Source organism: Mesorhizobium sp. M6A.T.Cr.TU.014.01.1.1 (genome assembly GCF_004022765.1).
Classification (GTDB): Bacteria; Pseudomonadota; Alphaproteobacteria; order Rhizobiales; family Rhizobiaceae; genus Mesorhizobium; species Mesorhizobium mediterraneum.
This window is the reverse complement of record NZ_RZPG01000023.1, coordinates 57,672-113,637: the sequence shown is the minus strand read 5'-3', so window position 1 is coordinate 113,637 and position 55,966 is coordinate 57,672. Positions and strand designations below refer to the sequence as shown.

At 63.0% G+C, this 55,966-nt stretch carries 53 protein-coding genes, 1 tRNA gene, 1 other RNA gene and 1 pseudogene (2 of these 56 only partly in view); 24 read left to right on the top strand and 32 right to left on the bottom strand.

The window, feature by feature from the left end:
• The 11 genes from EN885_RS24135 to EN885_RS24085 form a co-directional block, all read right to left on the bottom strand.
• A protein-coding gene (locus tag EN885_RS24135) for an enoyl-CoA hydratase family protein (protein WP_095487732.1) crosses the window boundary here: on the bottom strand, positions 1-369 show its 5' portion. It extends 444 nt beyond the left edge of the window; only the first 369 of its 813 coding nucleotides appear in the window; it begins with the start codon at positions 367-369; the stop codon falls past the left edge of the window.
• Positions 366-836 carry a MarR family transcriptional regulator gene (locus tag EN885_RS24130; RefSeq protein WP_095487734.1) on the bottom strand — a complete coding sequence of 157 codons (471 nt, stop codon included), beginning with the start codon at positions 834-836 and terminating at the stop codon, positions 366-368. The genes EN885_RS24135 and EN885_RS24130 overlap by 4 nt, the downstream gene beginning before the upstream one ends.
• Complete coding sequence (locus EN885_RS24125; protein ID WP_127205424.1) at positions 830-1,600, bottom strand: SDR family NAD(P)-dependent oxidoreductase; 771 nt, start codon at positions 1,598-1,600, stop codon at positions 830-832. The genes EN885_RS24130 and EN885_RS24125 overlap by 7 nt, the downstream gene beginning before the upstream one ends.
• Entirely contained in the window at positions 1,597-3,891 is a 2,295-nt protein-coding gene (locus EN885_RS24120) for a bifunctional salicylyl-CoA 5-hydroxylase/oxidoreductase (protein WP_128244322.1), read from the bottom strand. Before EN885_RS24120 ends, EN885_RS24125 begins: the two co-directional genes overlap by 4 nt.
• A gap of 147 nt (positions 3,892-4,038) precedes the next feature.
• Positions 4,039-4,638, bottom strand: a complete 600-nt coding sequence (locus tag EN885_RS24115) for a VOC family protein (RefSeq protein WP_127205425.1) — start codon at positions 4,636-4,638, stop codon at positions 4,039-4,041.
• A gap of 84 nt (positions 4,639-4,722) precedes the next feature.
• Complete coding sequence (locus EN885_RS24110) at positions 4,723-5,553, bottom strand: ATP-binding cassette domain-containing protein (protein ID WP_128244323.1); 831 nt, start codon at positions 5,551-5,553, stop codon at positions 4,723-4,725.
• Positions 5,546-6,430, bottom strand: a complete 885-nt coding sequence (locus EN885_RS24105) for an ABC transporter ATP-binding protein (RefSeq protein ID WP_127205427.1) — start codon at positions 6,428-6,430, stop codon at positions 5,546-5,548. Before EN885_RS24105 ends, EN885_RS24110 begins: the two co-directional genes overlap by 8 nt.
• Entirely contained in the window at positions 6,427-7,275 is an 849-nt protein-coding gene (locus EN885_RS24100) for an ABC transporter permease (RefSeq protein WP_127205428.1), read from the bottom strand. The genes EN885_RS24105 and EN885_RS24100 overlap by 4 nt, the downstream gene beginning before the upstream one ends.
• On the bottom strand, positions 7,268-8,275 hold the full coding sequence (locus tag EN885_RS24095; protein ID WP_128244324.1) for an ABC transporter permease: 1,008 nt from the start codon (positions 8,273-8,275) through the stop codon (positions 7,268-7,270). Before EN885_RS24095 ends, EN885_RS24100 begins: the two co-directional genes overlap by 8 nt.
• 69 nt (positions 8,276-8,344) lie before the next feature.
• Positions 8,345-9,871: an ABC transporter substrate-binding protein gene (locus EN885_RS24090; protein WP_128244325.1), complete on the bottom strand. Its 1,527-nt coding sequence runs from the start codon at positions 9,869-9,871 to the stop codon at positions 8,345-8,347.
• Positions 9,872-9,980: 109 nt separating this feature from the next.
• Positions 9,981-11,555 carry an NAD(P)/FAD-dependent oxidoreductase gene (locus EN885_RS24085; protein ID WP_128244326.1) on the bottom strand — a complete coding sequence of 525 codons (1,575 nt, stop codon included), beginning with the start codon at positions 11,553-11,555 and terminating at the stop codon, positions 9,981-9,983.
• Positions 11,556-11,677: 122 nt separating this feature from the next.
• On the opposite strand from EN885_RS24085, the gene EN885_RS24080 reads away from it, so the two are divergent.
• From EN885_RS24080 to EN885_RS24060, 5 genes are all read left to right on the top strand, one after another.
• Entirely contained in the window at positions 11,678-12,469 is a 792-nt protein-coding gene (locus tag EN885_RS24080) for a cyclase family protein (protein WP_128244327.1), read from the top strand.
• 307 nt (positions 12,470-12,776) lie between these two features.
• Positions 12,777-14,348, top strand: a complete 1,572-nt coding sequence (locus EN885_RS24075) for an NAD(P)/FAD-dependent oxidoreductase (RefSeq protein ID WP_128243306.1) — start codon at positions 12,777-12,779, stop codon at positions 14,346-14,348.
• On the top strand, positions 14,348-14,827 hold the full coding sequence (locus EN885_RS24070) for a MarR family transcriptional regulator (RefSeq protein ID WP_126037474.1): 480 nt from the start codon (positions 14,348-14,350) through the stop codon (positions 14,825-14,827). The genes EN885_RS24075 and EN885_RS24070 overlap by 1 nt, the downstream gene beginning before the upstream one ends.
• Positions 14,828-14,872: 45 nt before the next feature.
• Positions 14,873-17,026 carry an indolepyruvate ferredoxin oxidoreductase subunit alpha gene (locus EN885_RS24065; RefSeq protein ID WP_128243307.1) on the top strand — a complete coding sequence of 718 codons (2,154 nt, stop codon included), beginning with the start codon at positions 14,873-14,875 and terminating at the stop codon, positions 17,024-17,026.
• Positions 17,019-18,590, top strand: a complete 1,572-nt coding sequence (locus EN885_RS24060; RefSeq protein ID WP_128243308.1) for an indolepyruvate oxidoreductase subunit beta family protein — start codon at positions 17,019-17,021, stop codon at positions 18,588-18,590. Before EN885_RS24065 ends, EN885_RS24060 begins: the two co-directional genes overlap by 8 nt.
• A gap of 2 nt (positions 18,591-18,592) precedes the next feature.
• Here the strand turns inward: EN885_RS24060 and EN885_RS24055 are convergent, their stop codons facing one another.
• Complete coding sequence (locus tag EN885_RS24055) at positions 18,593-19,531, bottom strand: carbon-nitrogen hydrolase family protein (RefSeq protein ID WP_128335227.1); 939 nt, start codon at positions 19,529-19,531, stop codon at positions 18,593-18,595.
• Positions 19,532-19,570: 39 nt separating this feature from the next.
• Positions 19,571-20,455, bottom strand: coding sequence for a methyltransferase domain-containing protein (locus EN885_RS24050; RefSeq protein WP_206616844.1), 885 nt, complete (start codon positions 20,453-20,455; stop codon positions 19,571-19,573).
• 131 nt (positions 20,456-20,586) lie between these two features.
• Between EN885_RS24050 and EN885_RS24045 the strand changes: the two genes are divergently transcribed.
• A complete protein-coding gene (locus EN885_RS24045) occupies positions 20,587-21,501 on the top strand; it encodes a LysR family transcriptional regulator (RefSeq protein WP_128243311.1) in 915 nt (304 codons plus the stop codon).
• Positions 21,502-21,690: 189 nt separating this feature from the next.
• Here the strand turns inward: EN885_RS24045 and EN885_RS24035 are convergent, their stop codons facing one another.
• From EN885_RS24035 to EN885_RS24020, 4 genes are all read right to left on the bottom strand, one after another.
• The gene (locus EN885_RS24035; protein WP_164897910.1) at positions 21,691-22,224 is read right to left on the bottom strand and encodes a DUF2380 domain-containing protein; all 534 of its coding nucleotides are present in this window, start codon (positions 22,222-22,224) and stop codon (positions 21,691-21,693) included.
• Positions 22,225-22,350: 126 nt separating this feature from the next.
• Positions 22,351-22,677 (bottom strand): hypothetical protein, encoded by a 327-nt coding sequence (locus EN885_RS24030; RefSeq protein ID WP_095487766.1) that lies wholly within the window; start codon positions 22,675-22,677, stop codon positions 22,351-22,353.
• Between the two features lie 65 nt (positions 22,678-22,742).
• A complete protein-coding gene (locus tag EN885_RS24025; RefSeq protein ID WP_095487768.1) occupies positions 22,743-23,168 on the bottom strand; it encodes a globin family protein in 426 nt (141 codons plus the stop codon).
• Positions 23,169-23,478: 310 nt separating this feature from the next.
• Positions 23,479-23,554: transfer RNA gene (locus tag EN885_RS24020), tRNA-Thr, on the bottom strand.
• A 346-nt stretch (positions 23,555-23,900) separates the two neighbouring features.
• On the opposite strand from EN885_RS24020, the gene EN885_RS24015 reads away from it, so the two are divergent.
• Positions 23,901-25,103, top strand: coding sequence for a hypothetical protein (locus tag EN885_RS24015; protein ID WP_164897524.1), 1,203 nt, complete (start codon positions 23,901-23,903; stop codon positions 25,101-25,103).
• A 61-nt stretch (positions 25,104-25,164) separates the two neighbouring features.
• Here EN885_RS24015 and EN885_RS24010 read toward each other — a convergent pair whose 3' ends face one another.
• Positions 25,165-26,766, bottom strand: a complete 1,602-nt coding sequence (locus tag EN885_RS24010) for a cisplatin damage response ATP-dependent DNA ligase (protein WP_128243359.1) — start codon at positions 26,764-26,766, stop codon at positions 25,165-25,167.
• A 235-nt stretch (positions 26,767-27,001) separates the two neighbouring features.
• Positions 27,002-28,012, bottom strand: coding sequence for a ligase-associated DNA damage response exonuclease (locus tag EN885_RS24000; protein ID WP_095487776.1), 1,011 nt, complete (start codon positions 28,010-28,012; stop codon positions 27,002-27,004).
• A 206-nt stretch (positions 28,013-28,218) separates the two neighbouring features.
• Here EN885_RS24000 and EN885_RS23995 point away from each other — a divergent pair, with 206 nt between their 5' ends.
• Entirely contained in the window at positions 28,219-28,578 is a 360-nt protein-coding gene (locus tag EN885_RS23995; RefSeq protein WP_095487778.1) for a hypothetical protein, read from the top strand.
• On the opposite strand, the gene EN885_RS23990 is transcribed toward EN885_RS23995, so the two are convergent.
• The 7 genes from EN885_RS23990 to EN885_RS23960 all read right to left on the bottom strand — a co-directional run bounded on the left by EN885_RS23990 (position 28,575) and on the right by EN885_RS23960 (position 38,022).
• Positions 28,575-29,516, bottom strand: a complete 942-nt coding sequence (locus EN885_RS23990; protein ID WP_095487780.1) for a glyoxylate/hydroxypyruvate reductase A — start codon at positions 29,514-29,516, stop codon at positions 28,575-28,577. The two genes, EN885_RS23995 and EN885_RS23990, sit on opposite strands and share 4 nt — an antisense overlap.
• Positions 29,517-29,548: 32 nt before the next feature.
• The gene (locus EN885_RS23985; RefSeq protein WP_095487782.1) at positions 29,549-31,180 is read right to left on the bottom strand and encodes an ABC transporter ATP-binding protein; all 1,632 of its coding nucleotides are present in this window, start codon (positions 31,178-31,180) and stop codon (positions 29,549-29,551) included.
• On the bottom strand, positions 31,177-32,316 hold the full coding sequence (locus tag EN885_RS23980; protein WP_095487784.1) for an ABC transporter permease: 1,140 nt from the start codon (positions 32,314-32,316) through the stop codon (positions 31,177-31,179). Before EN885_RS23980 ends, EN885_RS23985 begins: the two co-directional genes overlap by 4 nt.
• Positions 32,316-33,410, bottom strand: a complete 1,095-nt coding sequence (locus EN885_RS23975) for a microcin C ABC transporter permease YejB (RefSeq protein ID WP_095487786.1) — start codon at positions 33,408-33,410, stop codon at positions 32,316-32,318. Before EN885_RS23975 ends, EN885_RS23980 begins: the two co-directional genes overlap by 1 nt.
• Positions 33,411-33,440: 30 nt before the next feature.
• The gene (locus EN885_RS23970; RefSeq protein ID WP_128243313.1) at positions 33,441-35,327 is read right to left on the bottom strand and encodes an extracellular solute-binding protein; all 1,887 of its coding nucleotides are present in this window, start codon (positions 35,325-35,327) and stop codon (positions 33,441-33,443) included.
• The gene (locus EN885_RS23965; RefSeq protein WP_095487790.1) at positions 35,327-37,204 is read right to left on the bottom strand and encodes an extracellular solute-binding protein; all 1,878 of its coding nucleotides are present in this window, start codon (positions 37,202-37,204) and stop codon (positions 35,327-35,329) included. Before EN885_RS23965 ends, EN885_RS23970 begins: the two co-directional genes overlap by 1 nt.
• Positions 37,205-37,362: 158 nt before the next feature.
• Complete coding sequence (locus EN885_RS23960; protein ID WP_128243314.1) at positions 37,363-38,022, bottom strand: cytochrome c family protein; 660 nt, start codon at positions 38,020-38,022, stop codon at positions 37,363-37,365.
• Positions 38,023-38,215: 193 nt separating this feature from the next.
• Here EN885_RS23960 and EN885_RS23955 point away from each other — a divergent pair, with 193 nt between their 5' ends.
• From EN885_RS23955 to EN885_RS23940, 4 genes are all read left to right on the top strand, one after another.
• The gene (locus EN885_RS23955; protein ID WP_095487794.1) at positions 38,216-38,944 is read left to right on the top strand and encodes a 3-deoxy-manno-octulosonate cytidylyltransferase; all 729 of its coding nucleotides are present in this window, start codon (positions 38,216-38,218) and stop codon (positions 38,942-38,944) included.
• Positions 38,945-38,972: 28 nt separating this feature from the next.
• A complete protein-coding gene (locus EN885_RS23950; protein WP_128243315.1) occupies positions 38,973-39,836 on the top strand; it encodes a prephenate dehydratase in 864 nt (287 codons plus the stop codon).
• 395 nt (positions 39,837-40,231) lie between these two features.
• Entirely contained in the window at positions 40,232-41,023 is a 792-nt protein-coding gene (locus EN885_RS23945; protein ID WP_128243316.1) for a phytanoyl-CoA dioxygenase family protein, read from the top strand.
• Between the two features lie 143 nt (positions 41,024-41,166).
• Positions 41,167-41,970, top strand: coding sequence for an alpha/beta hydrolase (locus tag EN885_RS23940; protein WP_128243317.1), 804 nt, complete (start codon positions 41,167-41,169; stop codon positions 41,968-41,970).
• A 64-nt stretch (positions 41,971-42,034) separates the two neighbouring features.
• Here EN885_RS23940 and EN885_RS23935 read toward each other — a convergent pair whose 3' ends face one another.
• Positions 42,035-42,508 (bottom strand): VOC family protein, encoded by a 474-nt coding sequence (locus EN885_RS23935; RefSeq protein ID WP_128243318.1) that lies wholly within the window; start codon positions 42,506-42,508, stop codon positions 42,035-42,037.
• A gap of 410 nt (positions 42,509-42,918) precedes the next feature.
• On the opposite strand from EN885_RS23935, the gene EN885_RS23930 reads away from it, so the two are divergent.
• The 3 genes from EN885_RS23930 to EN885_RS23920 all read left to right on the top strand — a co-directional run bounded on the left by EN885_RS23930 (position 42,919) and on the right by EN885_RS23920 (position 45,287).
• Positions 42,919-43,455: a VOC family protein gene (locus EN885_RS23930; RefSeq protein WP_128243319.1), complete on the top strand. Its 537-nt coding sequence runs from the start codon at positions 42,919-42,921 to the stop codon at positions 43,453-43,455.
• Positions 43,456-43,849: 394 nt separating this feature from the next.
• Positions 43,850-44,362: an isoprenylcysteine carboxylmethyltransferase family protein gene (locus EN885_RS23925; protein ID WP_128243320.1), complete on the top strand. Its 513-nt coding sequence runs from the start codon at positions 43,850-43,852 to the stop codon at positions 44,360-44,362.
• A gap of 241 nt (positions 44,363-44,603) precedes the next feature.
• A complete protein-coding gene (locus tag EN885_RS23920) occupies positions 44,604-45,287 on the top strand; it encodes a hypothetical protein (RefSeq protein WP_206616843.1) in 684 nt (227 codons plus the stop codon).
• A gap of 104 nt (positions 45,288-45,391) precedes the next feature.
• Here the strand turns inward: EN885_RS23920 and EN885_RS23915 are convergent, their stop codons facing one another.
• Both EN885_RS23915 and EN885_RS34740 read right to left on the bottom strand, forming a co-directional pair.
• The gene (locus tag EN885_RS23915) at positions 45,392-45,685 is read right to left on the bottom strand and encodes a Dabb family protein (protein ID WP_128243361.1); all 294 of its coding nucleotides are present in this window, start codon (positions 45,683-45,685) and stop codon (positions 45,392-45,394) included.
• A 60-nt stretch (positions 45,686-45,745) separates the two neighbouring features.
• Positions 45,746-45,829: pseudogene (locus EN885_RS34740) on the bottom strand (NADH pyrophosphatase zinc ribbon domain-containing protein); the annotation flags it as partial.
• A gap of 66 nt (positions 45,830-45,895) precedes the next feature.
• Between EN885_RS34740 and EN885_RS23905 the strand changes: the two are divergent.
• A complete protein-coding gene (locus tag EN885_RS23905; RefSeq protein ID WP_128243321.1) occupies positions 45,896-46,672 on the top strand; it encodes a hypothetical protein in 777 nt (258 codons plus the stop codon).
• A 178-nt stretch (positions 46,673-46,850) separates the two neighbouring features.
• Here EN885_RS23905 and nudC read toward each other — a convergent pair whose 3' ends face one another.
• On the bottom strand, positions 46,851-47,792 hold the full coding sequence (nudC, locus tag EN885_RS23900) for an NAD(+) diphosphatase (RefSeq protein ID WP_128243322.1): 942 nt from the start codon (positions 47,790-47,792) through the stop codon (positions 46,851-46,853).
• 37 nt (positions 47,793-47,829) lie between these two features.
• A complete protein-coding gene (locus EN885_RS23895; protein WP_128243323.1) occupies positions 47,830-48,249 on the bottom strand; it encodes an HIT family protein in 420 nt (139 codons plus the stop codon).
• Between the two features lie 252 nt (positions 48,250-48,501).
• On the opposite strand from EN885_RS23895, the gene ffs reads away from it, so the two are divergent.
• The 3 genes from ffs to EN885_RS23880 all read left to right on the top strand — a co-directional run bounded on the left by ffs (position 48,502) and on the right by EN885_RS23880 (position 50,968).
• Positions 48,502-48,598, top strand: an RNA gene (ffs, locus tag EN885_RS23890) — signal recognition particle sRNA small type.
• 104 nt (positions 48,599-48,702) lie between these two features.
• Positions 48,703-50,541, top strand: a complete 1,839-nt coding sequence (locus EN885_RS23885; protein ID WP_128243324.1) for a DNA polymerase III subunit gamma/tau — start codon at positions 48,703-48,705, stop codon at positions 50,539-50,541.
• Positions 50,542-50,644: 103 nt separating this feature from the next.
• Entirely contained in the window at positions 50,645-50,968 is a 324-nt protein-coding gene (locus tag EN885_RS23880) for a YbaB/EbfC family nucleoid-associated protein (RefSeq protein WP_128243325.1), read from the top strand.
• 42 nt (positions 50,969-51,010) lie between these two features.
• Here the strand turns inward: EN885_RS23880 and EN885_RS34735 are convergent, their stop codons facing one another.
• Positions 51,011-51,142, bottom strand: coding sequence for a hypothetical protein (locus EN885_RS34735; protein WP_281035156.1), 132 nt, complete (start codon positions 51,140-51,142; stop codon positions 51,011-51,013).
• A gap of 21 nt (positions 51,143-51,163) precedes the next feature.
• On the opposite strand from EN885_RS34735, the gene EN885_RS34330 reads away from it, so the two are divergent.
• The 5 genes from EN885_RS34330 to EN885_RS23850 form a co-directional block, all read left to right on the top strand.
• Positions 51,164-51,400: a hypothetical protein gene (locus EN885_RS34330; protein ID WP_245493134.1), complete on the top strand. Its 237-nt coding sequence runs from the start codon at positions 51,164-51,166 to the stop codon at positions 51,398-51,400.
• 131 nt (positions 51,401-51,531) lie between these two features.
• Complete coding sequence (locus EN885_RS23870) at positions 51,532-52,437, top strand: cell wall hydrolase (RefSeq protein ID WP_095487817.1); 906 nt, start codon at positions 51,532-51,534, stop codon at positions 52,435-52,437.
• Between the two features lie 288 nt (positions 52,438-52,725).
• Complete coding sequence (gene recR, locus EN885_RS23860; RefSeq protein ID WP_095487818.1) at positions 52,726-53,331, top strand: recombination mediator RecR; 606 nt, start codon at positions 52,726-52,728, stop codon at positions 53,329-53,331.
• 177 nt (positions 53,332-53,508) lie between these two features.
• The gene (locus tag EN885_RS23855) at positions 53,509-54,780 is read left to right on the top strand and encodes a lytic murein transglycosylase (protein WP_128243362.1); all 1,272 of its coding nucleotides are present in this window, start codon (positions 53,509-53,511) and stop codon (positions 54,778-54,780) included.
• 320 nt (positions 54,781-55,100) lie between these two features.
• A protein-coding gene (locus EN885_RS23850; RefSeq protein ID WP_127290221.1) for an ABC transporter substrate-binding protein crosses the window boundary here: on the top strand, positions 55,101-55,966 show its 5' portion. Its footprint extends 778 nt past the window's final position; the window shows 866 of its 1,644 coding nt (coding positions 1-866); it begins with the start codon at positions 55,101-55,103; its stop codon lies off the right edge, out of view.

Below are 55,966 nucleotides of genomic sequence, written 5' to 3'. Positions count from 1 at the left end.
GATGGCGCCGGCGCCCACCGCCACGCCGTCGACCGCCGCAATGATCGGTTTGCCGCAATTCAGCATCGCCTTGACGAAATCGCCGGTCATTCGGGTGAAGGCGAGCAACTCCTTCATGTCCATCTTGACCAGCGGGCCGATGATGTCGTGAACATCGCCGCCGGAGCAGAAATTGCCGCCATTGGGCAGGAACACCACCGCATCGACATCGTCGGCATAGACGAGGTCGCGAAAGATATCGCGCAGCTCGGCATAGCTTTCGAAGGTCAGCGGGTTCTTGCGCTCCGGCCGGTCGAGCCGGATCTTTGCGATCTTGCCTTCGACCTGCCAGAGGAAATGCTTCGGCTTGCGGCCGGCCATTTTTGTCATTCCCGTCCCTCCCAATTGCTGCGGAAGGAATTCAGCATGCCGGTTAGCCGGCGCGCCTCGTCCTCGCTCACATTGCCCAGCAGCTCGCCGATCCAGCTCTCATGTGCGGCGGCGATCACGGCGAAAGCCTTCGATCCTTCCTCCGTCAGCCGCACCATCGAGGTGCGGCGGTCGCCATTGCGTCGGGCGCGGGCGACCAGCCCTTCCGAAACCAGACGGTCGACGATGCCAGTCACATTGCCGTTGGACACCAGCAGGAAGCGCGACAGGTCGCTCATCAGCATGCCTTCCGGCACGCGGTAGAGTGCGGCCATCACGTCGAAGCGCGGCAGCGTCGTGTTGAACTCTTGCCGCAGGCGCTCGCGCAGCTCGGCCTCGATGCTGCGTGAGGCGCGCAGCAGCCGCACCCACAGGCGCAGGCGGTCCTTGCCGGGTCCGGACGGCGCGGGCAGGGGACCGGCTACCATGTCTCGCCTCCCGAGATCGAGATCGTCTGGCCGGTGATCGATTGGGCCGCATCGCCGCACAGCCACAGCACCGCGGCTGCAACCTCTTCCGGCTGGATGAAGCGGCCTTGCGGGTTTGTCGAGGCAAGGCTCGTCCTTGCTTCTTCGGCCGAGCGGCCGGTCTTTTCGACGATGCGCTGGATGGATTCCTCGAGCATCTCGGTTTCGATGAAGCCCGGGCAGACGGCGTTGACCGTCACGCCGGATTTGACGGTCTCGACCGCCAGCGCCCGCATCAGGCCGACGACACCATGCTTGGCGGCAACGTAAGCGGCGACATACGGATAGCCCTTTAGCCCGGCCGTCGACGCGACGAATATGACACGGCCTGATTTCCGCGCGGCCATGCCGGCCAGCGCCGGTTTCACCGTCAGGAACGCGCCGGTCAGGTTGACATCGAGCGTGCGCTGCCAGTCCGCGAGCGAGGTCCGCTGTGCCGGGGCGCTGCCGGACATGCCGGCATTGGCGACGACGATATCGATCGGCCCGCGCGCCGCCTCGGCCTGACTGTAGAGCGACGCCATTGCCGCCTCATTGGTGACATCGGCAGCGATGCCGAAGATGCGATCGCTTTGCCTGGCGACCTCGGCAAGTGCCGCCTCGCGCCGGCCGCAGATGGTCACGTCTATGCCGGCGCCGGCCAGCGCCAGCGCGATGGCGCGGCCCACGCCGGAGCCGCCGCCGGTGACCAGCGCGTGCCGCATTGTTATCGTCGCGGTGCTCATACTTTCAGCCCCGCTGCCGCATCGCGTTCGGCCAGCCGGTAGATCTGGTCGCGGCCCGGCAGATAGGGATCCGGCCATTTGACGCCGGGATCACCGAGCGTCACGGCCGCATGCAGCGTCCAGTAGGGATCGGCGAGATGCGGCCTTGCCATCGCGACGAGATCGGCGCGGCCGGCCATCAGGATCGAATTGACGTGGTCCGGCTCATAGATGTTGCCGACCGCCATGGTCGCCATGCCGACCTCGTTGCGGATGCGATCGGAAAACGGCGTCTGGAACATGCGCCCATACACCGGTCTTGCATCGGCCGAAGTCTGGCCGGCCGACACGTCGCAGATGTCGACGCCGGCCTCATGCAGCAGCCGTGCGATCTCGACTGCATCGGCCGGCGTCACGCCTTCGATGCCGACCCAGTCATTGGCCGAGATGCGCATTGAAACAGGTTTTTCGGCGGGCCACGCGGCCCGCACCGCATGGAAGACTTGGAGCGGATAGCGCATGCGGTTTTCGAGCGAGCCGCCATAGGCGTCCGTGCGCCGGTTGGTCAGCGGCGTGATGAAGGAGGACAGGAGATAGCCGTGCGCAGCATGGATTTCGAGCATATCGAAGCCGCAGCGCGCCGCCATCTCGGCCGAAGCGACGAATTGATCGCGCACCCTGTCCATGTCGGCGCGGTCCATCGCCTTCGGCACCTGATTCTCAGGCGACCATGCTATCGCTGATGCCGCCATCACAGGCCAGTTGCCTGATGTCAGTGGCACGTCGGTTCCTTGCCAGCCGAGCCGGGTCGAGCCCTTGGCGCCGGAATGGCCGATCTGCGCGCAGATTTTAGCCTCGGTCTCGGTATGGACGAAATCGACCAGCCGTTTCCAGGCGACCTCATGATCGGGTGCGTAGAACCCGGGACAGCCAGGCGTGATGCGGCCTTCCGGGCTGACGCAGGTCATCTCGATATAGACGAGGCCGGCGCCGCCCTTCGCCCGTTCGGCATAATGGGCGAAGTGCCAGTCGGTCGGGCAGCCGTCGACGGCCTTGTACTGCGCCATCGGCGAGACAACGATGCGGTTCTGCAGCGCCATGTCGCGCAGCCGGAACGGCGCGAACATCGGCGCGCGACGAAGACTGTTGCCGCCGGCGCCGGCCTGGCGCTGGAACCATTCTTCCGCGCCGGCCAGCCACTCGGCATCGCGCAGCCGCAGATTCTCGTGGCTGATGCGCTGCGAGCGGGTCAGCAGCGAATAATTGAATTGCACCGGATCGAGGCCGAGATAGCGTTCGACCTCCTCGAACCATTCGAGCGAATTGCGCGCTGCCGACTGCAGCTTCAGCACTTCGGTGCGGCGGGCGTCTTCATATTTGCGGAACGCCGCCTCGAGGTCGGGCTCGGACTCGACATAGTCGGCCAGCGCCGCAGCACTTTCCAGCGCCAGCTTGGTGCCGGAGCCGATCGAGAAATGCGCTGATGCCGCCGCGTCGCCCATCAGCGCCAGATTCTTGTAGGACCAGCGTTCGCACAGCACGCGCGGGAAATTGATCCAGGCCGAACCTCTGATGTGATTGGCATTGGTCATCAGCGCGTGGCCGCCGAGATGCCTGGCGAAGATCCGTTCGCAGACGGCGATCGATTCTTGCTGTGACATCGCGCCAAAGCCGAAGCGCTCCCAGGTCTGCTCGTTGCATTCGACGATGAAGGTCGCGGTTTCACTGTCGAACTGGTAGGCATGCGCCCATACCCAGCCATGCTCCGTCTTCTCGAAGACGAAGGTGAAGGCGTCGTCGAACTTCTGCTGCGTGCCGAGCCAGACGAACTTGCATTTGCGGGTGTCGATATCTGGCTTGAACACGTCGACGAATGCGCCCCGTACCTTCGAATTCAGGCCGTCGGCGGCGACAACCAGATCGTGGCTCTCCATATAGGGCTTGGGGTCGGCGATATCGGTCTCGAAGACCAGCTTCACGCCAAGCTCACGCGCCCGCCGCTGCAGCAGGACGAGCAGCCGCTTGCGGCCGATGCCGCAGAAGCCGTGGCCGGTCGAGACCGTGCGCACCCCGTCATGAATGACGGCGATGTCGTCCCAATAGGCGAAATGTTTTTTGATCCATACGGCGCTGACCGGATCGTTCCTGGTCAGATTGTCGAGCGTTTCGGCCGACAGCACGACGCCCCAGCCGAATGTGTCGTCGGCGCGGTTGCGCTCGAACACTGTCACCTCGTGCGCGGCGTCCCTGAGCTTCATCGAGATGGCAAAGTAGAGGCCGGCTGGTCCGCCGCCGAGAACCGCAACCTTCATTCGTGCGATCTCCTCTTCGCTTATTATTCGTCAGTATCGCGCCTGAAATAAATTATTTCAAGCTTGAAGTTTCATAATTGAAGCGATCTGCCTCGGATGCCCATGGCCTGCCTGCGGGTCAGACCCGCAAGCACGCGCTTGCCCGGATTATTTTTCCGGGCTCTTCGGGCTCCACAGCACCGTCTCCGCGTCCTTTTCATAGGCCATGCCGTTGGGATAGCTGATCGCTTCCAGTTGCAGGCCCCAGGGCGCCTGGAAATAGAGGATGGTCTGGCCGGCAGCCGGCCCTTCGGTAACCGGCAGCGGGCCCATCCGCGTCTTCACGCCCTTTTCATCGAGATAGGCTTTCGCGGCAGCGATATCGTCGACATAGAAGGCGATGTGGAAGCCGCCAATGTCGCTGTTGCGGGCCTGCAGGTCCCTCTGGTCGGGCGCGGTGTATTTGAACAGCTCGATATTCGAGCCGTAGCCGCAGCGGACCAGGGTGATCTCCTCGATCACCGCCTTGGGGTCGACGCCCAGCAGATCCTGCATGAACGTGCCCTTGTCGTCGGCGAACGGGCCGAAGGACATCGCCTTCTTGCAGCCGACGACCTCGGTGAAGAAGTCGACGGCCTGCTTCATGTCGGGCACCGTAACCCCGGTGTGATCGTGCCCGCGCATGCCGGGAATGGTGCCGGCGGAAGCAGTGCCGATGCTGGCCAGGACGGCGGTCGCAAGCGTTGCGTTTCGGATAGCATTCCTCATGTCAGTCATCCTTCTCGCGGGACGTGGGTGGCTTGCCGGGCGCACGTCCGAGGCCCGCTCTTCGACGTGCGAATGAGATTTGCTTCATACCGGCACCTTAGCGGTGGGCAGCAGCCAGCCGTCATCGATCTCGGGCAGCGGGATGGCTGATATCAGGTCGCGTGTGTAGGCCTGCCGCGGCTTCTCGAACAAAGCGTCGGTGGCGCTTGCCTCGACGATCACGCCTTCGCGCATGACGATCACTTGCCGGCAAAGCCGCCGGATCACCGACAGATCGTGGCTGATGAAGGCGACCGTCAGGCCCATTTCGGCGGCCAGCTTTTCCAGCAACGTCAGGATCTGTGCCTGGGTCGATACGTCGAGACCGGAGACGATCTCGTCGGCCAGCACGAATTTCGGCGACAGCGCGAGCGCCCGGGCAATGCCGACGCGCTGGCGCTGGCCGCCCGACAGTTCGTGACGGTAGCGGCTGGCGAAGCTTTGCGGCAGGCCGACGCGCTGCAATGCCTCCGCGACACGCCCCTTGAGATTGTCGCCAAACCCGTTTTGCCTGAGCGGTGCGGCGATGATGCTGGCAATGGTGCGGCGCGGATTGAGCGACGACATCGGATCCTGGAAGATCATCTGCAGATTGCGGCGCAGCGGCCTGAGCTCGGCCTCCGGCAGATGCGTGATGTCGCGGCCGTCGAAGGTGATGCTGCCGGCGCTGGGCTCCAGCAGGCGTACGAGGGCGCGGCCGAGCGTCGACTTGCCCGATCCGGATTCACCGACGATGCCGGTCACCGACCCCTTTGGCAGGTCGAAATCCAGACCTTTCAGGATTTCGGCCAGCGGCGCGCGGCCGATCAGCGGCTTGCGCGTCATGTCGGGTAGCGCGACCTTCAGGCCGCGGACGGAAAACAGCGGCTCAGCCATGCGGGCGCCTCCAGGCCTGGTCGGCGGCGGCGATCTCCGCGGCCAGCCCGGCCAATACCGCGTCGTCCACCGGTCTCAGAGAGGCGAACGGGTCGGTGTAGCGCGGTGTCGCCGCCATCAGCGCTCGCGTGTAGGGGTGCTGCGGAGCTGCGAACAGCGCCGCCGTCTCGGCCTCCTCCACCACCTTGCCGGCATAGAGCACCGATACTTTCTGGCTGATCTTGGCGACGACGCCGAGATCATGGGTGACGAACAGGATCGCCGTGCCGTGCTCGCGCTGCAACTGCGCGATCAGGCGCAGGATCTGCTTCTGCACGGTCACGTCGAGCGCCGTTGTCGGCTCGTCGGCGACGATCAGCCTTGGCTCGGCGGCGAAGGCGGCGGCGATCAGCACGCGCTGGCGCATGCCGCCGGAAAGCTCGTGCGGATAGCATTTGAGGACGCGGTCCGGGTCGCGGATCTGCACCTCGTCGAGCAACTGGCGGGTGCGGGCGTCGGCTCTCTGTCCGCTCCAGCCGAGGATGCGCACCAGCCGGTCGGTCATCTGCGGACCGATGCGGCGCGACGGGTTGAGCGCGGTCAGCGGATCCTGCGGGATCAGCGCGGTGCGGGCGCCGATCAAGGTGCGCCTCGCCTTTGGCTGAAGCCGGCCGAGATCTTCACCTTCGAGCAGCATGTCGCCCTCGACGATGCGAACGCTCAGTGGCAGAACGCCGAGCACCGCCTTGCCGATCATCGTCTTGCCGGCGCCGCTCTCGCCGACCAGCGCGCGAACCTCGCCGGGTTGGACCGAGAGCGAGACCGAGCGCAGCACGCGGGCGCCATTCGGCAGCACGGCGCTGAGGTTACTGATATCGAGGCAAACGCTCGCGCTCATCGCAGCACCGGATCGAAGCGTGCCTTGAGACCCTCGCCGAACTGGCTGAACGACAACACCGTCAGGATCAGAGTGACCAGCGGAAACACCAGCACCCACCAGGCCTGATGGATCGACAGCCGGCCTTCGGCGATGATGCCGCCCCAGGTCGGGTCGTCGGTCGAGATCGACAGATTGACGAAGGACAGGATCGCCTCGACGATGACGGCGATGCCCATTTCCAGTGACAGCAGCGCGACGATCGACGGCACCACATTGGGCAGCACTTCGCGCAGCATGATACCGATGCGGCCGTAGCCGGCGATGCGGGCGTTCTCGACATAATCCATGCGCGCCTGGCCCATGGTCTCGGCGCGGATCACCCGGCAGAAGCGCGTCCAGTCGATGACCGCGATGGCGATGATGACCGAGCTCAGGCCTGTGCCGAGCACGGCAACCAAAAGGATGGCAAACAACACCGGCGGGAACGCCATCCAGACGTCGACGATGCGCGAGATGATGCGGTCGGCCCAGCCGCCGAAATAGCCGGCGACAAGCCCGAGCGTCGAGCCGACCAGACAGGCGGCCAAGGCTGCCGCGAAGGCAACGACGAAGGCGATGCGGGCGCCGAAGATCAGCCGCGACAGGAGATCGCGGCCGAGGCTGTCGGTGCCGAGCCAGAAGCCGGGCTCCGCGCCGCTCATCCAGAAGGGCGGCAGGCGCTCGAACATCAGGTCCTGCGCCAGCGGGTCCTGCGGCGCGACCAGCGGCGCGAAGATCGCCGCCAGCAGCGCCAGCAGCAGCCAGCCGCCGGACAGCCACAGCCTTGCGCCCGAGCCATGTCTGGAGATGCGGCCGTCATCCATGGCGCAGCCTCGGATTGAGCAGCGCATACATCATGTCCACGGTGAGGTTGATCAGCACGAACAGCAGCGCGAAGACCAGCACGATGCCCTGGATCAGCGGCAGGTCGCGGTTGATGACGGCGTCGATCGCCATGTTGCCGAGACCCTCATAGGAAAACAGCCGCTCGACGATGACGGTGCCGCCGATCAGGAAGGTGAACTGCACGCCGATCAGAGTGAGCGTCGGCAGCGCGGCATTCTTCAGCGCCTCACGCAAAATAACCTGCGTTTCCGAAAAGCCCTTGACCCGCGCCAGCACGACATAGTCGAGATCGAGCACTTCCTTCAGCGATTGCTTCAGCAGCTGCGAGATGATCGCGGCCAGCGGCAACGCCAGGGCCACGGCCGGCATCAGCATGTGCCCGAGCAGGTCCTTGGTCAGGTCGAAGCGCAGCCGCGCAATGCTTTCGAACAGATAGAACTGGGTGACGAAGGGAAGGTCGAGCTGCGGCGAAACCCGGCCGGAAATGTCGAAGAGAGGCACCAGCACGCCGAACAAAAGGATCAGCACCAGGCCCCACAAAAAATCGGGAATGGAAAGGGCTGCACCGCTGGCGATGTCGATGCCGGCCTCGACTGCGGTGCCGCGTTCCCGCGCGCCAAGGATCGCCGTCGTGCCGCCGATCGCCAGCGCCATCAAAAGAGCGACGATAGCGAGCTCCAGTGTCGCCGGCAGCCGGTTGAAGACCAGCCCCAGCACGTCTTGCCTAAGCGAGATCGAGGTGCCGAAATCGCCTCTGACAACGCCGGACAGCCAGATGAAGAACTGCTCGACGATGGTCTTGTCGAGCCCATAGAGCGCACGCAACCGGGCGATGTCGGCATCGGTGGCGCCGGGCGGCAGCATCATCGCGATCGGGTCGCCGGGCGCGACGCGAATGACGACGAAAACCACGACGGCGACGCCGAACAGCGTGATCGCCATCGTCAGAAGACGGATCAGGAATCTTTGCAGCAGCATGGTCGCCCGTATGCCTGCGGAAAGGGCGCGCCATCGACGGCGATGGCGCGCTTGGACGCTATGCCGATCTCACGCCGGGGTCATCAGCGCCGGCAACAGCGCGCCGGATATATGCTGCACGACATTGACGCCCTTGGCATGCACGATCGGCTGCGCATACTGGATCAGTGGCAGCACATAGGCCTGTTCGGCGATGTACTTGTCGACAGCCTTCCAGCCGCCGATGCGCTTGGCCTCGTCCTTCTCACCCCATAGCGGGTTGATCATGTCGATCAGATCCTGGCTGTCCCACACCGAATGCGGGCTCGGGCCATAGGTGGCAAAGCCGGTCGACGTCGTCGGATCGCCGATCGCGTTGCCCCAATTGTAGAAGGCCGCCGGCGTCAGCTTGTCGGCGGCGCGCAGCTCGTAGTGCTTGGCGATCTCGTAGACCTCGATCGTCGCCTCGATGCCGACCTTGCGCCACATGCCGACGATCGCCTGGATCATCTCGTAGTCTTTAGGCTTGAAGCCTTTGGTCGTCTGTATCGAGAATTTGACCGGCTTTTCCGGCGAATAGCCGGAGGCGGCCAGCAATTCCTTGGCTTTTTCCGGATTGTGCTCGACCTTGACCGACGCATCATAGGCTGCGTATTCCGGCGTCTCCAGCGTATCGATAGGCTGGCCGTAGCCGCGCAGCAGCCGATCCACGAGCAGCTTCTTGTCGACCGCCATGACGGCAGCCTGGCGGACGTTCTTGTCCAGCATCACGTCGATGTCGTTGAAGAAGATCATGCCGATGTCGGAAACATTCTTGCACGAGCCGGCAAGCCCGTCCTTGGCGATCAGGCGGTCATATTCCTCATAGGGGATTTCGAGCGTTACTTGCGAGGAACCGGACTCGATTTCGGCAACGCGGCTCGCCGCATCGGTGACGAACTTGATCGTCACATTCTCAAAGGCCGGCTTGCCGCCCCAATAGTTCGGATTGGCCTTCAGCCGCAGGAAGGCGTTACGCTCGAATTTGTCGACCATATAGGGGCCGGTGCCGATCGGGGCCTTTTCGAAGCCCTCGGCGCCGACCTTCTCATAATAGGCCTTCGGCATGATGTAGCCGGTCAGGAACGACATCCACTTGAAATAGACGGGGTCGAACTGCACCACGTCGCCGGTGATCTTGTTGCCGTCGATCTTGAAGTTGTTGACGTTCTTCCAGACGAACTGGATCGGGTTGCCGGTCTTTTCGTCGCCCGCCCGCTGCAGCGACCAGACCACGTCGTCGGCCGTGAACGGCGAGCCGTCATGCCAGGTGACGCCGTCGCGCACCGTCATCATGATCTTCGTGCGGTCGTCGTTCCAGCCCCATTCGGTCAGCAGGCCCGGCGCGAAGGACAGGTCCGGCTTCTGCGGAATGAACTGGTCGAACACCGACTGGTAGAGGCCCTGGATCGTCGGGTTGACCGCCGAAGGCCCGGTGGTCGGGTCCCAGGACGGCAGGTTGACGTTGTAGGCGATGGTCAGTTCGCCGGCTGCCTTGGCCATTTGCGGCAGGCCGATAACGGTGGCGCCAAGTGCTGCTGCGCCATATCCAAGCAATTCTCGTCTGTTGATTGTCATGGTCGTTCCCCTGTTGGTTTTCTGTGCGCGGTGTCGTTGTCGTTCAGTGGGTTCAGGCTCCTTGGGCAACCGCGCATTGCCTCTCCTTCACCCGCAAGTGTTTTGAATTCTACCTCCCGCCAAGCTGTTGGGCGAGCATATAGCCCGAGGCCGCACCTGTGCCGGCACCCGGCCATGTTGCAGCGCCTGTGAGATGCAAATTCCCGACCGGCGTTTTCCAGCCGGCATAACCGCGCGCCGGGCGAAACAGGAAATTCTGCGCCAGATGGTGGCTGCCGCAGATCTGGTCGCCGCCGACGAGGTTGGGGTTCTCGCGTTCGAGGTCGAGGGGCGAGAACACGGCGCGGCCGAGGATCTTCCGGCGAAGACCGGGCGCATAGGTCTCGATGATGTCGAGAACGCGCTCGGCGTAGCGTTCCTTGACCTCATCCCAGTGAGCCGGCGCGATTGTGCCCGCCGCATCGCCTGACATTTCGGCGGGCAGCATGCGCACCTGCACCCACAGAACATGCTTGCCTTCCGGCGCCCGCGACGGATCGACCGCAGTCGGCTGGCCGACGACCAGCACCGGCTCGTCCGGCAGCATGCCGGACATAGCCTGCTGGTAGGTCCGCGACATGGCGTCGAGCGACGGCGACAGATGGATGTAGGCGAATTGCCGAAGCTCGGCGCCGGCGCGCCAATCCGGCAGATCGTCCAGCGCCAGATGGATCATCATCGTGCCCGGCGCATGGCGGAATTTTTTCATCGCCGCGTCGAAACTGGCGTCGCCGGAACCATCAGGCAGCAGTCTGCCGGGCAACGCCCCTGGTGCAACCCCGGCGACGACCGCCTTGGTGGCAGTGTGGGTCTCGCCGGAGGCAAGCCGCACGCCGGTCGCCTTGCCGGCGGAAACCGTGATTTCGGCCACCTCAGCCCCGGTGATAATCTGGCCGCCGGCAGCGGTTACCATGCCCGACAGGGCGCGGATGATGGTGTCGGCGCCGCCCTTGCCGAGCACCATGCCGAAGCACTGGTTGGCCATCGATTCGAGGTAGGGGAACACCGCGCCGCCGGCGATGTCGGGGGCGAAGTCGAGATGCATGCCCCAGGCGGCGAGCGTCGCCCTGACATGCGGGGTCTCGAAATTCTCCTCGAGCCACGCGCGCGGCGACGACAGCAGCAGGCGACCGGTGTCGAGCGTGCCGGCAAAGCCCTTCCTGCGCCACAGGTTCCATGCAGTGCCGGCCAGCGCCCGCCCGCTCATCGGCGCTCCTAGCAGCCGGAACAGATGCTCGGCCTCCGCCGGGAAGGCGTCAACCAGCCGGCGCCAGGTGGCGGCGTCGGCTTGCGAAAATCCGGCGAGGCGCGACGCGGTCTTCTCCAGGTCGTGGCTGACACCGAACCAGCGTCCGTCGGGAAAGGCGCTGGCAAAGCAGTCGGCGACCGGCGCAAATTCCAGCCCGTGTTTTTTCAATTCATTTGCATATTTCTTGTGAAAGGCCGAGCCGGCGAACAGGCTCAGATTCATCGCGCCGAAATCGTGCCGGAAGCCGGGAAGCGTGAATTCGCGGGTCTGGACGGCGCCGCCGATTGTTGCGCTGCGCTCGAAAATCGCGGTTTTCCAACCTTTCAACGCCAGATGCGCGGCGCATGCCAGACTGTTGTGGCCCGCCCCGACGAAAATGGCGTCAAACTCGCTCACACCCCACCCAACCCATTTCCTTTATGCTTAAAGATAATTGCAGATGCATATGTTTTCGTCTAGTAGGATATTAAGGGCCGCAACGAGCCTTCAGAGCCATCCAAGAAGAGGGAACAGAGACCATGGACACGCAAAAACTCCTCGGCGAGGTCGCCGGCCAGCTTCTTTCAGGCGCCATCCAGGTGGTCGACTTGACGGCCCCGCTTGGGCCGAACACGCCGCTGATCAAGCTGCCGCCGGAACTCGCCGTCGATACGCCGAAGGTCGAGATCCACGCCATCTCCGCCTATGACAAGAACGGACCGTGGTGGGCCTGGAACTGGCTGAAGCTCGGCGAGCACTCGGGCACGCATTTCGACGCGCCGCAGCACTGGATCACCGGCAAAGATTATCCGGACGGCGCCACCGACACCGTTCCGGCGCAGAACTTCGTCGGGCCGGTCAATGTCATCGACTGCTCCAGCCAAGCCGCTGCCGATCACGACTTCCTGCTCACCGTCGACCACATCAAGGCGTGGGAAGCCGAGCACGGCACTATCAATGCCGGCGAATGGGTGGTGATGCGCACCGACTGGTACAAGCGCAACGGCTCGGAAGCCGAATTCCTCAACGCCGACGAGACCGGACCGCACACGCCAGGACCGACGGCCGAGGCCATCCAGTACCTGATCAGCAAGGACATCAAGGGCTGGGGCAGCGAGACCATCGGCACGGATGCCGGCAAAGCAGGGGGAATGGAGCCGCCATTCCCAGCGCACAGCCTGATGCACAAGGCCAACCGCTACGGGCTCGCCAGCCTCTGCAACCTCGACCGGCTGCCGCCGAAAGGCGCGATCCTGATCGCCGCACCGCTCAAGATCGAGCATGGCACCGGCAGCCCGATCCGCGCGCTGGCGCTGGTGCCAAGGCATTAGGACGAGGTGGCGGTCTTCGGGAGAAGATCATGGTCGCAGGTAACGCTGTAGTGACGATTTGGGAGTGGCAGCCTTGCAATGCCGCCGCTCCACGGCGCCCCCCTCTGTCCTGCCGGACATCTCCCCCACTTGGGGGGACATCGGCAGTTCCGACGCCCAGCTCATTCCTACAGCCTTGGAGATTTTCGAAGGCCGCAGTGACGGCCGATCTCCCCCCAAGAGGGGGAGATGTCCGGCAGGACAGAGGGGGGCGCCGTAGAGCGCCAATCTCCCCAATTGAACTCCTGCCGGCGGAGAGCAATCACCGATGAACGCGCCCGATCACATCATCGTCGGCAGCGGCATCAACGCGCTGGTCTGCGCGGCGATGCTTGGCGGCAAGGGGGCGAAGGTGCTGGTGCTCGAGCGCAACGACCGCATCGGCGGCTGCATGCGCACCGAGGAGATCACCGCGCCTGGTTTCATCCATGACGTGATGGCGACGACCTTCGTCCTGTTCATCACCTCGCCGGCCTATGCGGCGCTGGGCAAGGATCTGGCGCGGCACGGCCTGGAATTCTGCAACACCGGCACGCCGACCGGCGTGCTGCGCCCGGACGGCAGCCATGCCATCCTGCGCACCGACCGCCCCGCCAATGTCGCGGCTGCCAATGCGCTTGCCGCAGGCGACGGCGACCGGCACGGCAGCGATGTCGGCGAGATCGAGCGCAATGCCGGTCTGCTGTTCGGCCTGCTTGGCGGCAGCCTGTGGTCCTACCCCACGGCAAAGCTGCTGGCGGGCGAAGCCTGGCGCCGCGGCCCGCGTGAGCTTGCCGCCTTTCTTGGCGCAGCGCTGGTGCCGGCGCGCGGCTGGCTGGAGAGCACCTACCAATCCGAGACCACCCGCGCGCTGTGGGCGCCCTGGGTGCTGCATGCCGGTCTCGGGCCAGAAGACGCGTTTTCCGGCCAGATCGCCAGGGTAATCGCCTTCGCGCTCGAAGCGGCCGGGGCGCCGATCGTCAAGGGCGGCGCGAAGAACCTGCTGTCCGCGTTCGAAGCGCTAATCAAGGAGCGCGGCGGCGTGATCCGGACTGGCGGGGACGTCGCCTCGATCGTCCAGAGCGGAGGCCGAGCCACCGGCGTGCGGCTGGCTTCGGGCGAAACGGTCACCGCGAAGAAGAGCGTCATCTGTTCGGTCACGCCGACCCAGCTCTACGAGCGGCTGCTCGGCGACGCAGCGCCGAAACCCGACGTCGAAGCGACGCAAAAATACCGCTACGGCAAGGGCAATTTCCAGATCCACTATGCCTTGGACAAACCACCCGCATGGCGCGGCGACGGCTTGAACAAGGTCGCGCTGCTGCATCTGACGCCGGGGCTCGACGGCGTGTCGAAAGCCTGCAACGAGGCCACGCGCGGCATGCTGCCGGAAGTGCCGACCATCTGCGTCGGCCAGCCGCACGCGCTCGACCCGTCGCGCTGTCCGGACGGCAAGGCGATCCTGTGGCTGCAATTGCCCGAGGCGCCCCGCCATATCAAGGGCGATGCCGCCGGCAAACTGCCGCCGCCGGCCGATGGCCGCTGGACCGAGGCATTGCGCGAAGCCTACGCGGACCGTGCCGAAGCGATCCTTGCCAGCCATATCGACGGCTTCAAGGACAGCGTGATTGCACGCCGCGCCTATTCGCCGGCCGATCTGGAAGCGATGAACGTCAATCTGGTCGGCGGCGATCCCTATGGCGGCTCCTCGACCATCGACCAGTCGTTCCTGTGGCGGCCGTTCAAGACGAGCCGCAATCACGCCACCGGGGTCAAGGGCCTCTACCATATCGGCGCCTCCACCCATCCCGGCGCCGGGCTTGGCGGCGGCTCCGGCTTCCTGCTGGCGGGGAGGCTGTGATGGAACAGAAGGTTGAAAAGCGCCAGCGCATCTCGACTTTGGGCCAGATCGGCCTGCAGCAATTCGCGCCCTATTTGATGAACCGCATCATGGGCCGCTACAACGCCACCTTGCGCGACGATTTCCGCAAGCAGGGCCTGACCATTCCGCAGGTGCGCACACTCGCCGTGCTGTCGGTCACCGACGGCGTCACCGTCAACGACCTCTCGGTCTATACGGTCATTGAACAATCCACGTTGAGCCGGACGCTCGACACGCTGGAGGGGCAAGGGTTCGTGCGGCGCGAGCAGGGGGTAACCGACAGCCGCATCCGCCATGTGTTCCTGACCGACGAGGGTCGCGCCGAGTTTACCCGCGCCTGGCCGGCCATGCATGACGCGTTCGAGGCCATGTTCGACGACGTCGACGATGCCGAATATGCGGCGCTGATCGCGACGCTGCAGAAGATGCTGAAGAATATTCGCAAGCACGACATTTGATCTTACGCGCTGCCGGATGCCGGCGGTAACGGAAGGAGCCAAAAAATGGCCGAACGGTCTTTTGCCAAGGAAGTCGAAAAGCTCAGGCTCGGCGCCGGCGAGGAGTTTTCCGGCGAGGGCATTCTCGCCATCACCAAGGCGCTGCTGCAATGCGGCGTCGGCTATGTCGGCGGCTACCAGGGCGCGCCGATCAGCCATCTGATGGACGTGCTCGCCGACGCGCAGGACATTCTTGGCGAGCTCGGCGTGCATTTCGAGGCCAGCGCCTCGGAAGCGACCGCCACCGCCATGCTGGCGGCATCGGTGCATTATCCGATCCGCGGTGCGGCCACGTTCAAGTCGACCGTCGGCACCAATGTCGCGTCGGACGCGCTCGCCAACCTCGCCTCGGGCGGCGTCACCGGCGGCGCGCTGATCATCGTCGGCGAGGATTATGGCGAAGGCTCCTCGATCATGCAGGAGCGCAGCCACGCCTTCGCCATGAAAAGCCAGGTCTGGCTGCTCGACCCGCGGCCGAACCTGCCGTCGATCGTCAAGGCTGTCGAGGACGGCTTCGAGCTGTCGGAGATTTCCAACACGCCTGTCATGCTGCAGGTCCGCATCCGCTGTTGCCATGTCCATGGTCGTTTCATCGCCAAGGACAACAAGCGGCCGGCGATGACGGTGGCCGATGCGCTCGACGCGCCGCGCCGCGACACCGGCCGCATCGTGCTGCCGCCTGCTTCCTTCCTGCATGAGAAGGAAAAGGTGCAAAAACGCTGGCCGGCGGCGGTCGATTTCATCCGCGAGAACAAGATCAACGAGTTCTTCGGTCCGGAGCACGGGTCGGTCGGCATCGTCATGCAGGGCGGCATGTACAATTCGGTCATCCGGGCGCTGCAGCGCCTCGACCTCGCCGACACTTATGGCGACACAGACGTGCCGCTCTACGTTCTGAATGCCGTCTATCCCTTAGTCGATGACGAGTTCCTGTCCTTCTGCGAGGGCAAGGACGCCGTGCTCGTCGTCGAGGAAGGGCAGCCCAACTACATCGAGCAGGCTTTTGCCTCGATGCTGCACAAGGCCGGGCGCGGAACAAAGCTCGTCGGCAAGGAGCATCTACCGATGGCCGGCGAATACACCGGCCAGGTCATGCTCGACGGCATCGGATCGTTCCTGCGCGCCACCATTCCCCACCTGCTGCCGGGCGAAGTCCGCGCGCCGAACAAGATCGGCGACGGGCTCGACACCGCCGACCTGATCAACGTCGTCCCCGGCCGTCCGCCCGGCTTCTGCGTCGGCTGTCCGGAACGGCCGATCTTCGCCGCGACCAAGCTGGTCGAGCAGGAGCTCGGCAAGCACCACATCGCCTCCGACATCGGCTGCCATCTGTTTTCGATCATGCCACCTTTCGAGCTCGGCGCTACCACCATGGGATATGGGCTGGGGCCGGCCTCGGCCTCGGCGTTCAATTCGCCCGATGCAAAGCGCCGCTCGATCTCCTTCGTCGGCGACGGCGGCTTCTGGCACAACGGCCTGACCTCGTCGATCGGCAATGCGGTGTTCAACAAGAATGACGGCGTCATCGTCATCGTCGACAATTTCTATTCGGCGGCGACGGGAGGGCAGGATATTCTTTCATCCCGAGCTGGTAACAAGACGAAATCGACCAAGCACCCGATCACCGAGGCGGTGAAAGGCATGGGCGTCAAATGGCTGCGCCACATCGACCGCACCTATGACGTGACCAAGATGCAGGACACATTGCGCGAGGCGCTGACGACGGACGAGAAGGGCCCGAAAGTCATCGTCGCCTCGTCCGAATGCATGCTCAACCGGCAGCGCCGCGAGAAGCCGCTGGTCGACAAGGCGATCAAGGGCGGGACAAGGATCGTCAAGCCGAAATTCGGCGTCGACGAGGACATCTGCACCGGCGACCACGCCTGCATGCGGCTGTCCGGCTGCCCGTCGCTGTCGGTGAAGTCGCTGGACGACCCGCTGCGCGACGATCCGGTGGCGCATATCGACCAGAGCTGCGTCGGCTGCGGCAATTGCGGCGAGGTCGCCGATGCGGCGGTGCTGTGCCCGTCCTTCTACCGCGCCGACGTGGTGCACAATCCGAGCCGCTGGGACCGTTTCCTGGAGGCCGCTCGTCGCGCCACCATCAGCCTCTTGCAGCGGCGCCGTGAAAGCCGGCGCCTGACATTCGCCGATGCTTGACGCCGTCCCGCGCTCGAAAGCCGGCGCTCCCGAAGACGAGCGCGTCATCAAGCTTGCCGTGCTGGCGGTCGGCGGGCAGGGCGGCGGCGTGCTCGCCGACTGGATCACCGACGTCGCCGAGCGCAATGGCTATGTCGCGCAATCGACCTCTGTCGCCGGCGTCGCCCAGCGCACCGGCGCCACCATCTACTATGTCGAGATGTGCCGCGACACCGGCCGATTGCCGGTCTTCGCGCTGTCGCCTTCGCAGGGCGATGTCGACATCTTGATCGCGGCCGAACTGATGGAAGCCGGCCGTGCCATCATCCGCGGCTTCGTCACGCCCGAGCGCACGACGCTGATCGCCTCGTCGCACCGCATCGCCGCCGTGTCGGAAAAGATCGAGCCCGGCGACGGCCGGGCCTCGTCGCCAAAGGTGCATGCGACAGCCGAAGCCGCGGCCAAGCGCTTCATCGCCTTCGACATGGAGAAGATCGCCGCCGACAATGGCTCGATGATCTCGGCCAGCCTGCTCGGCGCACTGGCGGGGTCCGATGCCTTGCCGTTCACCCGCGAGAGCTATGAGCAGGCGGTCAGTGCCGGCGGCCGCGGCGTGAAGGCCAGCCTTGCCGCCTTCGGCGCCGCCTTTGATCGCGCCCGCCGCATCGCGAGTACACCACCTCTGGGCGAAAAGGCTGCGGAGCCGAAAGCTGCCGAAACTGGCCTGGGTACGGCGGCAAAGGTGAGCGGACCGGAAAGCCTGCTGAGGGGCTGGCAGGACCTTGCGGCGCGCGTCGATGCGCTGCCGGCTCCGGTGCGCGACATGGCACTTCGCGGTTTGAAAAAGGTCGTCGACTATCAGGACATCGCCTATGGCGGCGAGTATCTCGAGCGGCTCGACCGGGCGGCCGTCCTGGACAATGCCGACCACGACTACGCGCTGTCGATATCAGCGGCAAAGCATCTGGCCAACGCCATGTGCTACGACGACATGATCCGCGTCGCCGACCTGAAGACACGCTCGACACGCGACAAGCGCGTGCGCCGCGAGGTCGGCGTCAAGGATGGGTCGATCCTGCAGGTGACCGAATATTTCCATCCGCGCATCGAGGAATTCTGCGGCACGCTGCCGGCCGGGCTCGGCAGCTACATCGAGGCGCGGCCGAAGCTGGCCGCCTTTCTCGACCGCCGTATCAATCGCGGCCGCCGCATCCGCACCGACAGCTTCGCCGGCTTTGCCGCGCTGTGGTTCATCGGCGGCATGCGCCGCTGGCGTCGCCGCCTGCTGCGCCACAAGGTCGAGACCGCGCATCTCGAGCGCTGGTACGCGCTGGCGCTCGGCCAAGTCCCGGGAGACTACGCGCTTGCCACGGAGATCCTCAATTGCCGGCGGCTGATCAAGGGCTACAGCGACACCCATGTTCGCGCGCAGTCGAAATTCGACCGGGTGCTGTCGGCGCTCGACCTGCTCAAGGGCCGCGCGGATGCCGCTGACTGGATCCGCCGCCTGCGCGAAGCCGCGCTAAAGGACGAGAAGGGCGATATGCTCGATGGTGCGCTGAAGACCGTGGCGTCGCTGCAGTAGAGCTAATAGCTGAATTCTGCCGGCCTTTGCGATTTTGCGTTGACCTGCAAGGTGAAAATATCCGGCCGGCTGTAGTGCCCGGCGACGTCGAGACTGCGGCGAGCGGCAATTGCCGCCTTGAGATCGATGTCGGCATGCAGAATGCCTGTTTCCTTGCGCAAAGGGCCGGCAACGATTTTTCCCCCTGGCGCGATGACCACGGAGTCGCCCTGATTGATCCACTCGTCCGCGTCCGGATAGAGGCGGTCACGGTCGGGAAAGTCGCGCGGCAAATCTTCTACGCGCAAGACATTGCCGGCACCGATGACCCAGCAGCCGCCCTCGCGGGCGATATGCAGCAATGTGCCGATCCAGCCGTCGCCACTGTCGTAGGTTGGGGCGACGTGGATATCGATGCCTTGAGCATAGAGCGCGTACCGGGCAAGCGGCATGTAGTTCTCCCAGCAAACCAGCGAGCCAACCCGTCCTGAAGGCGTGTCGACGACCTTGAGTCCGCTAGCGTCACCAAATCCCCAGACCATCCGCTCGGGGTTGGTGGGCATGAGCTTGCGGTGCCTGTTTAGAAGCGAACCGTCCGGGCCAATTACGATGACGCTGTTGTAGATAGTGGCGCGGCTCCACTGGCTGTCGCGTTCGTTGATGCCGCACAGGATGGTCACTTTGAACGTCCTGGCGGCGTCGAACAGCGGACGCAGTTGATCCGACGAGAGGTCGACGGCATTGTCGACCAGGCGCCCGTGCAATTGGCCTGCCAGGCCGCCGTCGGCCCCCGGCTTCAGGCGCCAGATCCAGGCGGGGGATCCGGGGATGAACGCCTCGGAGAAGACCACAAGCTCGGCGCCGCCATTCGCGGCCTCGGCAACCAGCCGCACTGCCTTGGCGATCGTCCCTTCACGATCCAGAAAAGCCGGCGGTTCCTGGACAATGGCAATTCTCGTCATGAGGTTCCTCCTCGCTTCGGTACAGCGGCCGGCGTATCCCTATCTTGTGGCGGCCGCGACTAGCATTTCGCATGGTCCCGCGAATTGTCCGTCCCGCTCGAACTGGCCAAGCGCCTCTTCGATTTCCGCCCACGCGTCGTCCTGTTCCCGGGCGGACAGGCTGGCGAGCATCTGATGCAGCGCGCCAAACGATTCCTGCTCGAACTGCAGACATTCCAGGGCCGAGTGCAGCCGCACCGGCGCATCGATCCTTTCGATCCGCACGTTACGGAATCCGGCATCGATCAGACGTTTTGCTAGAACCGTGGGATCGCCCAGGCTGAATGGGCCTGGCTGGCCGGGCAGCGGTGCGGGCAGCGCGGCGCGGCGGCGAATGATGCCGACAGGGATCGAAAAGAACGGGTTCTTGTCTGCCGTGGAATAGACGATTGCACCGACCCTTCCCTCCGGTTTGAGGTGATCGCGCATTCCGCCCAGCGCCTTGTTCTGATCCGGAAAGTAGATCAGGCCGACGCGCGAAATGACGGCGTCGAAGGGGTCAGCGGATATGGCGCCCAGCATTTCGCCGTCGGCGACGATGGTGTCGATGTTGCCATGGCCCGCCAGTTTCGCGTTGCTGGCGGCGAAATCAAGAATTCCGGCCGAAATGTCGGTGGCGAGCACATAGCCCTCGGGGCCAACGCGGCGCGCCGCGGTCAATGTCTGTTCCCCGGCACCGGCGGCGACATCGAGGACGCGACTGCCGCGCTTTACATCGGTCATGTCCAGCATCAGTTCCGTCGCCGGTCCAAGCCACCGGGACAGGAGCGGACCCCAGCGGTTCCATGCTTCGGCCGCGCCGTCCCATTGCTTGCGGGTCATTTCCTTGAACTTGACGGGGTCGAAAGTCGGTTGCTGCTGATCCATGGTCGCCTCCTGGCGCATGACCCCAGAAACCGGAATGGCTTCCGAAGGATAGTATTGTCTTGCAGGAAACGATATTGGGCGCGTAGTTTCGGCTCAATTCTCGAAATCTCGACGCCCATTTTGCAAAATTGCACAGATCAGGGTTCCAGATGCAGTGGGATGATTTGCGGATTTTCCTGGCGGTCGCGCGCGACGGCTCGATCAGCGGCGCCGCCAAACGCATGAACGTTCAGCACTCTACCGTGTCGCGCCGGATCAGGCTGCTGGAATCGCAGCTTGGCACACGCCTGATCGAGCGCAAGAAGTCCGGATACGAACTGACCGCGGCCGGCGAGGAATTGAAAATGGCGGCCGGTAAGATGGAGATGGAGGTCCTCGAAGTCGAGGGCGCTCTCGGCGGTCAGGAAAATCGGATTGCCGGCGAGCTGAGGGTGTCGGCGATCAACAATATGGCATCATCCGTGCTGATGCCCATATTTGCCAGTTTCAACGAAAGCTATCCGGACATCGAGCTGCATGTCCAGGTTTCCAACAAGTATGTCAGCCTGGCCGAACGCCATGCCGATATCGCGATTCGCCTGACAAACACGCCACTTGACACTCTGGTCGGTACCCGGCTCGCCAACGTTGCATCAGCCGTCTACGGGGAAAGAAACTACCTCAAGGCTTTGCGCGCCGGCGGAATCAAACCAAGGTGGCTGGGGGTGGAATGCTGCGCTTTCCATCAATCCTGGACCAACGAGGCCTGCCCGGATCATCGTCACAGCTTTTTTGTCGACGACACGTTGCTTACGCTCGCAGCCATGAAACACGGACTTGGGCTGGCCTACCTGCCATGCTTCATGGGCGACGGTGACGACCGGTTGGAGCGCTTCCGCGAGCCAGACCCGATACACGATCTGGGGCTATGGCTGCTTTATCACCCGGACTTGCGGCGCACCAAACGGGTGAGGGTCTTCCGCGAACATATGATTGCGCAGATCGGGGACCAGAGTGCCCTGTTCGAAGGGCGACGACCGAGGCACGGCGACGACACATTGCTTGACCGAGAAGCATTGGGATAAGTTTGGCCGGAGTCACTTTGGCTTTGATCGGCAGCCTTTCGGTGGCCGATTTGTTCGGGAAAGTTTTTGGTGCCGCTTGCATGGACTCGAACACGCGACCCCGCATTACGAATGCGGTGTTCTACCAACTGAGCTAGAGCGGCCCGAGAAGCCAAGGCACTCCAAGATGCGCTGGTGATAGAGACGCACCTACGGAATGCAGTGCTTCTCGATATCACGCGCCGTGAACTCTGCTGCTCGTCGCCACGCTTCGTCGGTATCTCCCCGGTAAGTCAGGTATCGATCGCAGACAGGCTTGTTGTTGTTCAAATCCAGCACTGCGAACTTCACCCAGCCAACCAGCGTGCTCATCTTGTGCATCTGACCGATCAGGAGATAGTTCGCGTTGGCTGTTCTTGCCTGCTTCGAGAGATCGACAAGGCCGGGGTCCCTGATGGTGCACTGCTCTGCCTGACAGGGTAATGCGACGAGGTCGATCTTCTCCGAAAGACCATCCCGCAATGCAACGCCAAACGCCTTCAGTCGCGTTTCGTGTTCAGCGGTCTGGTCCCTGACTTCGCCTGACGTATCCCTGAACTCGAAATCCGCGACGGCGAGCGTTGTGGGCTCGGCGGCATCGGCAAAGGCGGCCGACGCAAGTGCACCGGCGCCTAGCAGGATCAGGAGGAATCGTCCGCACTCAAAAAGCCGAAATCGAACTTCTGCACGTTGCACCTTGAGCATCTCGTTCTCCGAGGTTGGGACGATAGCCATCCCAATGACGGTGCCGACTGTCTCTTCGCGTTGTTGTAGGCGCGGAAAGCAGGCGCAAGACTACCCGGTTGCGTCGCAACGTCAACTTTCCGCCCGTTACTGGGTGGACTCGACCTTCGCGACGACGAGCTTGCCTTTGGCGCGCGAGATTTCGAGTGTCTGGCCGGGTTTTGCCAACTCGCCCGGGACCGAGATCACCATCGCCTGGCCTTCGGTGAGGGTCGCGACGAAGCGCACGGGCAGGTTTTCTTCGCCCGCCGCCATCGTGGTGACCACCCGATAGCCGTCATCGGCCTCGGTGTAGTAGACGACGCCGTGAAAGTTGCCGAGATCGACGGTCCCACCCTGACGGGCCGTGAGTTCGCCGGCAGAAGCGGAACTTGCCACAACGCAAAGCGCTGCAAGAGCTGTGTATCTGAACATAGTTTTTCTCTCCATTTAGCATTGTTGTTTGGGTGGATGGTCGCCTTCGGCTGCATCCCAATAAATCACGCTGCGAGCTGATCCTCGCGGGCAGCCGCGATCATCACACTTGCGAGCAACCCGTAGGCTGCCTCCCAAGCGTCGCGCACGGCCGGCGTAAAAGCCGTGCCGAGGCCGGCCGCCAGCGTCTCGATGAGCGCTTGCCCGACGATCGGGTAATGATGTTCCTTGACGCCGTAGGTCACGTGACGCCTGGCGAGCACGCGCACCGTCGGGAGAATGGTGTCGGCACGGTCCAATCCGTGCACGACGAAGCCCAGGCTCGCCATCAGCTTGGCGCCTTGCTTGGCCATGTCTGTCACCGGAAACAGCGTGCGAAGATCCGCGTCGATCGCGAACAGGCGTTCATAGAACAGCGCGGCGGCGGCCACGCGTATCGCGACGACCTCGCGAAAACTGTCCTGGACAAGTCTGATCTGGTCGGGTGTCATCGGCGACGTTCCTGCGTTGCTGGCCTGGTGAGGCTCGGAACATCCTGCCAAAACGTTTCGCGTGCATGTCGCCTGCGCGTAGATGTGTTTCAGTTGTGTCTCAATTGGTTTTCATTTGCGCTCATTTGTCTTCAGATCCCGACGGATCGTGCGCTGGATCGCTCGCATCCTGATGATGGTGCATTTGAAATTGAGGAAGACGGAGGCGAGCCTGTAGATGAGGCAAGGGGCGAAAAGGCGCCGCTGAAGACAGCGTGCTACCACGCAGTTTCTGCCATAACCTCAGAACCCGCGAAGCCTTGAGAAATAGTGGTGCCGCTTAGGTGACTCGAACACCTGACCCCATCATTACGAATGATGTGCTCTACCAACTGAGCTAAAGCGGCCCCGGGAAGCCAGGGCCTCCAAGATGCGCTGGGTGATAAACGCACCCCGCCACAAATTCAAGATGGGACTTTGGCATTTCGCGTTGGGGCTCATCCCAGGCCTGTCAGGGGCCGCCGCGCCGATCCGCCATGCGGTCGCGTCATGCCGCACCGGCAGGTCGCGCGACCGCCACGTTGGCGCCGTGGCGGGAAAATCGGTGAAAAATGTTGATTCCTTTACCGAAAATCGCCGAAATCGGCCTTGGATGCGTCGCCAAGGCAGAATGCGGCCGCTGGCCCGTTGATTGATTGGTCGCCTACGGCTAACGATCATGACAATGTGACCGTACGTGCAGAGGGATCCCGCTTGGACGCGATCGAAAAAGCGATCCGGAACGCCTTCGAAAAAGGCAATGCCGACGACCGGGCGTTTCGCGAGCGGGTCTACCGATCGGCCTTCGCCGCACTGGACCGCGCCCTGCAGGCCAACCCGAGCGTGACGGTGGAAGTCGCCATCAAGCGCCGCAAGGCGGTGCAGGCCAAGATCACGCAAATCGAATCCGAGTTCCTGCCGGCGGTTCCCGATGTCGCCCTACCGACCGATGATGACGCCGCAGCACCGGCGGCGGAGCAGCCGGCCGACAGCGAAGTCGAGGCCGATGCCGAAGCTGAAGCCGATGCCGAACCGGATGTCGAAGCCGATGCTGGCCCCGCGCCGTCGCCTGACGTCGTTGTCGACGGTCCGGTAGGGTCTCGTGCATCCGATATGCCCCGGTCGCGCATCTTGCCGGTCGTTCCCGATATCATGCCCGAGGCGGTTTCTGCCGATGTGCCGGAGATCGACATGTCGTCCCCTGCATCGACCGGAGACGACGACGCAGAGGTGATGCCCGACCGCGACGAGAGGCGGGTGAGAGGCCCCCGCCTGCCTCTCACCGCGATCTTCCTCGGCGTCACGTTGCTCGCGGCCGCCGGCATCGGCCTCTATTTCGCTGCGCAGACCGGCGTCTTCAAGTCGGCGGCCCAACTCGACACGGCCCCTCCGCAAGCGCCTCCGACAGTGGAGGACGATGATTTCACGCCGCCAAGCGACACGGCCTCGCCGCTGACCCCCGGTGAGGCGGATGAGGATCGCGACTGGATCAATGTGTTTTCGCCGAGCGACCCGGCGCTTGTCAGTGCGCCTTCGGATGCCAAGGCCGAAGTCATGCAGGACGACAGCGGCTCCTTCCTGCGCATCCGGTCGGGCGCCTCCGGCTCTGCCATCAGCTTTGACGTCGGGCAAGGCGTGCTGGAAAAACTCGCCGGCAAGCACGCCGTGTTCGACATCATCGCCCGCTCCGAGGAGGGCAAGGAGACGCAGATCTCCGTCGATTGCAATTTCGGCGAACTCGGCGACTGCGGCCGCAAGCGCTACGCGGTCGGCCATGAGAACAACGAATATCTGTTCGACGTGCGCTTTCCCGACAAGCGTCCGGGCGCTGCCGGCACCATCGCCATCAATTCCGACTTCGACAAGCAGGGCAAGTCGGTCGACATCTACGAGATCCGCGTCTCGATCGTTCCTTGAGCTTCAACGCATCCAAAAGTGTTAGAGCGTACTTTGTGCGTCCAATTGGACGCACGTCGCTCTAACGGTCGAGCAGGGCCTGCAGCGTCTCGATGCGGTCGGCTTCGGCCGCCGGCTTGTCCCAGCGAAGCCGTGAAATGCGCGGAAAGCGCATGGCGACGCCAGATTTGTGCCGTGTCGAGCGGTTGAGTCCTTCGAACGCCACCTCCAGCACGAGGCCTTGTCTGCGGTCGGCTCGCACCGAGCGGACCGGGCCGAAACGCTCGATCGTGTTGTCGCGGACATATTTGTCGATCTGCCTCAGTTCTTCGTCGGTGAAACCGAAATAGGCCTTGCCCACCGGCACCAGTTCCTCCGACCCTTCCGGCCCGGACCAGACGCCGAACGTGTAATCGGAATAAAAGCTCGAACGTTTGCCGTGGCCGCGCTGGGCATACATCAGCACGGCGTCGACCGTGTGCGGATCGCGCTTCCATTTGAACCATGGGCCTTTCGGCCGACCGGCGACATAGGGCGAATCCCAGCGTTTCAACATTACGCCTTCGATGACCGGATGCAGCGGCTTGCGGCGCAATTGCTCCAGCGCCTGCCAGTCGGTGAACTCGACCAGCGGCGAAAGATCGAAGCGGCTCGGATCGAGGCTCCTGACGAAGGCTTCGAGGCGGCTGCGCCGCTCGTGGAAGGAGAGCGGCCGCAAGTCCTCGTCGCCGATCTGAAGCACGTCGTAGCAGCGCATGAAGGCCGGGTATTGCTGCTGGATCTTCAGCGTCACGCTCTTACGGTTCAGCCGCTGCTGCAGGTCTGAGAAAGTGCCGGTCGCCTGCAAGGGATCGCCGACCAGAAGCTCGCCGTCGAGGGTGGCGGAAAAGTCCATTGCGTCGGCGAGATCCGGAAAGGCACCGGAGACGTCGTCGCCGGTGCGCGAATAGAGCCGGCGCACACCGCCTTCGCAAACCGCCTGGACGCGGATGCCGTCCCATTTCCATTCGGCGGCGTAGTCGGCCGGATCGAGCTTTTCGAGATCGCCGTCGCCGACCGGCGTCGACAGCATCACCGGCCGGAACAGCGCCAGCGCCGTTTTCTTGGGTTTCTCGGCCTTGCCTTCCAGCCAGGCGAACAGCTCGGCATATGGTGGCGTCAGCCCATGCCACAGCTCCTCGATCTCGGCGATGTCGACCTTGCCGAGATCGGCCAGCGCCTGCTTGGCCAGCCGCGCCGAGACGCCGATGCGCAGGCCGCCGGTCACCAGCTTTATGATGGCGAAGCGCGCCGAGATGCTGGCGCTGTCGAGCAATCCGGCCAGCACCTTCGGTCCATCGGAACGGCTCGCCGCCTGCAGCTTTGCGACGACCTCGGCGAGCGTCGGCTCATGGTTCGCGATGTCTGCGGGCGATTGCGGCCAGACCAGCGACACCGTCTCCGCCAAGTCGCCGACATAGTCGTAGGAATAGCCGAACAGCACCGGGTCCATGCGCTCCATGACCAGCGTGCGCAGCATCGCCGGCTTGACCGCTGCGATGGTGAGATCGCCGGTGATGGCGGCTAGCGCCAGGCCGCGATCCGGATCCTCGACGCTGCGAAAGTAGTCGGTCAGCAGCGTCAGCTTGCCATTGCGCGACGGCGTCAGGACGAGGCGATCGAGGAGTTCGGCGAAGCGGTTCATGGCGGTGAGAACCATGGGCAAGCGTCGCGTTCTGTCGCGCCCCCCTCTGGCCTGCCGGCCATCTCCCCCACTTGGGGGGAGATTGGATGGCGTCGCCAGTTTCGCCAACCATCAACGTTGCAGAACGAGCGCCGGCGAAGAAGCTGCCGATCTCCCCCCTTGAGGGGGAGATGTCCGGCAGGACAGAGGGGGGCGCCGTAGAGCTCTGCGCAGGTGACTACCGAACCTCCCGCCATCAATCGCCCTCGTCCTCATAGCCGACGAGATGCAGCGGCCGCGCGGCAATGCCTTCGAGCTCGCACCAGCGCACCAGGGCCTCCTCGCGGCCATGCGTCACCCAGATTTCCTCGGCGCCGGTCTCCTTGATCGTCGCGGTCAGTTCGTCCCAGTCGGAATGGTCGGAAATGATCAGCGGCAGCTCGACGCCGCCCTGTTTGGCGCGCTGGCGGATGCGCATCCAGCCGGACGCAAAGCACGAGATCGGATCGGGAAAGCGCCGCGCCCAGCGGTCGGCGAAGGCCGAAGGCGGGCCGACGATGACGGCCCCAATGAAATCGCCCTTGCCACCGCTTTCGACGGTCGCCGGCTCCAGTGTCCCGAGGTCGATGCCCTGGCCCTGGTAGTAGTCGCTGAGCTTGGCCAGCGCGCCGTGGATGTAGATCGGCCTGTCGTAACCGGCATCGCGCAGCAAGCGCATGACCCGCTGCGCCTTGCCGAGCGCATAGGCGCCGACCAGATGCGCGCGTTCGGGAAACTGCGCCGTCGATTTCAGCAGGCGGGCGATCTCTTCGGTATCGTGCGGATGGCGGAACACCGGCAGGCCGAAGGTCGCCTCGGTTATGAATACGTCGCATTTGACCGGTTCAAACGGCTCGCAGGTCGCGTCCCTCTGGCGCTTGTAGTCGCCCGACGCGACGATGCATGTGCCCTGATGCACGACCTCGATCTGCGCCGAGCCGAGCACATGGCCGGCCGGATGGAAGGTTACGGTGACGTCGTTCAGCGCAATCGTCTCGCCAAGTGCGGCCGCTTGCGTCGTCCCGGCAAAGCCTTCGCCGTAGCGAAGCCCCATAATGTCCAGCGTCTGTTGTGTGGCCAGCACCGAGCGGTGGCCGGAACGGGCATGGTCGGAATGGCCGTGCGTGATCAGCGCCCGGTCGACCGGCCGCACCGGATCGATGAAAAAATCGCCGGGTGGGCAATAGAGGCCCTCAGGCCGGGGATGAAGCAGGTCGCTGGCGCGCATGGCTTAGAGATAGTTGCTAATTTCGGCGCGGGAAGCCTGTTGCAAGTGACTGCTGACTCGGCCTACAGGCAACGGCCGGCGGGACCTCCGTTTTTGGACCTCGTCCGGCGCCCTTTTTCGTTCACCTGCGCCACGTGTGGCGCAGGCTGCGAAAAAGCCCGATTCGCATGCCCGAAAGGGCGGGACATCGATACGGAGGACATTCCATGCGCTGGAACTTGGTGGTCTTGGCATCTTGCCTGGCGATGGCCGGCTGCGCCGGCGCCTCGATGGCCGAACGACAGGATGAGAATGTCCAGTCCTCGCTGCAATATGATAGCGTGCCTTGCGATCAATTGCTGGCGCAACGAAACGAGCTGGCGCAGCGATATCGCCTTTCGCAGGATGCCAAGCCGTCCTTCTCCGATCCGGGGGTGGGCCTCGGCCCATTCACGCCGGACGTCCGTTCCAAGACCCAGCGTGACGTCGAACAGGCAAGCGGCCGGATCGACGCCATGAACCGGTCGATCGCCCGCCGCGAATGTGGCAAACCAGCCAAGCAGACCAAGCTTGGCTTGCCTAGCTAATACCCCGCGTCGCGATCCACCAGGTTCTTGAGCTTCTCGCCGCGCTCGAAGGCGGCCATCTGGCGCAGCATGATCGGCGCCAGATGGACGGGGTCGGAGGTCGCCGCCGCATGCGGCGTCACGAACACTTTCGGGTGGCTCCACAGCGGACTGGTCTTCGGCAGCGGCTCGACCTCGAACACGTCGAGGCTCGCTTCCTTCAGCGTGCCGTCCTCCAGCGCGCGCGCGATATCGGCATCCTTCTGCAGGCGGCCGCGCCCGGCGTTGATCAACACCGAGCCGCCGAGGCCGTTGCGTTTCCTCAGCTCCTTCAGCACGCCGTAATTGACGATACCTTGCGTGTGCGGCGTGAGCGGCAAAAGCACCACCAGAATGTCGGTGGCGTTGAGGAAGGGGATCAATCCGGCCTCGCCCGCATAGGTCGAAACGCCCTTCATCGGCCGCTCGCTGCGCGACCAGCCATTGACTGCAAAGCCGAGCGACAAAAGCACCGACGCCGCCGCGCGGCCAAGCGTGCCGAGCCCCATGATGCCGACAGAGATGTCGCCGGCCGGGCGCTGCGGCGGCTCGTGCCAGATCTTCCTTTTCTGCTGCGTTCGGTAGAGCATGCCCTGGCGGTGATGATCGAGCACCCGCCAGACGACATATTCGGTCATGTACTGGGTCAGGTTGTCGGCGACGACCTTCACGATCGGCACGTCGGGCACAGTGGGATCGGCCAAGATGTGGTCGACGCCGGCGCCGATCGAAAAGATGGCGCGCAGATTGGGCAGAGACGACAGAAGGTTCGGCCGCTGCTTCCAAACCACCGCATAGGTGATCGAGGGATCGCTGGCGCCGTCCGGCTCGAGCACCACCTCGCGTTCCGCCGACAAGAGTTCGCGCCAGCGTTGCGGATGAAAGCCGGTGACGGCAAGCAGGATACGGCCTTTTTCCATTTCGGATTCTTTTTCCTATTTACGCGACCCTGTCACTCGCTGACGATGCCGACCGGCGCCGTCTCGATCCTGAACGCGGCCGAGATCAGCGCCTTGGTATAGTCGGTCTGCGGCCGTTCGAAAATCTGTTCGGAGGGGCCGGCCTCGACGATCCTGCCATTGCGCATGACGATGACGTCGTTGGCAAGCGCGCGGATGACCTTCAGATCGTGGCTGATGAACAGATAGGCGAGGTCGTGCTTCGCCTGCAGGCTGCGCAGAAGGTCGACCACCTGTGCTTGCACGCTCATATCGAGCGCCGAGGTCGGCTCGTCCAGCATGACGAAGCGCGGGTTGAGCACCATGGCGCGGGCGATGGCGATGCGCTGGCGCTGGCCGCCGGAAAACTCATGCGGATAGCGATTGCGCGTGGCGGGATCGAGCCCGACTTCTCCGAGCACATCGACGATGCGCTTATCACGTTCATCGGGCGACAGTTTCGGCTCGTGGATCTTCAGCCCTTCCTCGATGATCTCGGAGACCGACATGCGCGGGCTCAAGGACCCGAACGGATCCTGGAAGACGATCTGCAACTCGCGCCGCAGCGGCCGCATGGCGTTGAAAGTCAGCTCGTTGATGTCGCGCCCGTTGAACCGAATGGTCCCGGTCGAAGAGATCATCCTGGCCAGCGCCAGGCCGAGCGTCGTCTTGCCCGAGCCGGATTCGCCGACGACGCCGAGCGTCTGGCCGGCGCGCACGGTGACGTCGATGCCGTCGACCGCCTTCACATTGTCGACGGTGCGCCGAAAAAAGCCTTTCTTGATCGGAAACCAGACTTTTATGTCCTGGCCCGTCATCACAGGCTTGGCGGCAGCGTTGGCCGCCGGCGGCTTGCCCTTCGGTTCGGCGGCAAGCAGATGCCGCGTGTAGCTATGCTGCGGATTGGCGAAGATATCTTTCGTCGGTCCGGTCTCGACGATCTTGCCTTTTGTCATCACGCAGACCCGGTCGGCGATCTTTCTGACGATGCCGAGATCGTGGGTGATGAACAGCATCGACATGCCCTTGCGGCTTTTCAGCTCCGCAAGCAGTTCGAGGATCTGCGCCTGCACGGTGACGTCGAGCGCGGTTGTCGGCTCGTCGGCGATCAGCAGCTCCGGCTCGTTGGCCAGCGCCATGGCGATCATGACACGCTGGCGCTGGCCGCCGGAAAGCTGGTGCGGATAGGCGTCGAGCCGCTTCTCCGGCTCGCGGATGCCGACCTCGTTGAGCAGCTCCAGGGTGCGCGCCTTGGCTTGCCGGTCGCCAAGACCTTGGTGCAGCGTCAGCACCTCGACGATCTGTTGCTCGATTGTGTGCAGCGGGTTGAGCGAGGTCATCGGCTCCTGGAAGATCATGGTGATCTTGTTGCCGCGCACGCGGCGCAATGCCTTCTCGTCGGTGGCGAGCAGGTCGGCGCCCTGGAACAGGATCTTTCCCGACGGATGGCTGGCGGCCGGATAGGGCAGCAGCTTCAGCACCGACAGGGCCGTGACTGATTTGCCGGACCCGGATTCACCGACCAGCGCCACCGTCTCGCCCTTGGCGATGTCGAAGGAGATGTGGTCGACAGCCATCGACTGGCGGCTTTCTTGCACGAAGGCGACGCTGAGATCGCGGACGGAGAGGAGAGGGGCTTCGCTCATCTGAACGTCTTGCGCGGATCGAAGGCGTCGCGGGTCGCCTCGCCGACGAAGACCAGCAGCGACAGCATCAGCGAGATGACGACGAAGCCGGAAATGCCCAGCCATGGGGCGTTGAGGTTGCGCTGCGCCTGCTTCAGCAGCTCGCCCAGCGAGGCCGAGCCGGGCGGCAGGCCGAAGCCAAGGTAGTCGAGCGAGGTCAGCGTCGAGATCGAGCCGCTGAGCAGGAAGGGCAGGAAGGTCAGCGTCGCCACCATGGCATTGGGCAACAGATGCCGGAACATGATGGTGCCGTTGGGCACGCCGAGCGCGCGGGCCGCATTGACATATTCGAAGTTGCGGGCGCGCAGGAACTCGGCCCGCACGACACCGACCAGCGCCACCCACGAGAACAGCAGCATCAGCCCGAGCAGGATGAAGAAGCCGGGCGGCAGAATGGCGGCGACGATCAGCAAGAGATAGAGCACCGGGATCGCCGACCAGATTTCTATGAAGCGCTGAAATAGAAGGTCGGTCCAGCCGCCGAAATAACCCTGCAATGCGCCGGCCGTCACGCCGATCAGCGCTGATCCGGCGGTGAGGATAAGGCCGAACAACACCGAGACCCTGAACCCGTAGATGACTCGCGCCAGCACGTCGCGTGCCTGATCGTCGGTGCCCAGCCAGTTCCAGTTGCCGACGACGCAATTGGGGTCGGCGGCACCTTGCGGATACTGGTTGCAACGTGTCTTGGCATCATAGAGCCAGGACGGCTTGGTGGGCGCTGCCTCGGGAATGGCGTTGTTGACGGTCCGGTAGGAGTAGCGGACCGGCGGCCAGATCATCCAGCCATGGGCATTGATCTCGTCCTGGATGACCGGGTCGCGATAGTCGGTGACCGCATAAAAGCCGCCGAACTTCTCCTCGGGATAAGCGACCACGACCGGAAACAGGATCTCTCCCTTGTAGGCAACGAGAACCGGTTTGTCGTTGGCGATCCATTCGGAAAACAGCGACAGCACGAAAAGCACGAGGAAGATCCATAACGACCAATAGCCGCGCCGGTTGGCCCTGAAATTCTGCAGGCGCCGCTGGTTGAGCGGCGACAGCCAGGGTCGGGCAATCCGGTCCGGCGTCGTTTCGACTGCGGCCCCGGCCATCAGACGTCTCTCCGCTCGAAGTCGATGCGCGGGTCGACCCAAGTGTAGATCAGGTCGGACAAGAGCCCGACAATCAGGCCGAGAAGCGAGAAGATGTAGAGATTGGCGAAGACCACCGGGTAGTCGCGCTCGACCACCGACCTGAAACCGAGCAGGCCGAGCCCATCGAGCGAAAAGATGTTCTCGATCAGCAGCGAGCCGGTGAAGAAGGCCGAGATGAAGGCGCCCGGAAAGCCGGCGACGACGATCAGCATGGCGTTGCGGAACACGTGTCCGTAGAGCACCTGCCGTTCCGACAGGCCCTTGGCGCGCGCGGTCACCACATATTGCTTTCGGATTTCCTCGAGGAACGAATTCTTGGTCAGAAGCGTCGTGGTGGCGAAGGCCGACAGCACCAGCGCCGTCAGCGGCAAGGTCATGTGCCAGAAATAGTCGACGATCCGCGCCGGCCAGGACAGCTGGTCCCAATTGTCGGAGGTGATGCCGCGCAGCGGAAACCAGTCGTAGAACGATCCGCCGGCAAACAGCACCATCAGCAAGATGCCGAACAGGAAGCCCGGAATGGCGTAGCCGACAATGACGACGCCGCTGGTCCATATGTCGAATGTCGAGCCGTCCTTGACTGCCTTGCGGATGCCGAGCGGGATCGAGATCAGGTACGACAGAAGCGTGATCCACAGCCCGATCGAGATCGACACCGGCATCTTCTCCAGGATCAGATCGATCACTGAAATGTCGCGGAAATAGCTGTCGCCGAAATCGAACCGGATGTAGTTCCACAGCATCATGCCGAAGCGCTCGAGCGGTGGCTTGTCGAAGCCGAACTGCTTTTCCAGCTTGGCGATGAATTCGGGGTCGAGCCCTTGCGCGCCGCGATATTTCGAACCGACGTCGCCGGCCACGTCGACATTGCTGCCGCCCGCGTCGCCACCGCCGCCGCCAAGGCGGTCGCTGCCGCCCTGGTTGGTCAGCCTGGCAATGACCTGCTCGACCGGCCCGCCCGGCGCGAACTGGATGACGGCGAAGGAGATAGCCATGATGCCGAACAGGGTCGGGATCATCAGCAGGATGCGGCGCAGGATATAGGCGCCCATCAGGCTCTCTGTCTTGCTTGAGCGAAAATCTCAGGCTTTGCCAATCGTTGCCGCCTTATCCTTGTCGAACCACCACAGCGCCTCGACCGGAAAGCCGAAATCGGGCTTCTGCTCGGGAAAGCCGAACATGTCCCAATAGGCGACTCGGTGATTCGCGAGATGATATGTTGGAATCCAGTCTAGCCGCGCGCGCAAGACCCGATCGAGTGCTTTGAGCGCTGTGACCAGCTCGATCCGGCTCTGCGCCTTGCCGGCTGCCTCGATCAGCGCGTCGACGGCTTTGCTTTCTGTACCGGGATAGTTGCGCATCCCCGGCATTTTCGCCATCCGGGAGTCATAGAGGATTTCCAGGCCGTCGGCAGTCGGCGTCGCCCCGATCGACCATCTGAACATGTTGAAATCGAAATCGAAATTGCTCTGCCGCGCTTCATATTGCGTCGAATCGACCTGCCGGATCGAAGCGTCGATCCCGATCGCCTTCATATTCTCGGCCCACGGGGAGAAAAGGCGGACGATGCCATCGTCCTCGGCCAGCATTTCCACCCGCAGTCGCTCGCCCTTATCATTGACGACGAAATTGCCCGCTCGCTTCCAGCCGGCTTCGGCAAGCAGTCTCGAAGCCTCACGCAGCAGCTTACGGTCGTGACCCGAACCGTCGGAGACAGGCTGCATCACCGGTTCGCTGAAGGTTTCCGGCGGCAACTCGGCTCGGAACGGCTCCAGCAGGGCCAATTCCCCGGGCGTGGGCAGGCCCTCGGCCTTGTAATCCGACTGTTCGAAGTTCGAGTGCGAACGCTCGTAGGCGCCGTAAAACAGAACCCGCTTGGTCCATTCGAAATCGAAGCAACTGGCGATCGCCCGTCTCACGCGCACATCACGGAATTGCGGACGACGCTGGTTCAGCGCGACAGCCTGCATGTCCGGCGTTTTCTCGCCGGGAAATTCACGTTTGATGACCCTGCCGTCCTTCAGCGACGGAAAGTCGTAGCCGGTCGCCCATACCCGTGCGGTAAATTCCTCGCGAAAATGCGTGTCGCCCTTTTTCAAGGCTTCAAACGCTGCCTGGCGATTGATGTAAAAATCGATACGGATGCGGTCGAAGTTGTAGACGCCGCGGTTCACGGCCAGATCGCGGCCCCAATAGTCGGCGACACGTTCATATTCGATGGTCTGTCCGGCCGCTACGCGCCCTATTTTGTATGGTCCGGAACTGAGCGGCGGTTTCAGCGTTGAGGCATCGAATTCGTTGACCGTATAAAAGGCTTTGGACACGACCGGCATTGCGACGATCGCAAGGATATTCTGCGCCGACTGTTTGCCGTTGAAGGTGAGGTTGAGGGTAACCGGATCGACCGCGACGGCTTCAGTCATATGCCGCAACGCTTGGGAAAGGTTCGGATGGCCTTTGTCTTTGTAAAGTTTCAATGCGAAGGCGACGTCCCCAGCGGTCAGTGGCGAGCCGTCGTGGAAGCGCGCTTGCGGTCGCAGGCTGAAGCGGAAGCCATTGCGGTCCGGCGATAAGGTAACGGATTCGGCAAGCAGGCCATAGACCGCATCAGGCTCATCGAGTGCGCTTGCCATCAGCGAATCGAAACAGAGTTCGGTGCGCGGCGGCGAATCCCCCCTCAACACCAGGGAATTCAACGTGTTGAACGTCAGAAAGCTCTGGTTGAAGGTGGAGTTCGGCGGTGCGAAATTCATCTGGCCGCCCTTGGGGGCGTCCGGATTGACATAGTCGAAATGCGTGAAGTCCGCGGGATATTTAAGGTCGCCGAAGGCCGACAGGCCGTGCAGCTTTACGCCGGTCGGGATGGCGGCGAAGGCCCGGCCTGGCAGCAGCGCTGCCGCCGTGGCCGCGGCGCCCAGAGCCAGAAAGTCGCGGCGGGCCAGAGAGTCGCGCCGGGGGAGCGCCGCCATCAATTGCCACTCTTGTATTTTGCCGCCAGCGCCTTTTCCTTGTCCGCGTCGATCCACCAGGAATTCTGATCGACGCCGCTATAGGCCGGTTGCTTTTCCGGGATGCCGAACTTGTTCCAATAGGCCATCCAGACCACCGACCGATGGTGTTGCGGCACGACATAGTAATTCCACAGCAGCACCCGGTCGAGCGCATGGGTGGCAGCAACCAGATCGTCGCGATCGGTGGCGAAGATGACGCGGTCGACCAGCGCATCGACGACCGGGTTCTTGATGCCGGCATAGTTGCGGGATCCAGGCGTGTCGGCGGCCTTCGAGCTCCAGAAGTCACGCTGCTCGTTGCCTGGCGAATCCGACTGTCCCAGCTGCGATATGGTGACATCGAAATCGAAGTTGTTGACGCGGTTGACGTACTGGGTCTGGTCGATCAGCCGCAGCGTGGCGTCGACACCGATCTTGCGCAGATTGGCGATGTAGGGACTGGAAAGGACCTGGTCGGTGTCGTTCCAGCCGAGGATTTCGAACTTGAACGGCTCGCCCGTCTTGGCATTCACCATTTTGCCGCCCTTGATCACCCAACCGGCCTTGGCGAACAGATCGACCGCAGTCTTCAGATACTTACGCTCCGCCTGTGGCGAATCGTAGACCGGCAGCTTGAATTCCTGGGTGAAGATTTCGGGCGGCAGCTTGTCGCGATATTGCTCAAGGATCTCCAGTTCCTTGCCCTGCGGCAGTCCGCTCGATGCCAGTTCGGTGCCTTGGAAATAGCTTGATGTACGGGTATTGGAACCGAAGAACAGCGTGCGGTTCATCGACTCGAAGTCGAGCGGGTAAGTCAGCGCGGCGCGCACCAGGCGATCCCTGAACAACGGACGTCTCGTGTTGAGCATGAACGCCTGCATCGGTTCGGGTGAGGCGGTCTTGAATTCCTTCTTGATGACGTCGCCAGCCTGGACTGCCGGGAAATTATAGGCCGTGTTCCAGCGCCTCGAACTGTTTTCCGGCTTAATGTCATCCAGCCCGCCTTTGGTGAAGGCCTGCCACGCCGCATTATCGTCGAGAAAGTAGCTGAAACGCTGGGTGTCGAAGTTCTCCCGGCCGATCTTCACCGGCAGCTTGGCTGCCCAATAGTCGGGCACGCGCTGCCAGATGATTTCCGAGCCCGGCTTGAAGCTGGCGATCTTGTAGGCGGCGGACCCCAGCGGCGGCTCCAGCGTCGGCCTGGTGACGTCGCGCTTCTTTCCATTGGCGTCGGTACCTTCCCACCAGTGCTTCGGCAGCACGACGAGATCGCCGATGATTTTCGGCAACTCCCGATTGCCCTTCTGGCTGAAATGGAATTCGACTTCGCGATCCGAGATCGCGACGGCATCGGTGACATTCTCGAAATAGCGACTGTACATCGGGCTGTTGGCCTTCAGCACCTGAAACGACCAGATGACGTCGTCGGTGGTGATCGGCTGGCCGTCGTGCCACCTGGCCCGTGGATCCAGGCGGTAGGTCGCCGAGGAATAGTCGTCCGGATGTTTGTAGGCGTCGGCGATCAGCGGATGGCTGACGCTGCCCTCGTCGGTCGCCTGCTCCATCAGCGTGTCATAAAGCAGCCCGCCGCCGAACTGTGTGAAGCCGGCTGCCGGCGAACCCTGGACGATATAGGGATTGAAGCTGTCGAACGTGCCGAGCACCACCAAATTCAGCGTGCCGCCCTTCGGCGCATCGGGATTGACGTAGTCGTAGCGCTGGAAGTTGTTGCCATATTTGGATTCGCCGATCAGCGACGAGGTGGTGCGCCATTCGTCCGCGAAGGCTGCCTGCAGGCCGCCGGCAAAAGCCGCCATAACCAGCACCGATCTGAGAAACGTTCGGCCAACCGTCATGCCTTCTCCTCTTTGCGATAGCTATCAGCAGACAATCTAGATCATTTGACGCCTATGAAAACCGAGACAGGCCGGCTTTGTCGCCGCAGATGCGCTTTTCCCATTAAAAAAGCCGGGCTGAGCCCGGCTTTCCCAAAGATATGTCCATGACAATTGCGTTATTGCGCCGGTGCTGGTGCGGGAGCAGCAGGGGCTGGTGCAGGTGCTGCACCCTCTGCAGGCTTTGCCGGCGCTGCACCCTCGGCGGGCGCGGCCGCTGAAGCGCCAGGCGTCGGCAGTGGCTTCGGATTGTCCGACAGCGTGCGCAGATAGGCGATGACGTTGGCGCGGTCCTCATCCTTCGGCAGGCCGGCAAAACCCATAGCCGTGCCCTTCACGTCCTTCTTGGGCGACAGGAGGAAGTGGTCGAGGTTCTCGTAGGTCCACTTCTCCGCGCCGGCCTTCGAATATTCCTTCATGCCAGCCGAATAGGCAAAGCCCTCGTGAGAGGCCACTGGACGATCGACGACGTCCCACAGATCGGGGCCGACCTTGTTAGGCCCGCCCTTTTCGCCGGAGTGGCAGGCCTGGCACTTCTTGAACACGGCGGCACCCGCCTCGACATTGGCGTTGGCCAGGAGGTCGGCGATCGGCTTGGCTTCTGCCGCCGGGGCTGCCGGGCCGCCCTCGGCAGGCTCCTCGGTCGCCTCGATGGCGAAGCCGGGTTTTTCCGGTGCGGGGGAGGCGAACAGCGCATCGGACACGATGCCGACGGAGAACACGACGAACACGGTTCCGAGCAGCCCGCCGATCAGCTTGTTGATTTCGAAAGAGTCCATACGCCCCAGGCTCCCTTTTCCGGCGGACCGATCCGTCCACTCCGTCCGTCGGTAATCGTGAACCACCCCGCGAGGCGGTCAAATCGGGCGGAAACTAGGTCTTTTGCTCTGGCGTTGCAACACCTATAAGGGCGCTTCCAGTGAGACCTTTTGCCACTTTTCCCATCCTCTTTTTCGAACGCTTCGTCACCCGATGTCCACGCTCATCCTCATCCCGGCCCGCATGGCCTCGACCCGCCTGCCGGGCAAGCCGCTGGCCGACATCGCCGGCGCTCCGATGATCGTCCACGTCGCCCGCCGCGCCGCCGAGGCCGGGCTTGGCCGGGTGGTGGTCGCCACCGATACGCAAAGCGTGGCCGAAGCGGTGCGTGCGCACGGGTTCGAGGCGGTGATGACGCGGGCGGATCACGAATCGGGCTCCGACCGCATCTTCGAGGCGCTGGCCACGCTGGATCCAGGGCGCAAGGTCGAAACGATCGTCAATGTGCAAGGCGACCTGCCGACCATCGATCCCGAGATCATCAATGCCGCGCTGAGGCCTTTCGAGGATGCGACGGTCGACATCGCCACGCTCGGCATCGAGATCGTCCGCGACGAGGAAAAGACCAATCCGAATGTCGTCAAGATCGTTGGCTCGCCGCTGTCGGAGACACGGCTGCGGGCGCTCTATTTCACCCGCGCCACGGCACCTTGGGGCGAGGGGCCGCTCTATCATCACATCGGCCTCTATGCCTATCGCCGCTCAGCGCTCGAACGCTTCGTCGCGCTGAAGCCGTCGCCGCTGGAACGGCGCGAGAAGCTCGAGCAGTTGCGGGCGCTGGAGGCCGGCATGCGCATCGACGCCGAGATCGTGCAGTCCGCGCCGTTCGGCGTCGACACGCCGGACGACCTCGAACGCGCCAGAACCATCCTTTCAACCTGAGACATTTGGTCAACCCGAGACATTTGGCATGCCTGAAAAAACCAACAGAATATCCTTCCAGGGCGAGCCGGGCGCCAATTCAGACACCGCCTGCCGCAACATGTTCCCTGATATGGAGCGGTTGCCGTGCCCGACCTTCGAGGATGCCTTCAACGCGGTCGAGACCGGCAAGGCCGACCTCGCCATGATCCCGATCGAGAACACGATCGCCGGCCGCGTTGCCGACATCCACCATCTCCTGCCGGAATCGAAGCTGCACATCGTCGGCGAATATTTCCTGCCGATCCATTTCCAGCTGATGGTCTTGCCGGGCGTCAGGCGCGACGAGATCAAAACCGTGCACAGCCACATCCATGCGCTCGGCCAGTGCCGCAAATACATCCGCAAGAACGGCTGGAAGCCGGTGGTCGCCGGCGACACGGCGGGTTCCGCCAAGCTGGTCGGCGAGGTGAAGGATCGCACCATGGCGGCGCTTGCCCCGGCGCTGGCCGCGACGCTCTACGGGCTCGACATCATTGAGGAGAATGTCGAGGACACCGACAGCAACGTCACCCGCTTCGTCGTGCTGACCAAGAACAGGCAATGGGCCGACCGCCCTTCCGCCGCCGCCAAGATGATGACGACGTTCATCTTCCGCGTCCGCAACGTGCCGGCCGCGCTCTACAAGGCGATGGGCGGCTTCGCCACCAACGGCATCAACATGACCAAGCTGGAGAGCTACCAGCTCGGCGCCTTCACGGCGACCCTGTTCTATGCCGATATCGAGGGCCATCCCGACGATCCGCTGGTCAAGCTCGCGCTCGACGAGCTGCGCTTCTTCTCGCGCGAAATGCGGATCCTGGGTGTCTATCCCGCCAGCGAATCGCGCGAGCAATGGAAGGTGGCGGATTAGCTCCCTTCTTTGAGCACGATCTTTTCCGAAATCCGATATCACGCGAGCCAAGGAAATAGGGCTCGATGCGCTTGAGCTGAGCCTTGAGCCCGAATTTATCAGACATCGGCAGGTCCTCCTGCCGCACTTGAATCACGATGTCACGTCAGATGGTATGCAGCCCAGCCGAGGGTCGGATGCGCGGACCTAGCGGCCGCTCATACGACGGGCCTTGTTCGGGATGCCCTATGTCCTGCGCATCTTGATTCCGCCCTCCGCCTCAGTATACGTTCCCATCATGATGTTCATGTCCACATTCTTCCCCCTGATCTGAGCGGCCCAAGTCGTTCCGGCGCATCCGCGCCAATCAGATCAAGACGGCTGCGCTGACGCGATGGCCGAACGGAGAATGTGTAATGCCCAAAACCGAGCACATCGGCCTGACCTCGCATCAGGTCCAGAACTTCATCGACGACGGTTTCGTCAAAATCGAAAATGCCTTCAGCACCCACCTTGCAAAGCAATGCAGGGACGAGCTGTGGGCGGATATTGGTCTGTCGCCAGACGAACCCGAAAACTGGATTCATCCAGTTGTTCGGGTGGGGTTCAAGGCTTCGCCCCCATTCGTTGAAACCGCCAACACGCCGATCCTGCACAAGGCCTACGTTCAACTCGTTGGTGAGGATCGCTGGATTGCGCCCAAAGCCCTCGGGACCTTTCCGATCCGCTTTCCCTCACCAGAGTCACCTGGTGATGATGGCTGGCATGTGGACATGAGTTTTGGCGACGACAATCCGGATTTCATGGAATGGCGTGCCAATGTGAAGAGCAGCGGACGCGCATTGCTGATGCTCTTCCTGTTCTCGGATGTTGGCCCGGATGATGCGCCCACGAAGATACGGAAAGGTTCGCATGCCACCATTGCGAAGGAGTTACTGCCCTATGGCGACGCGGGCGCGACGCTCAGGCAGATCTCTGCCAATGGCTACGCTTCTACAGAAGATTGCGAGGTTGAACTGGCAACTGGCGCGGCAGGCACCGTCTATCTGTGCCACCCATTCCTCGTTCATGCCGCTCAACCTCACCGAGGGGAGCGGCCGCGCTTCATGGCACAACCACCGCTGCTGCCGAGGGGTGAGTTTGACCCGGTTTTGGCGCCGTCGCCGGTTCAGGTCGCCATCCGTCAGGCTTGTGGGCTAACGCTATAGTCAGACAACACCCGGGACCGCCGAACGGTCCCGGGTACTCCAAAAGACCACGGGCTCGGAGCCGTCGTCCGATTCATCGAGGGCTCTGCGGCATCCCGACGTGGCGCCTTGCCAGGTGATGAGCGCCAGGCGACATTCCTGCGATGTGGCTTCTAAAACTGACGCTCGCAGTCGCTGGATTGTATGCGGCCGTTGTCACCGTCGCGTATGTGCTTCAGTCCTGGCTGATCTTTCCGGCCGGCTTTGCGGCTTTCGGACCCGATCTGCCGGCCGGGGCCCGCCATGTCGAGCTGGCGACGGAGGATGGCGAGCGCGTCGTTCTGGTACGCCTGCCGCCAAGACAGGCGGAGGCCACACCACGCCCGCTCCTGCTGGGGTTCGCCGGCAATGCCTGGAATGCCGACGCACTTGCCCTCATGCTGCACCAGCTATTCCCCGAACATGAGGTCGCTGCGCTGCACTATCGCGGATATGCGCCGAGCAGCGGAAGCCCTTCGGCCTCCGCCCTGTTCGAGGACGCCCGACGCGCCCATGACCACCTGGCCGCCGATGCCAAAGCCGGCATCGTCGCCATCGGCCTTAGCCTCGGCGCTGCGGTTGCGGTCGATCTGGCGACAGTCCGGCCCTTGCGCGGCATTGTCATGGTGACGCCCTTCGACTCGCTGAAGGAACTCGCCGCTCACCACTATCCCTGGCTGCCGGTGCGCCTCTTGCTGCGGCACCGCATGGAAGCGGCAGAATCTCTGCGCGACCTCGATGTGCCCACAGCCGTCATCACTGCCGAGAACGACACCATCGTTCCCGCGGCACGCTCGGCACCTCTGCGTGAGGCCGCCCGTGATCTGCGCAGCCACATCGCTATAGCGGCTGGCCACAACGACCTCTATGGCCATCCCGACTTCGCCGGCGCGCTACACGCCTCCGTTGCGGCGGTCACGCACGATTGACGAGCACTGGGCGGTGAGCGGACAAGCTCTGGCAGCAATTTGGCCGCAAATCGCGAGCGGACCGTCAACCGCGCCGCGCCGCCTCGATCGCGGCGACGTCGATTTTCCTCATGGTCATCATGGCATCAAACGCGCGCTTTGCTTCGTCGCCGCCAGCCGCCAGCGCTTCAGTCAGTACGCGTGGGGTGATTTGCCAGGAAACGCCCCACTTGTCCTTGCACCAGCCGCACGCGCTCTCCTGGCCGCCATTGCCGACGATGGCATTCCAGTAGCGGTCGGTCTCCTCCTGATCGTCGGTGGCGATCTGGAACGAGAAGGCTTCGTTGTGCTTGAAAGCGGGACCACCGTTGAGGCCGAGACAAGGAATGCCCGCAACTGTGAAGTCGACCGTCAACACGTCGCCCTCCTTGCCGGCTGGGTAGTCACTGGGTGCACGGTGCACCGCACTCACCACGCTGTCAGGAAAGGTCGCGGAGTAGAAGCGGGCGGCAGCCTCGGCGTCCTTATCGTACCAGAGGCAGATCGTATTCTTCGCCATTGCGGGTTCCTTTCGCCTTGAAGCCAAGATTTCGACCTTGTTTCCCCATCCCCTCCCTTCCGAAATAGGTAGCCAAACGCTTTTCTCCACCCCGGAAGCGTCCGGCCCGCCCCGGCGATCGCAAAGGGCTGCTTACCCTTAGCGTCGCGGTCCGCATTGGGTGGACAGACATTCTCGTTGTTTCCCAAAGCGGACTTTCGCGCGATGACCGGAGTTGGCCCTTTTTGCACACCATCACGGGCCGACCGGCCATGTACACGACAGGCGGGTCGCGGAAGGTGTTTCAATTGAAAGCAGACTCCTGCCCTCCTGAAATCAGAATGTAACGTCCTCCGCGAATTTTCGCCCCGCCGTCGTCCGCATCGGATCGACGAGCGGACGGAATTTGAGTCAGCACGGAGTTTGTCACCATGACTACGAAGAAAACAGGCAGGCCGACCGGGCCACGGATCGTCGGTCTTCGCCACGTCGGCATGGTCGCCGAAAACCCGGCTGCGCTCGCACGATTTTATGAGGATGTCCTCGGCCTTCAGATGGTCGGCGGCAGTGGCGAAGAAAACCCATTCGGTGCCACTGCATTCCTGAGCAGCGACCCGGCCGAAGACTCCCATCAGATCGCGATCTTCACCAATCCTGCCTTGCGCCACATCGCTTTCAAGGTCGGCACATTGGCCGATTTGCGCGCCGCTTACATGCGCATCGTCGACATGGGGCTGCCGATCAAGATGGCCTTCAATCATGGTGTATCGCTTGCGTTCTATTTCGAAGACCCTGAGGGAAATCTCGTCGAAGTCTACTGGGCGACCGGCATGGCCTTCGACCAGCCTTACGGGGATCCGCTCGATTTGACGCTGCCCGAAGAGGCCTTGCGGCAGGAGGTCGAGCAACTGGTGCGGCAGGCGAGTGAACAGGTTTCGCTATCTCCGTCGTCGGCGTCCACGTCATAGCGCGGAGCGGTCGCTCCTTCATCCCTCCTACCATTCAATTCTCACGCCTGACGAGGAAATAGTAATGACGACACCGCTACCGCGGACGCGTACTGCTGGCTTGCGCAGATCGGACTGATCGATAAGGCGGCTCTGCCGATCCTCGGCACGACGCAATCGCGCGCGCTGACCGATGTAGCCGCGCCGCTCAACGCGCTGATTTCCTCCTCCGCGCGTTTCGCGCGGCCAAGAAGAGACAGGTGACAACCGGCAACGGGATCGCCGCGAAAGGGGCCGATCGGCGTGGCGGCTTACGGACTGAGAGTCGCCAGCCGGATATTATCGCCGTGTGGCGGCACCGCTGCTACGACGGTAGCTTCCGACGCGGTGGAACTTGTGATTGGAATGCGTCCGCATGCTTATCTTGTTCATCATCGCAGCCATTGTCTTTCGCATCGTGATGCTTGCGATCTCGGTGCGAAATGAAAAGGCGCTGCGACAGAATGGGGCCATCGAGTACGGCTCGCGTAACTCGCGCTGGCTCGCCCTGGCCCACGTTGCCTTTTACATCGCAGCTTCGATTGAAGGCCTTGCTCGACCGACGTCTCTCGACCTCGTCACGATCATCGGGCTAGTCCTGTATGGCTTCGGTGCCGTGATGTTGCTGGTCGTCTCGTTTCTGCTTGGTCGCCTCTGGACGATAAAGCTAATGATCGCCCGAGACCATGTGCTGATAACGCACCCTCTTTTCCGGTGGGTTCGCCATCCGAACTATTATCTCAACATTCTCCCCGAGCTCTTTGGCTTCGCGCTTACGCTGCACGCCTTTGTCACTCTTGTGGTCGGCCTGGCGATCTACGCAGTGCCGCTCGGCATCCGCATATTCCAGGAGGAAAGGGCGATGCGCAAGCACTTCCCTGGCTACTGACAGACTGATGCCGTCTGCTGGTTAGAGCGCTTCAGCATAGCCAGAGGGAATTATCAACTCAAAAAAAGCTGATGTATTTCAAATGAAACAATCAAGACATAACACGTAAACATTGGGGTGGTAGCCAAGCTGGCCTCGGGACGTGGAGCGTAAGTAAGTATGTCTATTTACAGACTCACTTTCTACGTCAGCAAAATCCGAGATATTTCGTGGAAGCCTAGGAATACAGGAGAGCATCCAGATGGCATCAAGATCAGCAACCTTGGTCGCGTCTGCAATCGCGATCATAACTACCACCACCGACGCCCCGGCCGCTCCGCTGACACCGGCGGAGGCAGCGCGGATCGACGCATCGTCGTTCCCCGCGCCCGGCGAGCCGAGCCTTGCCGAAATCCGCCATGCAACGGAGCGATTCCGCAACGTCAACGTCGCGCTCGCGGAGGGCTACATCCGCGATCCTGCCAACATGTGCGAGACCGCCGAAATGACGGGACAGCCGCAGAAATTAGGGGCTATGGGCCTCCACTACTTTCGCCCCGATATGCTCGGCATCACCGCTCCGCCCAACCCGCGCGTCGACGGCACCGGCACGCACACGGACTTCGGCAAGCCCGCGGTCCTCGTCTACGAGCCGCAGGCCGACGGATCGCTCGAGTTGATCGCGGTGGAGAATCTCGTCTTCGCGAAAGCGTGGAAGGAAGCCGGCCACGACGCCCCGCCTTCCTTCTACGGCGTTCCCTGGGACACCATGATCGACGACCCGGCGACGCCCGCGGATGAGGCGCATAACTTCGAGCCGCATCACGACCGGCACGTCTGGCTCTATCGAGAAAACCCGAACGGCATCTTCGCCCAGTTCAACCCGCGGGTGACCTGTGAGCACCACAACCCCGGTGCGTCCCACCAGCATGCGTCAGGCCAGTAACAAGCGGCGACCCGGCTCACCTGCCGTTCGGCTCGCGCCGAGCGGCAGGTGAGCCGGGCGTCGTCTGGTCGAACTTGCTCGTTCAGAGCGATTGGATTTTGGTCCTACCCCAGCGGCTCGTAGTCGATCTCGAGAAACGCCTCGACCTCTGGGATCCAGCGGTCGCGGACGAAGGCGACATGATCAGGATGGTCGTTGTAGCGGGAATAGGCGGCCTGGTCGGCGAACTCCATCGAAAAGCCGAAACGATAATCGTTCTTCGGGCTGACCTGCCGCAACTGCTCGAACTTTTCGACGCCCGATATCGCCGCGAGCACTTTCGCATCAGTGAGGAATTTCACCTCCTCGGCCGAGTTCTCCCTGTGCTTCAGCCTGAACACCACAGTGTGACGGATCAATTTCTGCTCCCCTATAGCGTTTACGCGCTGTCGGCCCAGGCGCGGATCAGGTGATGGGCAAATGATCGCCACCGGGTCGGTGCGCGGAAAATGCTCGGTGCCGCAGGCCGGGCAGTGTCGCTTGTAGCCGCCCACCCGCATTTCGACTAGGCGAAAAAGCCATCGAAATTCAAACAGCGCAGTTCGATAGCCTTCTTTCCAAAGCCATGGATGCAGACGCAAGCAACGGAATTCACCCATCCGTATGCCATCCGTAAGTGCGCTTCTCGCATGGTCGTGCGGGCACAATTCACTGCTCGGAGGTTCACCATGCATGACGTTTCATCTTCTCATCTCTCAGGCAGCATTTCGCGAGACATGTTTGTTTCTTTCGTCCGCGACCTGCTGGGCAGCTATCCGAATCCAGACGAACCGCAGCCGCGAGGTCCCTGGGATCCAATCATCTTTGCCGCCTTGCAGCGAATGGCATGGTTCGGTCCACATCCGGAACCCTGGCACTCGCTGTTCGGGTCGGGTCCATCGGCTCGGTGGTCCACGGCGCTGTTTCACGTCATCGCCCAGCGGCATCCTGAACTGTGGGATATCCTTGGCGGCCCCCTGTTTCGGGTGGCGCTCAATCCGCAGCCGCTACCGCCCCGCATCGCCTTCGCCGCCGCTCTGGCCGACGGGTTGATCGAGCGCGCAGCGTCTGCTCAGGAAATCGCGGACTGGCTGCCACAGCAGGGGGAACAGCGCGGCATCATCATCGTCAGCGGCCGTCTCCTGCAGTACGTCGACGAGCTTTGCGGCAACGGCCTCAGGCTCAAATTCCCTAAGCCCGTTCCACCGCCGCCGTGGTGGCAGGAGCAGTTGAGTGGCGCCGACCTGGCGGCAATGGGCGTCCGGTTCGAGAGCGCGGCAGCGCAGGTTGTCAACGAGGCGCTCGGAGGCGCATTCCGTCAGGCCGGCGTCAAACTTATTCAGACCGGGCTATCGAAGTTCCAATAGCGGCAGACGAGCGATCGCTGTGGCCGACCTGCAGCATTCTTGCTCGGATTGAAGTGTTGTGGTGGGGCGGATTTGGGTCAGGGTCGAGGGGTTCGGTGCAGTTGCAATATCGCTGCAACCGCGCCGAAGCCCGAAGGCTCTGACCCAAATGGCCCAGTCATTTTGGTCCCACAAACCTTTACGCGCTGTCGGCCCAGGCGCGGATGAGGTTATAGGCGATCGCCCCCTTCGGCGGCGTGACTAGGCCGCCCGGATGCTCGCGAGCCAGCATCGAGAGCACCTCGTCGCGAAAGAACCAGCGGCAGTCTTCCAGCTCGTTGAGGTCGGCCTGGATGTCGTCGTTGAGCGGTTCGCCGAAGCAGCCGATCATCAGCGAATAGGGAAACGGCCAGGGCTGGCTGGCGTGGTAGACGACCCGGCCAAGCCTGATGCCGGCTTCCTCCAGCGTTTCACGACGCACCGCCGCCTCGATCGTCTCGCCGGGTTCGATAAAGCCGGCAAGCGCCGAATACATGCCCGGCGCGAAATGCCGGCCGCGGCCAAGCAGGCATTTTTCGCGCGTCGCGGTCAGCATGATCGCCACCGGGTCGGTGCGCGGAAAATGCTCGGTGGCGCAGGCCGGGCAAAGCCGCTTGTAGCCGCCGGCCCGCATTTCGGCTTCGGTGCCGCATTTGCTGCAGAAGCGATGGCTCGCATGCCAGGCGAGCAACGCTGCCCCTTGCGCCATGGCGCCGGCCGCCGCTTCGTCGATCAGCCCCTGCATATAAACCGAACGATAGTCGATGGCCTTGATCGTCTCCGGCAATTGTTCGGGATCGATCCCAGCCGGCACGGCGAGCACCGGGCCGCTGTCGGAAAAACCGAGCAGGACGCCATGGTCGAGCGACGCCTGGAGCGGCTGGCTTTCCCCGGCGCCGAACCAGGGGTCGAAGCCGCCACCAATGAGCTTCAGATAGAGACGCCCGCCATGCATCAGCAAAAGCCTGGCCGAGGGATCGGCGAGAGCCATTTCGACGGAATCGTCGGCGCGATTCTCGGATTGCCGGTCGATCACATTGCCGGCGAAGCCGACGAACTGGCTCGGCTCGCGCAAGGGCGCGTCAAACAGGCGGAAGCTCATGGGAGACTCTGGATTTCAGGATGGACACGGGACAGGCTTATAGCGCCGCCTTTATCTGTTGCGCAAACCGGCGCAGGTCCGGGCGCTGGTAGGGCTCGCGCATGCCGTGGCCCCACACCGGGCCCGGCCAGCCGGGATCGCCTTCCGAACGCGCGATGACATGGACATGCAACTGGCGCACGATATTGCCGAGTGCGCCGGTGTTGATCTTGGTGCAGCCAGTCACCCTCTTCAGCGCCTGCGCCACCATATTGGTCTCGAAGGTCAGCATCGCCTGGTCGAGCGGCGTCAAATCGTGGATTTCCTCCACACCCGGTCGCTGCGGCACCAGAAGCAGCCACGGCCAGCGGCGATCGTTCATCACCCGCAACTCGCACAGCCCGAGCCACATCAACTGTTCGCTGTCCGTCTCCAGACGAGCATCCAGCGTGAATCCGGCCTTGAGGCCCGGCAACATCGGCGTTTCCTTCGCTTTTGTAGTGTTTTTTAAACGTCATGAACGCTAAAGCGGCTGCCGGGGGGCCGCAAGAGGGCGGCAAGCGAATCATTGCTCCGTGACGGCAGTTATGCTATTGATTTGGGCATGGTGCTGATTTGCGCCGATGACCCGCCCCCCGAGGCGGTTTTTTTGTTTCAGCTTTCGGCGTTACCCCTGCTGATTGATCCTGCGCACTTGCATTTCATCGCCGAATTGCCGATATGGAAAGCGGGAGGTTGGTGGTGGACGGTCCACTCGCCAACCGGGTCAGGTCCGGAAGGAAGCAGCCCTAACGAGCCCGGAACGGGTCATTGTTCCAGCCTCCCGCCTCTTCGCCTTTCTCCCGCGACATTGACGGCGCCAAGCCCTGCGGGCGAAACTATGCGCAGGAATCGGCCGCCTCCAGCGGCGGCCTTGGAGCTTTACGGGCGAATGAGCGAAGCCGGAAATTCGGGAACGGAAAAGGCCGCCGCCTATCGCGTTCTGGCGCGCAAATACCGTCCTGCGAATTTCTCCGAACTGATCGGCCAGGAGCCGATGGTTCGCACCCTCACCAACGCCTTCGCCACCGGCCGCATCGCCCAGGCCTGGATGCTGACCGGCGTGCGCGGTGTCGGCAAGACGACAACGGCGCGCATACTCGCGCGGGCTCTGAACTACAAAACATCGACCGTCGACCAGCCTTCGGTCGATCTTGCCGTTCCGGGTGAGCACTGCCAGGCGATCATGGAAGGCCGCCATGTCGACGTCATCGAGATGGACGCTGCCTCGCACACCGGCATCGACGATATCAGAGACATCATCGAGCGCGTGCGCTACGCGCCGGTGTCGGCGCGCTACAAGGTCTACATCATCGACGAAGTGCACATGCTCTCGACCCAGGCCTTCAACGGCCTGCTGAAGACGCTGGAAGAGCCGCCGCCGCACGTCAAATTCATCTTCGCCACCACCGAAATCAGAAAAGTTCCGATCACCGTTTTGTCGCGCTGCCAGCGCTTCGATCTCAGGCGTATCGATGCCGGCGCGCTGGTCGCGCATCTCTCCTCGATCGCCGCTAGGGAAGGCATTGCGGTCGACGACGACGCGCTGGCGATGATCGCCCGTGCGGCCGAAGGCTCGGCGCGCGATTCGCTGTCCATCCTCGACCAGGCGATCGCCCATGGCAGCGGTACTGTCAGTGCAGAGGCGGTGCGCGCCATGCTCGGGCTGGCCGACCGCGCCCGCATCGTCGACCTGTTCGAATATGTGATGAAGGGCGACGTGGCGGCCGCCTTGGCCGAGTTCCGCAACCAATACGATACCGGCGCCGATCCGGCCGCGGTGCTGACCGACCTTGCCGAGTTCAACCACCTCGTCACGCGACTGCGCTTCGTGCCGACTGCCCTCGATGACGCCTCGCTGTCCGAGGACGAGCGCCGGCGCGGCGCCGACTTCGCCAAGGCGCTGTCGGTCAGGGTAATGTCGCGGACCTGGCAGATGCTGTTGAAAGGCATTCCCGAGGTGCAGTCTTCCAATCGGCCGGTCAGCGCCGCCGAAATGGTGCTGATCCGGCTGGCCCATGCCGCCGACTTGCCGACATTGGACGAGGCATTGAAATCGCTGGAGGGCGAAGCATTGGTGCCGAACGGCGCGCCACGCTCGAATGGTGCGCCCGCAAATACTGGCCCGGCAAGTCCCGGCCCAGCAAGTGCCGGTAATGGCGGCGGCGCCAGCGCCGTGGCCCAGACGCGGATGCCGACGGCCAATGGCGGCGCGCAGACCATGCGGCTGGTCGAGCCCGAGCCGATGCCTGCAGCCTTCGTTCCCGCGCCGGCGCCGGAGCCGGTTGCGGATGCGCCGCCAGTGCCGGTGAAATCGCTGGCCGATATCGTCGCGCTTGCCGACGCCCAGCGCGACATGGCCTTCAAGGTGCTGGTGAAGCGCTGCGTGCGCTTGGTGCGCATCGAGCCGGGCCGCATCGACGTCAGCTTGACCGATGACGCGCCGAAAATGCTGCTCAACGATCTGACCGCCAAATTGCGTGCCTGGACCGGCCGCAGCTGGCTGGTGTCGCTGTCGAAGGAAGAGGGCGGTCAGACGCTGGCCGAAATGGAATCGACCAAACGCGAAAACGCCCTCCTCGATGCCAAGAGCGACCCGACCGTCGCCGCCATCCTGGCGCGGTTTCCCGGCGCCAAGATCATCGACGTGCGCATTCCCGACGCACCGGAAGCCGATGCGGTCGAGGCCGAAGTTCCGGTCGAGCCGGCGGCGGACGACGACGAAACCTAGAGCATGATCCCGAACCGAAGGTCAGCGAAGCAAAAAGTGGGAACCGGTTTTCGGAGAAGATCATGCTCAACAACAAGCAATAACAATCGTAGAGGACCACGCGATGAAAGATCTTCTCGGCCTGATGGGCAAGGCGAAGGAAATGCAGGCCAAGTTCCAGGCCATGCAGGACGAGATCGCCACGCTGGAAGCCACCGGGCAGGCCGGCGGCGGCTTGGTCAGCGTGACGCTGACCGGCAAATTCGAGATGAAGTCGCTGAAAATCGACTCGTCTCTGTTCAAGGAGGACGAGGTCGAGATTCTGGAGGATCTGCTTCTCGCCGCCCACAATGACGCCAGGGCCAAGGTCGAGCAGATGATGCAGGAAAAGACCCAGGCACTGACCGCGGGACTGCCGATACCACCGGGAATGAAGCTGCCGTTCTAGATCTGAGCTTTAGCGTTCAGCGGCGCCATGACCAAAGAGCCATCAGCCAGGTTGATAGAGCAGCGCCTCCGAAACAGGATCTATGAGATCCTGGAAATCCTGGCCGACTGCGATGCGGGCGTGAATCTCGTTGGAATCAATGGCTATTTCAATCTCTTCGACGATTTCCTCCATCGTCCGTCCATCGAATCCGGCATGTCCGTCCTGTCGAAGGATGAACGTGCCATCGTGCTGGAAATCGCCCATCTTCTAGAAGAAGCCTGCGTGGCTATGCCCGATTTCACCAAGGCTGAGTTCGTCGAAAGCGGCTGGCCGCGGCAGATTGCGCCGAAAGCGACGGTCGCACGGATGCTGTTCCTGCAACGCGGGCTGTTTTCGGAGGAGTTCGATGAGGCCGAACCCGGGCAACGGTTCGTGCCGTCAGCCAGTTAAATCTGCCCTCTATCGGGTGTGTCTGTTCTGCCACTTTCCGCTTAATAACGCTTTAGCCATCTTTTTGCCTGAAAGTGTCTCATTCTTGCCGCAGCCTGGGCGGGCTGGCAGCAGAAACGAGGGGATACCTGTTGATCTCTACCCGATGGAAGATGCCGTTGTTGCTCGGCGTCGTCACGTCTCCGCTGTTTTTGGCCGCCTGCAGTCAGACCACCTCGCATGGCCTGTCCGTGGCCAGTCTGACCGATGCCGTCAGGTCCCGGCCCTCCAGTCACACAGCGAAGGACAAGGAGTGCCTCCAGCGCGCGATGTTCTTCGAATCCAACCGGTCGAGCCGTGACGGCATGATTGCCGTTGGCACCGTGGTCATGAACCGGCTGCGCTCCGGCAAGCACGGCAACACCATCTGTCAGGTGGTCGGCGAGCGCGGGCAGTTTGCGCCGGGCGTGATGACACGGCGGATGAATTCGAAGGCGATGCCCGATGTCGAGGAGGCCGCCGAGGCGGTGCTCAAGGGCGAGCGCAAGGCCAAGCTGAAGAACACGATGTTCTTTCACACCGCCGGCCTGCGCTTCCCCTACAAGAACATGCACTACACGATGGTTGCCGGCGGCAACGCCTTCTATGAAAAGCGCGGCCGGAACTGGAAGCCGCTGCCGGACGAGCCCACGGTCGCGGTGGCACAAGCCACGCCGCGGGCGCCGGCGGCCACCGCTCCGGTGACGCTCGTCGCCTCCGCGGCGCCGGTTCCCAAAGCAACACCCGCCAAGGCAACCTATGTGACCGCGATCGCATCGCAGCCGGTAAAGCCGACTCTGGAGAAGGTGACGCCACAGAAGGCGACCCTTGTTGCGATGCAAGAACCGATGCAGGAGCCGGACGCGGCCCGTTTCGGCGGCACGGCCGACACCCGGCCTGTCACCTCGTTCCCGGCCGCGTCGGCCGAGCCGACAATGGCGTTTGAATCGACCCCCGAGAACACCGACGCCATCGGTGCGATGATCGCCGGCCAGACCCGGCCGCTGGAAGAAAACTGAGGCGGTCGACGTCGGCGCCGCCCCTCATCTGGCTGCCATCTTCTCCCCGTATTAGTGACGGGGAGAAGGACGCTCTCGTCGATGATTTCGCCAATCGTCAGCCTTGCAGGAAGGGTGCCGAGGTCGCGGTCTGCCCTTTCTCCCCGTCACTATACGGGGAGAAATGCCCGGCAGGGCAATGAGGGGCGGCGCAAGCCGACGCGATTGTCCCGCAGCAGCGTCGTTGCGTTGAACATCACCCGCCGCTGCGGTGTTTCAAAACCCATTGAAAAATCCTAAACCGATGCGATGTCGAAGCGAATCGCCGGTCCCGAGATCGAACGCCTGATCCAGCTCCTGGCCAAGGTGCCGGGGCTCGGTCCCCGTTCGGCCAGGCGAGCCGCACTCCACCTCATCAAGAAGAAGGAGCAGCTGCTGGCGCCGCTCGCCGCCGCCATGAGCGAGGCGGTCGACAAGGTGCGCATCTGCTCGACCTGCGGCAATGTCGACACGTCCGACCCCTGCATGATCTGCACCGATCCGCGCCGTGACCCCGGCACGCTCATCGTCGTCGAGGACGTGGCCGACCTGTGGGCGCTGGAGCGGGCGGCCGCCATGAATGTCCGCTACCACGTGCTCGGCGGCTCGTTGTCGCCGCTCGACGGCATCGGCCCCGAGCAGCTCAACATTCGCTCGCTGGTCGACCGCGTCGCCGGCGGCGAGGTCAAGGAGGTGATCCTCGCCGTCAACGCCACGGTCGAGGGCCAGACCACCGCGCACTATCTCACCGACCAATTGTCCGGCTTCGACATCAAGGTAACGCGGCTGGCGCATGGCGTGCCGGTCGGCGGCGAGCTCGACTATCTCGACGAAGGCACGCTGGCCGCGGCGCTGCGCTCGCGTACGGCGTTTTGAGGCGATTGGGGGAGGGGTATTCTTGAGATGATTGCATTCTTTCGCGCCCCTCTCTGTCCTGCCGGACATCTCCCCCACACGGGGGGAGATCGGACGTCACGCCGGCTTTCGCTAACCTTCAACGCTGGAGAAAAGCTGCCATCGCCAAAGCTGCCAATCTCCCCCCAAGTGGGGGAGATGTCCGGCAGGACAGAGGGGGGCGCGACAGAACGTCGACTTTGCGGATTGGCGTTCTTTCTTGCTACGCTCGTTGTCCTCCTCCTCGCCACCCCCGCCTCCGCAGCAAAAATCGACGACCAGTTTCACGCCTGGCTGCAAGGCGACCTCTGGCCCGAAGCCAACGCCAAAGGCATCTCCAGAAAAACCTTCGACGCCGCCTTCGACGGCGTCAAGCCGAACCTCAAACTGCCCGACCTGGTGATGCCGGGCAAAAAAGCGACGACACCGCAGAAGCAGCATCAGGCGGAGTTCGGTTCGCCCGGCGCCTATTTCGCCGAAAAGACGGTTCGCGCCGTCACATCAGGCGGTCGGTCGCGCGCGGCGGCCAATGCCAGGACGATCGCCGCGATCGAGAAACGCTACGGCGTGCCGGGCGAGGTGCTGCTGGCGATCTGGGGCCGCGAGACCGGCTTCGGCGCGGCGAAAATGCCTTACGATGCTTTCGAAGTGCTGGGCACCAAGGCGTTCATGGCGACCAGGAAGGACTTCTTTCGCACCGAGTTGCTCGCAGCGCTCGAGATCGTCGAGCGTGGGCTGGCCCCTGTCAGCGCGATGAAGTCGTCCTGGGCAGGCGCGCTCGGCCAGCCGCAGTTCATGCCGAGTTCGTTCCTGAACCATGCCGTCGATTTCGATGGCGATGGTCGGGCCGACATCTGGAACTCGGTGCCGGACACGCTGGCCTCGATCGCCAACTATCTCGTCCACTATGGTTGGGTGAAGGGCCGCGGCTGGGGTTTCGAGGTGACTGTGCCTGAAACGGTTTCCTGCTCGCTCGAAGGTCCGGACCAGGGCAAGAGGATTTCCGAATGGGCTGATATGGGCATCAAGCGGGTCGCGGCAAAGCCGTTTCCGGCGCGCGAGTTGAAGGCCGAAGGCTTTCTTTTGATGCCGGCCGGCCGTAGCGGCCCGGCCTTCATCGTCACGCCCAATTTCTACGTGCTGAAGCAATACAACACCAGCGATCTCTACGCCCTGTTCATCGGCCACGGCGCTGATCGCATCGCCCATGGCGACAGCAATTTTTCCGGCAGCTGGGGCGCGGTCGGCGGGCTCCACAGGTCGGACATCGCCACCTTGCAGCGCGCGCTGGAGGCCGAGGGCTACAATGTCGGCAGCGCCGACGGCCTGCCCGGTTTCAAGACGCGCCGCTCGATCGGCAAGTGGCAGGCCGGGAACGGTCGCGCCGCCACCTGTTTTCCCGACGCCGACTTGGTCACCGCGTTGAAATAGCTGCACTCCGGGTGTCGTGCCACGGCCGTGGTGGCTGCCCGATCTGGTCCAACCAACAGCTTTGCAAATGCTCGTTGCCGTGCTTGAAAGCGCCGGATATGGTGAGGCGGAACTGGGCAAAAATTGCCGCGACAACCGGTCCAGGGGCCATCGTTCGGTTAGAGCGCCGCGCGTCCGTTGGACGCGCAAACGACGCTCTAAGACTTTGGACTACACATCGTGCTTTCCGAAAATCGATTCCGATTTTCGGGCCGATGTGGCAAAGAACGCTGCAACCCTGAGCCGGGAACTCAGGTCAACAAAACAGGGAACAGTTAAAAATGATGATGGAAAAGTTTGCTCTACGCTCCCGCTTCTTGCTCGCGGGCGCAGCCATGTCCGCGCTGCTTCTGGCCGGCGCGCCTGCCTTTGCCGTGACGCCCGCCGACACGCTGGTCGAGGGTTTCGCGATCGACGACATCATCTCCATGGATCCGGGCGAGGCGTTCGAGCTGTCGACCGCCGAGGTCACCGGCAACACCTACGATCTGCTCGTCCGCCTCGACTTGAGCGATACGTCCAAGGTCAAGGGCGATCTCGCCGAAAGCTGGACGGTCTCCGACGACGGCCTGGTCTACACCTTCAAGCTCAAGCCCGGCCTGAAATTTGCCTCGGGCAATCCGATCACGGCGGCGGACGTCGCCTATTCGTTCGAGCGCGCGATCAAGCTCGACAAGAGCCCGGCCTTCATCATCGGACAGTTCGGCATCAATGGCGACAACGTTGCCGATAAAGCCAAGGCTGTCGATGACACGACGTTCCAGTTCACTGTCGACAAAGCCTATGCGCCGAGCTTCGTCTTGAACTGCCTGTCGGCGACCGTCGCCTCGGTCGTCGATGCCAAGCTCGTCAAGGAGCATGTCGCCGCGGTCACGCCGAGCGCCGACTACAAATACGACAATGACTTCGGCAACGCGTGGCTGAAGACCGGCTATGCCGGCTCGGGCGCCTTCAAGCTGCGCGAATGGCGGGCCAATGAGGTCGTCGTCATGGAGCGCAACGACAATTATCACGGCGAAAAGGCCAAGCTTGCCCGCGTCATCTACCGCAACATGAAGGAAAGCTCGGGCCAGCGCCTGGCGCTCGAGGCCGGCGACATCGACGTTGCCCGCAATCTGGAGCCGAACGACCTCGACGCCATCGCCAA

What these genes read in the sequence shown, in the direction of transcription:
- EN885_RS23880 (WP_128243325.1), top strand. Translation starts at nt 50,645, where the DNA reads ATGAAAGATCTTCTCGGCCTGATGGGCAAGGCGAAGGAAATGCAGGCC.
- EN885_RS24120 (WP_128244322.1), bottom strand. Translation starts at nt 3,891, where the DNA reads ATGAAGGTTGCGGTTCTCGGCGGCGGACCAGCCGGCCTCTACTTTGCC.
- EN885_RS24055 (WP_128335227.1), bottom strand. Translation starts at nt 19,531, where the DNA reads ATGACGAGAATTGCCATTGTCCAGGAACCGCCGGCTTTTCTGGATCGT.
- EN885_RS24100 (WP_127205428.1), bottom strand. Translation starts at nt 7,275, where the DNA reads ATGGATGACGGCCGCATCTCCAGACATGGCTCGGGCGCAAGGCTGTGG.
- EN885_RS23895 (WP_128243323.1), bottom strand. Translation starts at nt 48,249, where the DNA reads ATGTTGCCGGGCCTCAAGGCCGGATTCACGCTGGATGCTCGTCTGGAG.
- EN885_RS24105 (WP_127205427.1), bottom strand. Translation starts at nt 6,430, where the DNA reads ATGAGCGCGAGCGTTTGCCTCGATATCAGTAACCTCAGCGCCGTGCTG.
- EN885_RS23975 (WP_095487786.1), bottom strand. Translation starts at nt 33,410, where the DNA reads ATGGGCGCCTATATCCTGCGCCGCATCCTGCTGATGATCCCGACCCTG.
- EN885_RS24090 (WP_128244325.1), bottom strand. Translation starts at nt 9,871, where the DNA reads ATGACAATCAACAGACGAGAATTGCTTGGATATGGCGCAGCAGCACTT.
- EN885_RS23885 (WP_128243324.1), top strand. Translation starts at nt 48,703, where the DNA reads ATGAGCGAAGCCGGAAATTCGGGAACGGAAAAGGCCGCCGCCTATCGC.
- EN885_RS23855 (WP_128243362.1), top strand. Translation starts at nt 53,509, where the DNA reads ATGTCCGGCAGGACAGAGGGGGGCGCGACAGAACGTCGACTTTGCGGA.
- EN885_RS24130 (WP_095487734.1), bottom strand. Translation starts at nt 836, where the DNA reads ATGGTAGCCGGTCCCCTGCCCGCGCCGTCCGGACCCGGCAAGGACCGC.
- EN885_RS24095 (WP_128244324.1), bottom strand. Translation starts at nt 8,275, where the DNA reads ATGCTGCTGCAAAGATTCCTGATCCGTCTTCTGACGATGGCGATCACG.
- EN885_RS23990 (WP_095487780.1), bottom strand. Translation starts at nt 29,516, where the DNA reads ATGGAAAAAGGCCGTATCCTGCTTGCCGTCACCGGCTTTCATCCGCAA.
- EN885_RS23935 (WP_128243318.1), bottom strand. Translation starts at nt 42,508, where the DNA reads ATGGCGAAGAATACGATCTGCCTCTGGTACGATAAGGACGCCGAGGCT.
- EN885_RS23960 (WP_128243314.1), bottom strand. Translation starts at nt 38,022, where the DNA reads ATGGACTCTTTCGAAATCAACAAGCTGATCGGCGGGCTGCTCGGAACC.
- EN885_RS24075 (WP_128243306.1), top strand. Translation starts at nt 12,777, where the DNA reads ATGAACGCGCCCGATCACATCATCGTCGGCAGCGGCATCAACGCGCTG.
- EN885_RS24060 (WP_128243308.1), top strand. Translation starts at nt 17,019, where the DNA reads ATGCTTGACGCCGTCCCGCGCTCGAAAGCCGGCGCTCCCGAAGACGAG.
- EN885_RS23925 (WP_128243320.1), top strand. Translation starts at nt 43,850, where the DNA reads ATGCTTATCTTGTTCATCATCGCAGCCATTGTCTTTCGCATCGTGATG.
- EN885_RS24000 (WP_095487776.1), bottom strand. Translation starts at nt 28,012, where the DNA reads ATGCGCGCCAGCGACCTGCTTCATCCCCGGCCTGAGGGCCTCTATTGC.
- EN885_RS23980 (WP_095487784.1), bottom strand. Translation starts at nt 32,316, where the DNA reads ATGGCCGGGGCCGCAGTCGAAACGACGCCGGACCGGATTGCCCGACCC.
- EN885_RS24115 (WP_127205425.1), bottom strand. Translation starts at nt 4,638, where the DNA reads ATGAGGAATGCTATCCGAAACGCAACGCTTGCGACCGCCGTCCTGGCC.
- EN885_RS24035 (WP_164897910.1), bottom strand. Translation starts at nt 22,224, where the DNA reads ATGCTCAAGGTGCAACGTGCAGAAGTTCGATTTCGGCTTTTTGAGTGC.
- EN885_RS23950 (WP_128243315.1), top strand. Translation starts at nt 38,973, where the DNA reads ATGCCTGAAAAAACCAACAGAATATCCTTCCAGGGCGAGCCGGGCGCC.
- EN885_RS23955 (WP_095487794.1), top strand. Translation starts at nt 38,216, where the DNA reads ATGTCCACGCTCATCCTCATCCCGGCCCGCATGGCCTCGACCCGCCTG.
- EN885_RS34735 (WP_281035156.1), bottom strand. Translation starts at nt 51,142, where the DNA reads ATGGAGGAAATCGTCGAAGAGATTGAAATAGCCATTGATTCCAACGAG.
- EN885_RS23995 (WP_095487778.1), top strand. Translation starts at nt 28,219, where the DNA reads ATGCGCTGGAACTTGGTGGTCTTGGCATCTTGCCTGGCGATGGCCGGC.
- EN885_RS23930 (WP_128243319.1), top strand. Translation starts at nt 42,919, where the DNA reads ATGACTACGAAGAAAACAGGCAGGCCGACCGGGCCACGGATCGTCGGT.
- EN885_RS24070 (WP_126037474.1), top strand. Translation starts at nt 14,348, where the DNA reads ATGGAACAGAAGGTTGAAAAGCGCCAGCGCATCTCGACTTTGGGCCAG.
- EN885_RS24065 (WP_128243307.1), top strand. Translation starts at nt 14,873, where the DNA reads ATGGCCGAACGGTCTTTTGCCAAGGAAGTCGAAAAGCTCAGGCTCGGC.
- EN885_RS23905 (WP_128243321.1), top strand. Translation starts at nt 45,896, where the DNA reads ATGCAGACGCAAGCAACGGAATTCACCCATCCGTATGCCATCCGTAAG.
- EN885_RS24125 (WP_127205424.1), bottom strand. Translation starts at nt 1,600, where the DNA reads ATGAGCACCGCGACGATAACAATGCGGCACGCGCTGGTCACCGGCGGC.
- EN885_RS24045 (WP_128243311.1), top strand. Translation starts at nt 20,587, where the DNA reads ATGCAGTGGGATGATTTGCGGATTTTCCTGGCGGTCGCGCGCGACGGC.
- EN885_RS23965 (WP_095487790.1), bottom strand. Translation starts at nt 37,204, where the DNA reads ATGACGGTTGGCCGAACGTTTCTCAGATCGGTGCTGGTTATGGCGGCT.
- EN885_RS23985 (WP_095487782.1), bottom strand. Translation starts at nt 31,180, where the DNA reads ATGAGCGAAGCCCCTCTCCTCTCCGTCCGCGATCTCAGCGTCGCCTTC.
- EN885_RS24025 (WP_095487768.1), bottom strand. Translation starts at nt 23,168, where the DNA reads ATGACACCCGACCAGATCAGACTTGTCCAGGACAGTTTTCGCGAGGTC.
- EN885_RS24010 (WP_128243359.1), bottom strand. Translation starts at nt 26,766, where the DNA reads ATGAACCGCTTCGCCGAACTCCTCGATCGCCTCGTCCTGACGCCGTCG.
- recR (WP_095487818.1), top strand. Translation starts at nt 52,726, where the DNA reads ATGTCGAAGCGAATCGCCGGTCCCGAGATCGAACGCCTGATCCAGCTC.
- EN885_RS24110 (WP_128244323.1), bottom strand. Translation starts at nt 5,553, where the DNA reads ATGGCTGAGCCGCTGTTTTCCGTCCGCGGCCTGAAGGTCGCGCTACCC.
- EN885_RS24080 (WP_128244327.1), top strand. Translation starts at nt 11,678, where the DNA reads ATGGACACGCAAAAACTCCTCGGCGAGGTCGCCGGCCAGCTTCTTTCA.
- EN885_RS34330 (WP_245493134.1), top strand. Translation starts at nt 51,164, where the DNA reads ATGTCCGTCCTGTCGAAGGATGAACGTGCCATCGTGCTGGAAATCGCC.
- EN885_RS23945 (WP_128243316.1), top strand. Translation starts at nt 40,232, where the DNA reads ATGCCCAAAACCGAGCACATCGGCCTGACCTCGCATCAGGTCCAGAAC.
- EN885_RS23920 (WP_206616843.1), top strand. Translation starts at nt 44,604, where the DNA reads ATGGCATCAAGATCAGCAACCTTGGTCGCGTCTGCAATCGCGATCATA.
- EN885_RS23940 (WP_128243317.1), top strand. Translation starts at nt 41,167, where the DNA reads ATGTGGCTTCTAAAACTGACGCTCGCAGTCGCTGGATTGTATGCGGCC.
- EN885_RS24030 (WP_095487766.1), bottom strand. Translation starts at nt 22,677, where the DNA reads ATGTTCAGATACACAGCTCTTGCAGCGCTTTGCGTTGTGGCAAGTTCC.
- EN885_RS23970 (WP_128243313.1), bottom strand. Translation starts at nt 35,327, where the DNA reads ATGGCGGCGCTCCCCCGGCGCGACTCTCTGGCCCGCCGCGACTTTCTG.
- EN885_RS24050 (WP_206616844.1), bottom strand. Translation starts at nt 20,455, where the DNA reads ATGCGCCAGGAGGCGACCATGGATCAGCAGCAACCGACTTTCGACCCC.
- nudC (WP_128243322.1), bottom strand. Translation starts at nt 47,792, where the DNA reads ATGAGCTTCCGCCTGTTTGACGCGCCCTTGCGCGAGCCGAGCCAGTTC.